This is a genomic window from Amycolatopsis sp. cmx-4-83 (assembly GCF_046548815.1).
Classification (GTDB): Bacteria; Actinomycetota; Actinomycetes; order Mycobacteriales; family Pseudonocardiaceae; genus Amycolatopsis; species Amycolatopsis pretoriensis_A.
The window spans coordinates 56,137-113,212 of record NZ_JAEBEF010000005.1 but is presented as its reverse complement, the minus strand read 5'-3'; the positions used below and the strand labels follow the sequence as shown (position 1 = coordinate 113,212).

At 71.0% G+C, this 57,076-nt stretch carries 50 protein-coding genes and 1 pseudogene (2 of these 51 running past the window's edge); 29 read left to right on the top strand and 22 right to left on the bottom strand.

From position 1 onward, the window contains the following. The 5 genes from ACLJQM_RS16240 to ACLJQM_RS16220 all read left to right on the top strand — a co-directional run. Window positions 1–1,444, top strand: partial view of an FAD-dependent oxidoreductase gene (locus tag ACLJQM_RS16240; protein ID WP_360765932.1) — the 3' portion only. The gene continues 176 nt to the left of window position 1, outside the view; 1,444 of the gene's 1,620 nt are visible here — the last part of the coding sequence; the start codon falls outside the window, past its left edge; the stop codon is at window positions 1,442–1,444. Between the two features lie 48 nt (window positions 1,445–1,492). Then, window positions 1,493–2,548: a LacI family DNA-binding transcriptional regulator gene (locus ACLJQM_RS16235; protein ID WP_410631891.1), complete on the top strand. Its 1,056-nt coding sequence runs from the start codon at window positions 1,493–1,495 to the stop codon at window positions 2,546–2,548. A gap of 74 nt (window positions 2,549–2,622) precedes the next feature. Continuing rightward, the gene (locus ACLJQM_RS16230; protein ID WP_410631890.1) at window positions 2,623–3,912 is read left to right on the top strand and encodes an ABC transporter substrate-binding protein; all 1,290 of its coding nucleotides are present in this window, start codon (window positions 2,623–2,625) and stop codon (window positions 3,910–3,912) included. Then, window positions 3,909–4,793: a carbohydrate ABC transporter permease gene (locus tag ACLJQM_RS16225; protein ID WP_360765941.1), complete on the top strand. Its 885-nt coding sequence runs from the start codon at window positions 3,909–3,911 to the stop codon at window positions 4,791–4,793. Before ACLJQM_RS16230 ends, ACLJQM_RS16225 begins: the two co-directional genes overlap by 4 nt. Further along, on the top strand, window positions 4,783–5,610 hold the full coding sequence (locus ACLJQM_RS16220) for a carbohydrate ABC transporter permease (protein ID WP_410631889.1): 828 nt from the start codon (window positions 4,783–4,785) through the stop codon (window positions 5,608–5,610). The genes ACLJQM_RS16225 and ACLJQM_RS16220 overlap by 11 nt, the downstream gene beginning before the upstream one ends. On the opposite strand, the gene ACLJQM_RS16215 is transcribed toward ACLJQM_RS16220, so the two are convergent. Both ACLJQM_RS16215 and ACLJQM_RS16210 read right to left on the bottom strand, forming a co-directional pair. Then, window positions 5,600–7,378 (bottom strand): sensor histidine kinase, encoded by a 1,779-nt coding sequence (locus ACLJQM_RS16215; RefSeq protein WP_410631888.1) that lies wholly within the window; start codon window positions 7,376–7,378, stop codon window positions 5,600–5,602. The genes ACLJQM_RS16220 and ACLJQM_RS16215 overlap by 11 nt on opposite strands. After that, window positions 7,368–8,063, bottom strand: a complete 696-nt coding sequence (locus tag ACLJQM_RS16210; RefSeq protein WP_247019488.1) for a response regulator transcription factor — start codon at window positions 8,061–8,063, stop codon at window positions 7,368–7,370. Before ACLJQM_RS16210 ends, ACLJQM_RS16215 begins: the two co-directional genes overlap by 11 nt. Before the next feature lie 157 nt (window positions 8,064–8,220). Here ACLJQM_RS16210 and ACLJQM_RS16205 point away from each other — a divergent pair, with 157 nt between their 5' ends. Continuing rightward, window positions 8,221–11,343, top strand: coding sequence for a GH92 family glycosyl hydrolase (locus ACLJQM_RS16205; RefSeq protein ID WP_410631887.1), 3,123 nt, complete (start codon window positions 8,221–8,223; stop codon window positions 11,341–11,343). On the opposite strand, the gene ACLJQM_RS16200 is transcribed toward ACLJQM_RS16205, so the two are convergent. Further along, window positions 11,340–12,236: an alpha/beta hydrolase gene (locus ACLJQM_RS16200; RefSeq protein ID WP_410631886.1), complete on the bottom strand. Its 897-nt coding sequence runs from the start codon at window positions 12,234–12,236 to the stop codon at window positions 11,340–11,342. The genes ACLJQM_RS16205 and ACLJQM_RS16200 overlap by 4 nt on opposite strands. Before the next feature lie 38 nt (window positions 12,237–12,274). Here ACLJQM_RS16200 and ACLJQM_RS16195 point away from each other — a divergent pair, with 38 nt between their 5' ends. Continuing rightward, complete coding sequence (locus ACLJQM_RS16195; RefSeq protein ID WP_410631885.1) at window positions 12,275–12,727, top strand: MarR family winged helix-turn-helix transcriptional regulator; 453 nt, start codon at window positions 12,275–12,277, stop codon at window positions 12,725–12,727. Window position 12,728: 1 nt separating this feature from the next. Here the strand turns inward: ACLJQM_RS16195 and ACLJQM_RS16190 are convergent, their stop codons facing one another. After that, on the bottom strand, window positions 12,729–13,619 hold the full coding sequence (locus ACLJQM_RS16190) for an esterase/lipase family protein (protein WP_410631884.1): 891 nt from the start codon (window positions 13,617–13,619) through the stop codon (window positions 12,729–12,731). Window positions 13,620–13,709: 90 nt separating this feature from the next. Between ACLJQM_RS16190 and ACLJQM_RS16185 the strand changes: the two genes are divergently transcribed. From ACLJQM_RS16185 to ACLJQM_RS16175, 3 genes are all read left to right on the top strand, one after another. Then, on the top strand, window positions 13,710–14,834 hold the full coding sequence (locus ACLJQM_RS16185) for a PucR family transcriptional regulator (RefSeq protein ID WP_360765961.1): 1,125 nt from the start codon (window positions 13,710–13,712) through the stop codon (window positions 14,832–14,834). Between the two features lie 79 nt (window positions 14,835–14,913). Further along, complete coding sequence (locus ACLJQM_RS16180) at window positions 14,914–15,402, top strand: hypothetical protein (protein ID WP_360765963.1); 489 nt, start codon at window positions 14,914–14,916, stop codon at window positions 15,400–15,402. An 8-nt stretch (window positions 15,403–15,410) separates the two neighbouring features. Beyond that, window positions 15,411–15,842 (top strand): hypothetical protein, encoded by a 432-nt coding sequence (locus ACLJQM_RS16175; RefSeq protein WP_410631883.1) that lies wholly within the window; start codon window positions 15,411–15,413, stop codon window positions 15,840–15,842. A gap of 581 nt (window positions 15,843–16,423) precedes the next feature. Here the strand turns inward: ACLJQM_RS16175 and ACLJQM_RS16170 are convergent. The 7 genes from ACLJQM_RS16170 to ACLJQM_RS16140 all read right to left on the bottom strand — a co-directional run bounded on the left by ACLJQM_RS16170 (window position 16,424) and on the right by ACLJQM_RS16140 (window position 24,964). Then, entirely contained in the window at window positions 16,424–17,038 is a 615-nt protein-coding gene (locus ACLJQM_RS16170; protein WP_360765965.1) for a hypothetical protein, read from the bottom strand. Further along, on the bottom strand, window positions 17,035–18,153 hold the full coding sequence (locus ACLJQM_RS16165; protein WP_410631882.1) for a hypothetical protein: 1,119 nt from the start codon (window positions 18,151–18,153) through the stop codon (window positions 17,035–17,037). Before ACLJQM_RS16165 ends, ACLJQM_RS16170 begins: the two co-directional genes overlap by 4 nt. Before the next feature lie 98 nt (window positions 18,154–18,251). After that, the gene (locus tag ACLJQM_RS16160) at window positions 18,252–20,234 is read right to left on the bottom strand and encodes a sensor histidine kinase (protein WP_410631881.1); all 1,983 of its coding nucleotides are present in this window, start codon (window positions 20,232–20,234) and stop codon (window positions 18,252–18,254) included. 230 nt (window positions 20,235–20,464) lie between these two features. Continuing rightward, window positions 20,465–21,112, bottom strand: coding sequence for a LuxR C-terminal-related transcriptional regulator (locus ACLJQM_RS16155; protein ID WP_410631880.1), 648 nt, complete (start codon window positions 21,110–21,112; stop codon window positions 20,465–20,467). A gap of 100 nt (window positions 21,113–21,212) precedes the next feature. After that, window positions 21,213–23,804 carry a glycoside hydrolase family 3 protein gene (locus tag ACLJQM_RS16150; RefSeq protein WP_410631879.1) on the bottom strand — a complete coding sequence of 864 codons (2,592 nt, stop codon included), beginning with the start codon at window positions 23,802–23,804 and terminating at the stop codon, window positions 21,213–21,215. Window positions 23,805–23,923: 119 nt separating this feature from the next. Next, complete coding sequence (locus ACLJQM_RS16145) at window positions 23,924–24,481, bottom strand: DUF2199 domain-containing protein (RefSeq protein WP_410632182.1); 558 nt, start codon at window positions 24,479–24,481, stop codon at window positions 23,924–23,926. Between the two features lie 6 nt (window positions 24,482–24,487). Then, window positions 24,488–24,964 (bottom strand): Lrp/AsnC family transcriptional regulator, encoded by a 477-nt coding sequence (locus ACLJQM_RS16140; protein ID WP_315863311.1) that lies wholly within the window; start codon window positions 24,962–24,964, stop codon window positions 24,488–24,490. A 125-nt stretch (window positions 24,965–25,089) separates the two neighbouring features. On the opposite strand from ACLJQM_RS16140, the gene pdhA reads away from it, so the two are divergent. The 7 genes from pdhA (at window position 25,090) to ACLJQM_RS16105 (ending at window position 31,412) form a co-directional block, all read left to right on the top strand. Next, window positions 25,090–26,166 carry a pyruvate dehydrogenase (acetyl-transferring) E1 component subunit alpha gene (gene pdhA / locus ACLJQM_RS16135; protein WP_410631878.1) on the top strand — a complete coding sequence of 359 codons (1,077 nt, stop codon included), beginning with the start codon at window positions 25,090–25,092 and terminating at the stop codon, window positions 26,164–26,166. Next, window positions 26,166–27,161 carry an alpha-ketoacid dehydrogenase subunit beta gene (locus ACLJQM_RS16130; RefSeq protein ID WP_410631877.1) on the top strand — a complete coding sequence of 332 codons (996 nt, stop codon included), beginning with the start codon at window positions 26,166–26,168 and terminating at the stop codon, window positions 27,159–27,161. The genes pdhA and ACLJQM_RS16130 overlap by 1 nt, the downstream gene beginning before the upstream one ends. Next, window positions 27,154–28,329 (top strand): dihydrolipoamide acetyltransferase family protein, encoded by a 1,176-nt coding sequence (locus ACLJQM_RS16125; RefSeq protein ID WP_410631876.1) that lies wholly within the window; start codon window positions 27,154–27,156, stop codon window positions 28,327–28,329. The genes ACLJQM_RS16130 and ACLJQM_RS16125 overlap by 8 nt, the downstream gene beginning before the upstream one ends. A 53-nt stretch (window positions 28,330–28,382) precedes the next feature. Then, window positions 28,383–28,931 carry a hypothetical protein gene (locus tag ACLJQM_RS16120; protein ID WP_410631875.1) on the top strand — a complete coding sequence of 183 codons (549 nt, stop codon included), beginning with the start codon at window positions 28,383–28,385 and terminating at the stop codon, window positions 28,929–28,931. Next, window positions 28,928–29,914 carry a hypothetical protein gene (locus ACLJQM_RS16115; protein ID WP_410631874.1) on the top strand — a complete coding sequence of 329 codons (987 nt, stop codon included), beginning with the start codon at window positions 28,928–28,930 and terminating at the stop codon, window positions 29,912–29,914. The genes ACLJQM_RS16120 and ACLJQM_RS16115 overlap by 4 nt, the downstream gene beginning before the upstream one ends. Window positions 29,915–29,985: 71 nt before the next feature. Continuing rightward, the gene (locus ACLJQM_RS16110; protein WP_360765989.1) at window positions 29,986–30,522 is read left to right on the top strand and encodes a hypothetical protein; all 537 of its coding nucleotides are present in this window, start codon (window positions 29,986–29,988) and stop codon (window positions 30,520–30,522) included. After that, a complete protein-coding gene (locus tag ACLJQM_RS16105) occupies window positions 30,519–31,412 on the top strand; it encodes a hypothetical protein (RefSeq protein WP_410631873.1) in 894 nt (297 codons plus the stop codon). Before ACLJQM_RS16110 ends, ACLJQM_RS16105 begins: the two co-directional genes overlap by 4 nt. On the opposite strand, the gene ACLJQM_RS16100 is transcribed toward ACLJQM_RS16105, so the two are convergent. The 6 genes and pseudogenes from ACLJQM_RS16100 to ACLJQM_RS16075 all read right to left on the bottom strand — a co-directional run bounded on the left by ACLJQM_RS16100 (window position 31,399) and on the right by ACLJQM_RS16075 (window position 38,269). After that, the gene (locus tag ACLJQM_RS16100) at window positions 31,399–31,908 is read right to left on the bottom strand and encodes a putative immunity protein (RefSeq protein WP_410631872.1); all 510 of its coding nucleotides are present in this window, start codon (window positions 31,906–31,908) and stop codon (window positions 31,399–31,401) included. The genes ACLJQM_RS16105 and ACLJQM_RS16100 overlap by 14 nt on opposite strands. 38 nt (window positions 31,909–31,946) lie before the next feature. Further along, window positions 31,947–33,092 carry an NAD(P)/FAD-dependent oxidoreductase gene (locus ACLJQM_RS16095; protein WP_410631871.1) on the bottom strand — a complete coding sequence of 382 codons (1,146 nt, stop codon included), beginning with the start codon at window positions 33,090–33,092 and terminating at the stop codon, window positions 31,947–31,949. Then, window positions 33,089–33,409, bottom strand: coding sequence for a bifunctional 3-phenylpropionate/cinnamic acid dioxygenase ferredoxin subunit (locus ACLJQM_RS16090; protein ID WP_247019531.1), 321 nt, complete (start codon window positions 33,407–33,409; stop codon window positions 33,089–33,091). The genes ACLJQM_RS16095 and ACLJQM_RS16090 overlap by 4 nt, the downstream gene beginning before the upstream one ends. Before the next feature lie 182 nt (window positions 33,410–33,591). Continuing rightward, window positions 33,592–35,250, bottom strand: coding sequence for a choline dehydrogenase (gene betA / locus ACLJQM_RS16085; RefSeq protein ID WP_410631870.1), 1,659 nt, complete (start codon window positions 35,248–35,250; stop codon window positions 33,592–33,594). An 8-nt stretch (window positions 35,251–35,258) separates the two neighbouring features. Further along, on the bottom strand, window positions 35,259–36,818 hold the full coding sequence (locus ACLJQM_RS16080; RefSeq protein WP_410631869.1) for an amino acid permease: 1,560 nt from the start codon (window positions 36,816–36,818) through the stop codon (window positions 35,259–35,261). A 24-nt stretch (window positions 36,819–36,842) separates the two neighbouring features. Next, a pseudogene (locus tag ACLJQM_RS16075) lies at window positions 36,843–38,269 on the bottom strand (aldehyde dehydrogenase family protein). A 91-nt stretch (window positions 38,270–38,360) separates the two neighbouring features. Here ACLJQM_RS16075 and ACLJQM_RS16070 point away from each other — a divergent pair. Then, window positions 38,361–38,987, top strand: coding sequence for a TetR/AcrR family transcriptional regulator (locus ACLJQM_RS16070; protein WP_410631868.1), 627 nt, complete (start codon window positions 38,361–38,363; stop codon window positions 38,985–38,987). Between the two features lie 94 nt (window positions 38,988–39,081). After that, entirely contained in the window at window positions 39,082–40,203 is a 1,122-nt protein-coding gene (locus ACLJQM_RS16065) for an aromatic ring-hydroxylating oxygenase subunit alpha (protein ID WP_410631867.1), read from the top strand. On the opposite strand, the gene ACLJQM_RS16060 is transcribed toward ACLJQM_RS16065, so the two are convergent. Next, a complete protein-coding gene (locus ACLJQM_RS16060; RefSeq protein WP_247019537.1) occupies window positions 40,200–40,847 on the bottom strand; it encodes a GntR family transcriptional regulator in 648 nt (215 codons plus the stop codon). The two genes, ACLJQM_RS16065 and ACLJQM_RS16060, sit on opposite strands and share 4 nt — an antisense overlap. A 57-nt stretch (window positions 40,848–40,904) precedes the next feature. Between ACLJQM_RS16060 and glyA the strand changes: the two genes are divergently transcribed. The 8 genes from glyA (at window position 40,905) to ACLJQM_RS16020 (ending at window position 51,401) form a co-directional block, all read left to right on the top strand. Further along, window positions 40,905–42,179 carry a serine hydroxymethyltransferase gene (glyA, locus tag ACLJQM_RS16055; protein ID WP_410631866.1) on the top strand — a complete coding sequence of 425 codons (1,275 nt, stop codon included), beginning with the start codon at window positions 40,905–40,907 and terminating at the stop codon, window positions 42,177–42,179. Continuing rightward, the gene (locus tag ACLJQM_RS16050; protein WP_360766018.1) at window positions 42,176–43,390 is read left to right on the top strand and encodes a sarcosine oxidase subunit beta family protein; all 1,215 of its coding nucleotides are present in this window, start codon (window positions 42,176–42,178) and stop codon (window positions 43,388–43,390) included. The genes glyA and ACLJQM_RS16050 overlap by 4 nt, the downstream gene beginning before the upstream one ends. Before the next feature lie 9 nt (window positions 43,391–43,399). Then, window positions 43,400–43,678, top strand: a complete 279-nt coding sequence (locus ACLJQM_RS16045; protein WP_247019542.1) for a sarcosine oxidase subunit delta — start codon at window positions 43,400–43,402, stop codon at window positions 43,676–43,678. Next, window positions 43,675–46,212 (top strand): 2Fe-2S iron-sulfur cluster-binding protein, encoded by a 2,538-nt coding sequence (locus ACLJQM_RS16040; protein ID WP_410631865.1) that lies wholly within the window; start codon window positions 43,675–43,677, stop codon window positions 46,210–46,212. The genes ACLJQM_RS16045 and ACLJQM_RS16040 overlap by 4 nt, the downstream gene beginning before the upstream one ends. Continuing rightward, window positions 46,202–46,675, top strand: coding sequence for a sarcosine oxidase subunit gamma (locus tag ACLJQM_RS16035; RefSeq protein ID WP_410631864.1), 474 nt, complete (start codon window positions 46,202–46,204; stop codon window positions 46,673–46,675). Before ACLJQM_RS16040 ends, ACLJQM_RS16035 begins: the two co-directional genes overlap by 11 nt. Further along, the gene (gene purU, locus ACLJQM_RS16030; RefSeq protein WP_410631863.1) at window positions 46,672–47,514 is read left to right on the top strand and encodes a formyltetrahydrofolate deformylase; all 843 of its coding nucleotides are present in this window, start codon (window positions 46,672–46,674) and stop codon (window positions 47,512–47,514) included. Before ACLJQM_RS16035 ends, purU begins: the two co-directional genes overlap by 4 nt. 11 nt (window positions 47,515–47,525) lie before the next feature. Beyond that, a complete protein-coding gene (locus tag ACLJQM_RS16025) occupies window positions 47,526–49,952 on the top strand; it encodes a GcvT family protein (RefSeq protein WP_410631862.1) in 2,427 nt (808 codons plus the stop codon). Window positions 49,953–50,087: 135 nt separating this feature from the next. Further along, complete coding sequence (locus tag ACLJQM_RS16020; protein WP_410631861.1) at window positions 50,088–51,401, top strand: S1C family serine protease; 1,314 nt, start codon at window positions 50,088–50,090, stop codon at window positions 51,399–51,401. Here the strand turns inward: ACLJQM_RS16020 and ACLJQM_RS16015 are convergent. Then, the gene (locus tag ACLJQM_RS16015; protein WP_247019551.1) at window positions 51,398–51,772 is read right to left on the bottom strand and encodes a MarR family winged helix-turn-helix transcriptional regulator; all 375 of its coding nucleotides are present in this window, start codon (window positions 51,770–51,772) and stop codon (window positions 51,398–51,400) included. The genes ACLJQM_RS16020 and ACLJQM_RS16015 overlap by 4 nt on opposite strands. Before the next feature lie 86 nt (window positions 51,773–51,858). On the opposite strand from ACLJQM_RS16015, the gene ACLJQM_RS16010 reads away from it, so the two are divergent. Beyond that, entirely contained in the window at window positions 51,859–53,322 is a 1,464-nt protein-coding gene (locus ACLJQM_RS16010) for an MFS transporter (protein ID WP_410631860.1), read from the top strand. 51 nt (window positions 53,323–53,373) lie between these two features. Here ACLJQM_RS16010 and ACLJQM_RS16005 read toward each other — a convergent pair whose 3' ends face one another. Both ACLJQM_RS16005 and ACLJQM_RS16000 read right to left on the bottom strand, forming a co-directional pair. Continuing rightward, on the bottom strand, window positions 53,374–54,738 hold the full coding sequence (locus ACLJQM_RS16005) for an MFS transporter (protein WP_410631859.1): 1,365 nt from the start codon (window positions 54,736–54,738) through the stop codon (window positions 53,374–53,376). Further along, window positions 54,735–55,193, bottom strand: a complete 459-nt coding sequence (locus ACLJQM_RS16000) for a carboxymuconolactone decarboxylase family protein (protein ID WP_360766036.1) — start codon at window positions 55,191–55,193, stop codon at window positions 54,735–54,737. Before ACLJQM_RS16000 ends, ACLJQM_RS16005 begins: the two co-directional genes overlap by 4 nt. Window positions 55,194–55,240: 47 nt before the next feature. Between ACLJQM_RS16000 and ACLJQM_RS15995 the strand changes: the two genes are divergently transcribed. After that, a complete protein-coding gene (locus tag ACLJQM_RS15995; protein ID WP_410631858.1) occupies window positions 55,241–56,638 on the top strand; it encodes a PLP-dependent aminotransferase family protein in 1,398 nt (465 codons plus the stop codon). A 4-nt stretch (window positions 56,639–56,642) separates the two neighbouring features. On the opposite strand, the gene ACLJQM_RS15990 is transcribed toward ACLJQM_RS15995, so the two are convergent. After that, on the bottom strand, window positions 56,643–57,076 hold the 3' portion of the coding sequence (locus ACLJQM_RS15990; protein ID WP_360766222.1) for a hypothetical protein. Its footprint extends 367 nt past the window's final position; only the last 434 of its 801 coding nucleotides appear in the window; the start codon falls outside the window, past its right edge; it ends in the stop codon at window positions 56,643–56,645.

Genomic DNA, 57,076 nt, shown 5'->3' with positions numbered 1-57,076 from the left:
GTTCGGGTCCACTCGCACCTACCGCGAACTGCGCACCGGGATCCGTGACCACTACCGCCGCCACTACCCGCTTCGCGCCGAAGCCGCGAGGCGGGCGGAGCTCAACCCCGGGGCCGGGCGGGTCAGCAAGCTCTGCCACGAGCCGCGGGTGGCGCTGGCCGTGCTCGAAGCCATGCTCGCGCCGCACGTCAGTGCCGGGCGGATCCACGTCCTGCGCAACCACCGGCCGGTCGAGGTGCACACCGACGGGGATCGCGTCGACGCCGTGACGCTCGAAAGCGGCCCCGACCGGCTCACCGTCCGGGCCCGGTACGTCCTCGACGCCACCGAGAACGGCGACCTCCTGCCGCTCGCCGGCACCGAGCACGTCACCGGCGCCGAAGCCAAGAGCACGCACGGCGAACCCCACGCCCCCGATGAAGCCGACCCGGCCAACCTGCAGGGCATCACCTACTGCTTCGCGGTTTCCCACCACGAAGGCGAAAACCACGTCGTCGACCGGCCCGCGACGTACGGCTTCTGGCGCGACTACCAGCCGGGCTTCTGGCCCGGCCCGCTCCTCGGTTTCGTCGCCCCGGACCCGCGGACGCTCGAGCCGGTCAAACGCACCTTCGTCCCCAACCCGCCCGGCGATCCCCTCACCGTGGCCGCCGACCAGAGCGCCGACGCCGGGGACAAGGAACTGTGGGCCTTCCGCCGCATCCTCGCCCGCAACCTGCACACCGACGGCGCCTTCGACTCCGACATCACGCTCGTCAACTGGCCGCTCAACGACTACTGGCTCAAGCCCGCGCTCACCATTCCCGGTCACACGACCGAAGCGGACGTGGCGAAAGCGCACGAAGAAGCCAAACAGCTGAGCCTCTCCGTCCTGTACTGGCTCCAGACCGAGGCACCCCGCGCCGACGGCGGAACCGGCTTCCCCGGGCTCAAGCTCCGCCCCGACGTCACCGGCACGAAGGACGGGCTCGCGAAGTCCGCGTACGTCCGCGAAGCCCGCCGCATCAAGGCCGTCACGACCGTCACCGAACACGACGTCTCGGCCGAGATCCTCGGCGTCGATGGCCGCGTGCGCCGCGAAGACGCCGTCGGGGTCGGGAGCTACCGGATCGACCTGCACCCGTCGACCGGCGGGGACGGCTACATCGACGTCGCCAGCGTGCCGTACGAGATCCCGCTCGGGGCGCTGCTGCCCGTCCGCACCACCAACCTGCTGCCCGCCGGCAAGAACATCGGCACCACGCACATCACGAACGGCTGCTTCCGGCTGCACCCCGTGGAGTGGAACATCGGCGAGGTCGCCGGGCTGCTCGCCGCCTTCGCCCTCGGCGAGGACGTCGAACCGAAAGCCGTGCGCGAGGACGCCCGCCTCTTCGAGGACTTCGCGCGGGTACTGGACGTCGCCGGGGTGGAACGCCGGTGGCCGGAAGTGCGGGGGTACTGACCGTGCCGCCGGTAGGGTCTGCCGGAGAACGGCGGGAGGGAGTCACGGATGACGGCGGGTTCGGGCCGGGTCACGCAGGCCCAGGTGGCGCGCCTGGCCGGCGTCTCGCAGGCCGTCGTGTCCATGGTGCTCAACGGCTCCGACAGCCTGCGCATCACCCCGGAGACCCGCGACCGCGTGCAGCAGGTGCTCCGCGAAACCGGGTACACCGTGGACATCATGGGCCGTCGCCTGCGCGGCGGGTCCAACCAGATCCTCGGCGTCTTCACCTACGAGTCGGTGTTCCCGTCCGGGGTGGCCGACTTCTACCGGCCGTTCCTGCTCGGCATCGAGGAGGAGGCCGAACAGCAGGGCTTCGACCTGCTGCTGTTCACCAGCGGTGGCCGCCGCGACGGGCGCCGCCGCATCTACGAAGCCGGCACGAACCGGCTGCGCATCGCCGACGGCTCGATCCTGCTGGGCCGGCACAACGACCCGCAGGAGCTCGCGCAGCTGGTCGAGGAGCAGTTCCCGTTCGTGTTCGTCGGCCGCCGCGAGTCGCCGACCGGGCCGATCAGCTACGTCGGGGCGGACTACGTCGCCGCCACCCGTGAGGTCCACGAGTGGCTGTGGGGCCTCGGGCACCGCCGGATCGGGCTGCTCAGCGTCACCGAGGAGAACGAGCCGACGCTCGACCGCCGCGCCGGCTACGAGGCCGCCGCGCGCAAGCACCGCCGTCCGCCGCTCGTCTTCCTGGCCGAAGACCCGGCGGTCGCGCTGCGGCAGGCGCTCGACGAGGGTGTCACGGCGTTGCTCGTCGAGAGCTCGGCGATGGCCGACGGCATCCTGGCGTGCGCGCACGACCTGGGGCTGACCGTGCCCGAGGACCTTTCGCTCGTCGTGCTGGGCGACGCCGACCCGTCGCAGCAGCCGCACGCGCACGCCGTGCCGAGCACCGCCACCGACTGGTCGATGTTCCGCATCCCGCGCCACGAAATGGGCGTGCACGCCGTGCGCGTGCTCGTCGAGCTGTTGAAGAACCCCCGGTCGCGCCAGCTGCTCCTGCCGTGCAGGATCCACGCGGGCGCCACCGCGACCGGACCCTCCACAACAGACTCCCACTGAGGCTCAAGCGGCCTGTTGACAGTGCAGGGGGCGACGCTTACCGTCCCTGCTAATTCGAATAACCAGGAGGCATCGTGGCCTACCGGAGAATCCGGCTGCTCGCCGCGGCCCTGTCCGCCGTCGCACTGGTTTCGACGGCGTGCTCGGGCGGCGCCGGTGACGACCAGAACATCGCACTGCGCATGACCGTCTGGACGACGGACAAGAACCAGCTCGCCCTCTTCGACTCCATCGCCACCGAGTACCGCAAGACCCACCCCGAGGTCGCGTCGGTCAAGTTCGACGTCGTCCCGGGTGACACGAGCGCCTACTCCGCCGCGCTCACCACCCAGCTCTCCGGCGGCAACCCGCCGGACCTCGCGTGGATCCTGGAACGCGACGCCCCCGACTTCGTCCAGTCCGGCGCGCTCACCGACCTCAAGCCCACATTGGACACTGCCGCCGGGTACAACGCGGGCGAACTGGTCCCGTCGGCGACGAAGCTGTGGACCAAGGACAGCGCCCTGTACGCCTACCCGTTCTCGACGTCGCCGTTCGGCATGTTCTACAACAAGAACCTGCTGACCCAGGCCGGGATCACCGAGACGCCCGACCGGCTGGTCGCGAGTGGACAGTGGACGTGGGACGCCGCCAAGCGGATCGCCGCGCAGGTCGCCGCCAAGGACACCGGCAAGGCGGGCCTGGTCATCCGCGAGTTCGAGTACAAGCAGTGGGTGCTGCTCGCCTCGGTGTGGCGCGGTTTCGGCGCCGACGCCTGGGGCCCGGACGGCAAGACGTGCGGGTTCACCTCGCCGGAGATGACGTCCGCGATGACGTTCCTGCACCAGGCGATCTTCACCGACAAAGCCCTGCCCGGCCCGGGGACTACGGCGGACTTCTTCGCCGGCGAAAGCGGCCTGACCATCGCGCAGATCAGCCGCGCCGGGCTGCTGAAGGCCAAGCCGTTCGAGTGGGGCATCGTCCCGCTGCCCGCCGGGCCCAAGGCGAACGCGCAGGTCATCGGCCAGGCCGGGATCGGCGTGCCGGTCAAGGGCAAGCACGCCAAGGCCGCGGCGGACTTCCTCGCGTTCTTCACCAACCCGGCCAACTCGGCGAAGCTCGGCCAGTACTTCCCGCCGGCGCGCGACAGCCTGCTCAACGCGGCCACGCTGGCCAAGGCGAACCCGCTGTTCAGCCAGGACCAGCTGCAGAACGTCGTGGTCAACGGGATCAAGAACGGTGCGGTGCTGCCGTCGCACACCGGCAGCGCGCGGATCGCGTCGCTCGTCCAGTCCGCTTTGGACCCGATGTGGAAGCCGGACGCGAACGTGCCCGCCGCGCTGGCGGGGGTCTGCCAGGCCATCGACCCGGCACTGAGCCGATGACGTGGACGTCGAGGAAGCGCGAGGAGCTGGCGGGGTGGCTCTTCATCGCCCCGCAAGCCCTCGGGTTCCTCGCCTTCGTCGTGGCGCCGCTGGTCGCGGTGGTCTGGTACAGCTTCCAGGACGTGAACCTGCTCGCCGGGACGTCGTCGTTCGCGGGCGCGGACAACTACGCCAAGCTCTTCGACGACCCGACCGCGCCGAAGGTCGCCCGCGCGACGGCGATCTTCTGCGTCGGCCTGGTCGTGCTCAACCTGGTGCTGGCGCTGTCGCTGGCCTTGCTGCTGAACCTGAAGCTGCGCGGTACCACGGTGTTCCGCACGGTCTTCTTCTCGCCGGTGGTCGTCACGCTCGTCGCCTGGACGATCGTGTGGAACTTCCTCCTGCAGGACAACGGCGGCATCAACGCGCTGCTGCAGACGATCGGCGTCGACGGGCCGAACTGGCTGCGCGGCAACGGGACCGCGATGCTGTCGGTGATCGTGGTGCAGGTGCTGAAGAACGTCGGGCTCAACATGGTGCTGTTCCTGGCCGCGCTGCAGGGGATCCCGGCGTCGATCACGGAGGCGTCGCAATTGGACGGTGCCGGGCCGTGGCGGCGGTTCCGCTCGGTGATCCTGCCGATGATCAGCCCGACCACGCTGCTCACCGCGATCATCACCGTCGCCGGTGCGCTGCAGGTGTTCGCGCAGATCCAGGTGCTGACCCTCGGCGGCCCCGCCGACAGCACCAACGTCCTGGTGTTCTACTTCTACCAGCAGGCTTTCGCCAACCACGACCTCGGCTACGGCTCCGCGCTGGCCGTCGTGCTGTTCCTCGTCATCCTCGTGCTCACGCTGCTGCAGTGGCGGATGCGGAAGCGGTGGGTGTTCCATGAGTCGTAGGGCGAAGATCGCCTGCTACGCGGTGATGGTCGTGCTGGCCGTGCCGTTCGTGTTCCCCACCTGGTGGATGATCACGGCGTCGCTGCTGCCGGCCAACGAAGTCCTCGCGTACCCGCCGAAGCTGTTCCCGGACCAGCCGCAGTGGGAGAACTACCGGGTCGCGTTCACCGACTTCCCGTTGGCGCGGCAGTACTTCAACAGCCTCTACATCGCCGTGCTCGTAACGCTCGGCACGATGTTCTTCTCCTCGCTCGCCGGGTACGCGTTCGCCCGCATCCGGTTCCGCGGCGAGAAGCTGTTCGCGCTGATCCTCATCGGGCTGATGGTGCCCAGCGAAGTCACGATCATCCCGCTGTTCCGGGTGGTCGACGACCTCGGCCTGACGAACACGCACTGGCCGCTCATCGTCGTCCCGATCTTCGGGGCGCCGAGCGTGCTGGCGACGTTCGTGATGCGCCAGTTCTTCATCACGATCCCCGGCGAACTCGAGGAAGCGGGCCGGCTCGACGGCCTTTCGCGGTTCGGGCTCTACCGGCGCGTCGCCCTGCCGATCGCGAAACCCGCGCTCGCCGCGGTCGCGATCTTCACCTTCCTCAACACCTGGAACTTCTTCCTGGAACCGCTGGTCTACCTGACCGACAAGGACATGTTCACCCTGCCGGTGGCGCTGACGCAGTACGTCGACGTCTACGGCGGTCACCTCTGGAACGTCCAGCTCGCCGCCGCGACCACGACCGTCGTGCCGGTGCTGGTCGTGTTCATCATCGCGCAACGCCAGTTCGTCGAAGGGCTGGCCCAAAGCGGCCTCAAGGGCTAGCCGCGTAGCTTTCACGTGAAAGCTGCGCCCGGGGGAAGTGGACGGTGAACGTCGATCCGCTGTCCACTTCGGACTCGACGGTCACCGTGCCGCCGTGGGCGTGCACGAGGTGCCGCACGATGGCGAGGCCGAGCCCGCTGCCGCCGGTCTGGCGGCTGCGGGACTTCTCGGCCCGCCAGAACCGGTCGAACACGTGCGGCAGGTCCGCGGCGGCGATCCCGGTACCGGTGTCCGCCACGGCGAGCGCCACCTCGTCCACAGTGGAGGAAACGCGGATCGTCACCCGGCCGCCGGCGGGGGTGTGCCGGATCGCGTTCGTCACCAGGTTGCCGACGACCTGCCGCAGCCGCACCGGATCGGCGGCCAGCGCGGTGTCGCCGTCGGCCTCGACGGTGAGCCCGACACCGGCCGCGGCGGCCCGGTCGGCCTGCGCGACGACGACGTGCCCGGCCAGCTCGGCCGCGTCGAGCGGCTCGGGGTGCAGCCGGAGCTGCCCGGCGTCGGCCGCGGCGAGGTCCTGCAGGTCGTCGACGATGTGCTGCAGCAGCACGGTTTCCTCGAGCAGCGACGCGCTCAGGGCGTGGTCGAAGGGCAGGTGGCCGTCCTCGGCGGCCTCCAGCCGGCCGCGGATGACGTTGAGCGGGTTGCGCAGCTCGTGCGCGATGTCGCTGACCATCGCCTTGCGCAGCTCCTCGATGCGCTCCCGCCGCGCGGTGAGGTCGTTGAACGCGGTCGCGAGGTACCCCACTTCGTCGCGGGACTTCACCGGCGCCGGGCGGTCCTGTTGCGCCGCTTCGGTCAGCGCCCGCAGCGGGCGGGACAGCCGGGTCGCCACCAGCACCGTGAGCGCGACGGCCAGCACCAGCACGCCGCCGGTCACCGCGAGGATCCGGGTCAGGTTCTCCCGGGACAGCGTGAACGTCGGCAGCTGCGACCCGCCCGGGCCGAGCGTGAACAGCAACGCGGGCGGCGCGACGAACGGCGTCAGCTGCTCGCGGCGGGCCGAGTCGAGGCAGCCCTGGGTCGGCCGCTGGTCGGGGACGTCGAGGACCTCCAGGTCGAGGCCCAGTTTCACCGGGTCCGCGCCCTGGCTCCGCAGGCAGCGGTTCACGGTTTCGTCGAGGCTGCGGAGCGCGCTTTCCTCGGTCGGCGTCGGCGCGGCCAGCTCGTACAGGCCGCACTTCGAAGCGAAGTAGCGAGCGGACAGCGGGTCCAGCCCGGTGAGCTGCGCCCGCCCGCTCGGTGACTCCCGCACCTGGCTGGGAAGGCCGACCATGGCGAGGCAAGCGGTGGCCTTCCGGGCCACGGCGGCGAGCTCGTCGCGTTCGGACTGCGGCAGCCGGAACGGGCCGGCCGCCCGCGGGTCGATCCCGCTCGTGCCGGCCTGCGGCAGCAGCACCGGGTCGACGTGCAGCGGGTCGACCGACGCGGTCGCCTTGACCGGCAGCGTGACCGGGGCGCCGCCGGAGTCGCCGAGGACGTGCCGGTCGAGGGTGGTCAGCACGATCCGGCGGCCGGTCTGCTCGGACAGCGCTTTCAGCCGCGGGCCGACCTGGCCCCACGTGTGGTTGGCCGCCGCGTAGCCGAGCAGTTCGGTGTAGATCGTCGCGTCGCCGGAGAGCGCCTGGCCCTGCTCCTGCTGGATCGCGCGCGTGGTGGTCTGCACCGCGAGCCACGCGGTCGCGGCGATCGAGGCGAGCGCGATGAGCAGCGAGACGCCGGTGAGCCGGACGACGAGGCTGCGCCGCCGGGGGAAGCTACGCGTCATGTTCCGCCGTCAGCTTGTAGCCCACGCCGAACACGGTCCGCAGGTAGACCGGCTTCTGCGGGTCGGGCTCGAGCTTCTTGCGCAGGTTGAGCACGTGGACGTCGATGATCCGGGTGCTGACGAACCGGTCGTCGCCGCGGGTCAGCTCCAGCAGCTGGCGGCGGGTGAAGACCCGGCCCGGCTGCCGGATCAGCGTCTCGAGCAGCTGGAACTCGCCCGGGGTGGTCTCCACCGCGCGGCCGCCGACCGACACCTCGTGCCGGACCGGGTCGAGCCGCAGCGCGCCGGCCCGCAACGCCGGGTCCGGTGGTTCCCGCCGGCCGGCGGTCCGCCGCAGCAGCGTGCGGACCCGGGCCATCAGCTCGCGCGGGCTGTACGGCTTGGTCAGGTAGTCGTCCGCGCCGAGGTCGAGGCCGAGCAGCAGGTCGTCCTCGGTGGCGCGGGCGGTGAGCATCAGCACCGCCACGTCGGACTCCTGCCGCAGGATCCGGCAGACGTCGAGGCCGTCGACCTTCGGCATCATCACGTCGAGGACCAGCAGGTCGGGCCGTTCGCGGCGGGCTTCGTCGAGGGCCGCCCGGCCGTCCGGGGCCAGCACGACGGTGTGGCCCTCGCTTTCGAGGTAGAGCCGGAGGACCTCGGCCTGCTTCTCGTCGTCCTCGGCGACCAGTACACGTGCGCACACCGCGTCGAGGTTAGGCGCCCTGACACGGCCACCACCCGATCCTGACCGGATCTTCATACGTTGAGGGCACGAGCCAGGTCTTTGTCAAAGTGTTGACCCGGAGGTGCGGCGCAGGCAAAGGTCGGATGACAAGGCTGTCGGCTCTGGGAGGCACCGGGTGCGGTACAGGTTCATGGCGGCACTGGTCGCGACGGCGGTGATCGGGGTGCCCGCCGTCGTTTCGGCGGCGCCGACAACGTTGTCACCGCTGGTTGGGGACCCGGCGGCCTACGTCGATACCTTGATCGGGACCGGTCGCGGCGGGAGCTCGGTCGGCGAAATCAACAACTTCCCCGGCCCGGCGGCGCCGTTCGGGATGATGCAGTTCTCGCCGGACACCCAGGGCGCGTACGCCGGCTACCAGTACCACTCGGATCAGATCCGAGGTTTCAGCCTCGACCACGCCTCGGTCGGCTGCAACGCGTTCGGGGACGTGCCGATCCTCCCGGTCACCGGCGACGTCGGCAGCGCGCCCTGGGACCGCACCGAGCACTTCGGCCACGACGGCGAGCAGGCCGAGCCGGGCTACTACGCCGTGACGCTCGCCGACTCGAACGTCCGGGCCGAGCTGACCGCCACGACCCGCACCGGGCTCGCGACGTTCACCTACCCGGCCGGCTCGACGCCGCAGGTGCTCGTCAAGGGCGGTGCCAGCCTGGCGGGGAACTCCGCCGCAACTCTGAAGATCACCGGTGACCGCGAGGTGAGCGGGTCGGCGACCACCGGCAACTTCTGCGGCAAGCCGAACAAGTACACGGTCTTCTACGACATCACGTTCGACCAGCCGTTCACCGCGCACGGCACGTGGGACGGCTCGTCGGTGAAACCGGGCACCGACAGCGTCGACTCGCCGCGGGCGGGCGCTTACCTGACGTTCGGTTCCGGCACGGTGCACGCGAAGGTGGCGATGTCCTATGTGGGCGTCAACGGCGCGAAGGCCAACATGGCCGCGGAAATTCCCGGCTGGGACTTCGGCGCGGTCCGGAAGTCCACTCGCGACAAGTGGACGCAGGCGCTGGGCAAGATCCGCGTCGCGGGTCGCGACACCGCGCAGCTCAAGACGTTCTACACCTCGCTGTACCACTCGCTGCTGCACCCCAACACGTTCGACGACGCCGACGGCCGGTACACCGGCTTCGACGACCAGGTCCGGACCCTGCCGAAGGGGCGGCACCAGTACGCGAACTTCTCCGACTGGGACACCTACCGCTCGCTCGCGCCCCTGCACGCCATGCTCTTCCCGAAGGAAGCCAGTGACATGGCGCAGTCGCTCACGAACGACGCCGTCCAGGGTGGCTGGTGGCCGCGCTGGCCGATGGCGAACGACTACACCGGGCAGATGACCGGCGACAGCTCGGTCGCGCTGATTTCGAACCTGTACGCGTTCGGCGCGCGGGACTTCGACGTCAAGACGGCGCTGAAGTACCTGGTCAAGGGTGCGACCTCGGTGGACGGAACGCCTGGGGCGTACCAGGAACGGCGGGGCATCGCGGACTACGTGGCTCGCGGGTACCTGCCGAACAACGACGCTTCCCGCGGCGACCACGCCCGCGTCGGTGCGTCGATCACCCTGGAGTGGGCGATCGACGACTTCGCGATCGCGCAGTTCGCGCAGGGCATCGGCGACCGCGACGTCGCCCGCGAGTTCACGAAACGCGGGCAGAACTGGCAGAACCTGTTCAACCCGCTCACCGGCCACCTCCAGCCGCGCGGGCAGGACGGGCGCTTCCCGGACGGCCCGGCGTACGTCCCGCCGCCGCCCGGCAAGTTCGGCCAGGACGGGTTCGACGAGGGCAACGCGGCGCAGTACACGTGGCTGGTGCCGCAGGACCCGGCCGGCCTGGTGACGGCGATGGGCGGCCCGGCCGCGGTGTCGTCCCGGTTGGACACGTTCTTCCAGAAGCTGAACGTCGGCCCCAACGAGCCGTACATGTGGGCGGGCAACGAGCCCGACTTCGGCGTCCCGTGGCTGTACAACCACGTCGGGCAGCCGTGGAAGGCGCAGCAGGTGGTCCGCGAGATCGCGACGACGCTGTTCAGCGCGACCCCGGACGGCGAGCCGGGCAACGACGACCTCGGTGCGCAGTCGTCGTGGTACGTCTGGGCCGCGCTCGGCATCTACCCGGCCACGCCGGGGACGCCGGACCTGGTCGTGCACAGCCCGCTGTTCGAGCGGGCGGTGCTGTCGCTGCCGTCCGGGCGGACGCTCGACATCCGGGCGCCGCAGGCACCGGCGACGTACGTCCATTCGCTTTCCTTGAACGGCCGTGACTGGAACCGGACGTCCTTGCCCGCGAACACCGTGCGGGACGGCGGGCGGCTGGACTTCTCGCTGGTGTCCACTCCGGACAAGCGCTGGGCGTCGAACTCGGTGCCACCGTCCTATCGGGACGGTGAGCGGCCGTACCTGACGTCGGTGACCAACCAGGTCGCCGTCGCGCCGGGGGCCAGCGGCGAGTTCACGGTCAGCGGGCAGCGGCTCGCCGGGCGCGAGCGGGCGCTGGACGTGTCCACGCGGGCGCCGGCCGGGCTGTCGGTGACCGGGCCGCGGCAGGTCCGGCTCGACGACCGGACCGGGAGCGGTACGGCGAAGCTGAGCGTGGCGGTGGCCGCCGGGACGGCCGAGGGGTACTACCAGGTGCCGGTGACCGTCGGCGGGAGCAAGACTTCGGTGATCGTGCTGGTCGCGCCTCCGGGCGGCCTGGCGGCCGCGTACGCGAACGTGGGCATCTCCGACGACGGTGACGCCGGTTCGGCGGACATCGACGGCGCCGGCAACAGCCTCTCGCGGCAGGCGCTGGCCGCGGCCGGCTTGGTCGGCGGCAAGCCGGCGTCGGTGTCCGGCACGACGTTCACCTGGCCCGCGGCGCCGACTGGACGTCCCGACAACGCGGCGGCGGCCGGGCAGGTCGTGCAGGTGTCCGGAACCCGCTTGTCGTTCATCGGCACGGCCTCGAACGGCGACCACCGGGGGTCGGCGACGGTGACGTTCACCGACGGCACGACCGCGACCGCGGACCTGTCCTTCGGCGACTGGGTCTTCCCGGGCGGTGGTACGGACCCGGTGTTCGGCAACACGCTGGTGGCCCGCACGGACCACCGCAACCAACCGGGCGGCCAAGGCGGCGGGGCGTCGGTGTACGCGACCGCGCCGTTCGACGCCCCGGCCGGCAAGACGATCGCCTCGGTGACCCTGCCTTCGGACCGCGACCTGCACGTCTTCGCGATCGGCCTCGCCTAGCCCGGGAGGTGCTGGGTCAGGAAGAGGGCGGCGCGGTCGAGGGCCTGATCGGCCTCGTCCAGGACCCCGGCGAAGCACTGGAACACGTGCGGGACGTCGGCGGTGACGTCGAGGACGACGTCCACCCCGGCGGCTCGCGCGCGGGCGGCCAGGCGCGTCGAGTCGTCCAGGAGCAGTTCGTTGGTGCCCACCTGGAGCAGCATCGGCGGGAAGCCGGTCAGGTCGGCCAGCACCGCGGGGCTGATCAGCTCCTGGCGCGGGTCCTGGCCCGCGAAGTACATCGCGCCCGTGCGGTCCAGGCCCTCGCGCGTCAGGATCGGGTCGGCGGCCGCCTTCGTCCGCATGCTTTCGCCGGTCCGGGTGCCGTCGAGCCCGGGGGAGAAGGCCACGATCGCCGCCGGCAGCGGGAGGCCGGCGGCGCGGGCGCGCAGGCAGGTCGTGACCGCGAGGCCACCGCCGGCGGAATCCCCGGCGAACGCGACGGCCGACGGGTCCTCGCCGCTTTCGAGCAGCGCCCGGTAGGCCTCGAGCGAGTCGTCGCTCGCGGCCGGGAACGGGTGCTCCGGCGCCAGCCGGTAGTCCAGCGAGAGCGCCGGGAACCCGGTCCTGGCCACCGGGTTCCCGGTCAGCGAGAGCGCGGTCTCGGGCGAGCCGAACACGAACGAACCGCCGTGGAAGTACAGGATCGTCCCGGGACGCGGCCCGCCGGCCGGCCCGACCCGCAGGGCCCGGCGGCCGCCGAGCGCGGCTTCCGCGGTCCGGATGTCCTTCGGCACGATCATCGTGGCCATCAGCGCCGCGAACCCCGACCGGATCTCCTCGACCGATCGCGGCCCCGCGGGTGCCGGTGCCCGCAGCATCGCGTCGATCTTCGCGCGTTGTTCCTTGCTCATCGTCGCCCTCCGAAGTAGATGCCGCTACAGTATATGCCGTGGCATCTAAATCGGGGGACCCCTACGCCTTCTTCTCCGACCTCGTCCGCTGTGAGACGCGCCTCTACAACGCGCTCAACGACCGGCTGCGCGAGCGGCACGGGATCGTCACCTCGCAGTACGAATTCCTGCGCCACCTGCGCGAACACCCCGGCTCCCGGGTCGCCGACCTGGCCGCCGAGTTCGCCATCGGCATCGGCGCGACCAGCAAGGGCATCGACCGCCTGGAACGGCACGGGTGGATCGCCCGGCAGCCGAACCCGGCCGACCGCCGGTCGTCCCTGCTGGTGCTGACCGCCGAAGGCGCGAGCCTGACCGAGGCGGCCGGCCGGACCTTCACCGAGGTGCTGACCGAGCTGGTCGGCGACGCCTTCGACGACACCGCCGTCCAGGCCGTGTCCCGGCTGCGCGCGAGCCTCGAGGGCGACCGGATCGGCTTGCCGACGGGCTGACTCAGCCCGGGGAACCCACCGCGCAGACCTTGATCGGGGTGGCGTGAGCCGGGTCGAGGGCGTTGCGCACCAGGTGCCAGACGTTCAGGTCGTACGCCTCGCCGATGTGGCCGACCGGGTCGAACGGGCACGAGTCCTGGACGTAGCGGTTGTGGACGCCCGGCTCGCGGATGAACGACGTCTCCGTCGGGGTCACCAGCTCGTCGTAGCGGGAGGTGATCACCGTGTAGTCGATGCCGGGCTGGGCGACCGGGCCGGTGTTGAGGGCGACGATCGCCGCGCCGCCGTCCAGTTCGTCGGCGAAGATCGGCAGGCCGATCGTCTTCACGATCGTGTCCCACGTGGACTTGCCCAGCAGCGTGTAGGCCAGCGTCAGCAGGCCGGACGCGTTGGCGCCGTGCGTCGGCGGGGCGATCGCGACGACCTTGCCGATCTCGCTCTGGATGCCCTGCATCTTGGCCAGGTAGATCGACTGGAGGCCGCCTTCGGAGTGCCCGACGACGTCGACCTTCGCCGCGCCGGTGGCCGCGCGGACGCGCTCGACGAAGTCCTTGATCTCCAGCGACGACTCCGCGACCGGCTTGAGGCCGCCGACGAAGGGGAACTGGGGGTAGGCGCCGTAGGTCAGGGAGAACGTGCAGTAGCCGCGGGCGGCCAGGTCGGCCTGGAGGAAGTTCAGGTCCTCGTAGTAGGTGGCGAAGGTGCCGTGGAGCAGCACGACCGGGTTCGGGTGGGCGGCGCCCGGACGGCACGCGAAGTCGTTGTTGCCCCCGGCCGCGGCCGCCTGGGCCGGGACCGCCGCGCTCAGCGCCAGTGCGCCCGCCAGGCCGATCGCGGCCAGCCATCGTTTCGTTCCCCGCGCCATTGCGAAGTCCCATCGTCTGGTTGTCATGCACAGCATGCGCTCCTTGATCAACGCTGTCTGCTGGCAAAACGCGCAGAAACTTGCCCTGACCGTTTGTGCACGGTGACAATGCCGGGCATGGACGCCGTCGACGCGCTGTTCCCGCGGGCGGGGGAGATCGCGGCCGCGATGATCGCGAAGTGCGCCGCCGAGATCCCCGCGTACCGGCTGCTGCCGGCGAGCGTGCTGGAAGGCGACCTGGTCGCCAACGCGCGGGCGGTGTTCGAGCTGTTCCTGACGACGGTCGCCGAGGACCGGCGGCCGACCGCGCCGGAGCTGGCGCTGCCGATCGCGTGGGGTGCCGAGCGGGCCCGCGACGGCCTGCCGCTGGACGCCGTGCTGAAGATCTACCCGCTGGCCGCGAGCGTCGCCTGGGACCTGGCGGCCGGCGACCGCGCGCTGCTCGGCGCGCGGATGCTGGACTTCCTCGGCGAGGTGATGCCCCGGGTGGCGGAGGCGTACCTGAAGGAGCGCGACGACCTCGACTGGGAGCGGCGCGAGGACCGCCAGAACCTGGCGGCGAGCCTGCTCGCCGGCCGTCCGGTGCGCCGGATCGACCTGGCCGAGAGCTACGACGTCGTCGTCTTCCACCTGCCTTCACTGCCCGCTTCGGCGGGTTCCCGTGCGGCGACGGACCTCTTCCGCGCGGTCCGGTCCGATTTGGACACCCAGCCCGGCGTGCTGGTGACGTTCAAAGGGGACGGTGGCGTGCTCCTGGTCCCCGCCGGGGTCGCGGCCGACGCCGTCGCGGCACGGGTCGACCGCGTCTGCGGGCGCCCGTGCACCGCGGCGGCCGCCCACGCGCGGACGCTCGCGGCCATCCCGGCCGCGCACGCCGAAGCCGGCGAAGTCCTCGGGCTGGCGGAGAGCCTGCGCCGGGCGCCCCGGCTGTACCGCTTGGCGGACCTGGCGATCGAGTACCAGCTGGCCCGGCCGAGCCCGGCGCGGGAAGCGCTCGCCGCCGTCCTGCTGCCGCTCGAAGATCACCCGCACCTCATCGACGCCCTGCGTGCGTTCGTGATTTCGGGTTACAACCGCGGTGAGGCGGCGACCGCGTTGAACATCCACCGCAACACGCTCACCTACCGCCTCGGGCGCGTCCAGCTGATCACCGGCTACGACGCGACGCGGCCCGCGGACGCCCGCCACCTGACCGCCGCGATGACCGCGTACGACATTTCCCGTCAGGAGTTGTCGGGATAACGCTTGCGTCGCGGTTCGCCGGATCCGTTGCGGATCCCGCCGGCCGCCCGATTCCAGGGAGCGGACACGGAAGAAGGTGATGGCCGTGAACGCGACCAGAATCGCCGTGGCCGCCCTGGTGCTGCTGGGTGCGACCGCGTGCGGGATCCCGGTGACCGGCGTGCCCGTGCCGGTCACGGTGGTGCCCCAGGCACCGGTCACCAGCACCGCGACGGTCGCGGTGCCCGCACCGGTGTACGTCCAGCCGCCGGTTTCGTTGCCACCGCGGGAAAACCCGGGGGCGGCGGCCACGGTGATCGCGTACTACGACGCGATCAACCGGCGTGACTTCGCCACGGCGTGGTCCCTCGGCGGCAGCCGCATCGCGGGCGGCGGCGGGTACACCAAGTACGCGGGTGGTTTCGCGACGACGGCGTGGGACACGCTGACCGTCACCGACATCCGCGGCAGCACCGTCCACGTCGTCCTGTCGGCGGCCCAGACCGACGGCACGACCCGGACTTTCTCCGGCACGTACACCGTTTCCGGCGGCGTCATCGTCGGGAGTCACATGACCAGGACGGGATGAGAACCGCCATGCGTACACTTCGGACAGTCGCGGCGCTTTCCGCCGTGCTCGCGTTGGCGTCGTGCGGGTTGCCGCGCACGATCGCCGGAAGCGCCTCCCAGGCACCGGTTTCGACGGCGACGGTCACCGCGCCGAGCACGCCGACGGTGACCGCGCCGGTGCCGCAGACCGTCTACGTGCCCCCGCCGCAGACGGTGACCGCGGCCCCGGCGGGCGTCGCCGCGACGAGCCAGTGGTACGCCCAGCCGGGCTGGATCAACGCCCAGTCGTGGATCGCGATCACGCCGTCGGCCGGGCAGACCCCGTGCCAGTGGCTGCGCGCGAGGGGGTACAGCTACGCGCAGGCCTACGCGGCGTGGGCGCAGAACGGCTACCCGGCGAGCTGGTCGGCGACGAACGACGGCTACCCGTGCCAGAAGTCCTACGGCATGCAGCACTGAGCGACCACTTCGTCCAGATCCCGACTTCGCTTCGCTCGGCAAGGTGAGATCCGGGAGGAATTCGACGCACTGCGTGCGGATCCGGCGCCGGACACGCAGGCCGGTACCGGCCACCGGGCGGGTGGCGCGGACCGAGCCTCCGGCCACCGTGCCGAGTCGCATGAGGACGCCGGAGAACACCTGCGCCGTCGGCGGCGACGCGGTCCGGATCGGCCAGCGCCCCGGTGGCGGCCGGGCACTGGGCACTGGGCCACGATCGAACATCGATGGCCGACCCGCGCCGCGTTCGGTCCGCGCCGCGGCCGGGCCGGGATCGCGTTCGTCCCCGGTGACCGGAAGCGCTACGGCCTGACGCTCGACCAGCCGCTGTGGCCCGACACCAGCACCCGGCCGGCTCGGCGCCGGCCGCGGCGGCCCTCGTGGCGAACTTTCGGGCGGCTACTGGTGTTCCAGCGCGGGTGGGTGGTGGCGCGGCTGACCCGGAGGGAGCTGTCCGAGCGTCGAGCGTGGCGATGGACGCGAGCAGCTGAAAGGACCGGGCCGGGAGCTGGTCGCGCTCCCGGCCCGGTCCCATGCTTGGGTCAAACGAGGTCGAGACCCACAGCCGCGCCGAACTCGGCTTCGAGAACGCCGTCGTCGGTGCTTGCGATCAAGTGCAGTCCCGGTGTGCGTTCGGCCTGCTCCGCGGCCAGCTCGGTCGGAATCGACAAGCTGATCACGATGAGTTCCGGGATCCCGTGTACCCGGGCTTCCGCCATCATCCGCCTGACCGTCGCCGAATCCAAGGGAAAAGGTGTGTGGCGGATGACTACGGCAATGCGTTTCTGCTTGCGTTCCAAAACGAAGTCGAACGGTTCATCCGGCGGATTCACCACCTTCCATTCACGCGGACGCTGGGCATCCAGCTGACGGATCAGGTGCGTGCGAATTCGATCGGCGTCGTCCGGGTGCGGACTGCCCGAAGTCCCGTTCAACGCTTCGGCGACGCCGTCCTCGACCCGCCGCCCGATTCGCCGGGTCATCGCGATCTCGACGAACTTGAGCGGTGCCAGGAGCAAGAACGCGGCACCCACCTCGAGCAAAACGGACTGCAGGTATCCGTCGCAGTTCCAGCCGATGAGCACGGCGGCGACGCCAAGGGCGGTCATGAGGGCGCCGATGCCGACGCCGCCGCCGCGCTCGAAGGCCTTTCTCACGCCGACAGCGATTCGCGGACCGGGTCGAGCACGATCCCGATCGGGCCCCTCGGGTTCCGGTCGATCCTGATCTTCAGTTCCTGACCGCGCCGGTAGCGGTCCTGGGCGCCGTGACCGAGGTCGAGGAACAGCTCTTGGAGAGTGCCCCGCGTGTCGGACAGCTGGCAGAACCCGTACGCGGTGAAGATCTTGGTGATCGTGACTGTGATTTCCGCACCGAGCGGGATCGCGCACAGCGCGCGCGGGTTGCGGTCCTGCTCGCGGGGCGCCTGGGCGACGAAGAACACCGCTTCGCCGCGTTTGACCTCACCCGCTTCGAGGCAGATGTTGTCCCGGTGCAGGTAGTAGGTCTCCCCGTGGTCGCCGGTGAGGAATCCGATCTCCTTCTCGCCGAGCCAGTTGGACACCGTGCCCCGCTGCCAGGCGACGCGCTCGCGCGCCGGACCGGATTGGGGCGAGACGATCGGCTGTGGCACGGTGATCTTCGTGACGGCTCTCGATCGGACGCCGAACGACTGGGCGGCCCAGAGGATCTCGTGGTAGGAGATCCGCTCGCCCGCTCCTTCCGCAGGCAGCTCTTCGAGTGCCGCGAGGTACTGGCTGCCCTCGCGGTTGATCACGTTCCCGTAGGTGGCGAACACCTTCATCATGTTGGCCGCGCCCACGGTCGGTTCGTCCACGAAGATCGCCCCCGCGTTGGCGCCGTCCGAGAGCCGCTCCGCCCGGTCGGCGACCGGGCCGATGTAGGTCGTGTCCACACCGCCGGGGAACTCGACCGCTCGGCCGGTGGCGACGCCGATCGCGCAGTTGCAGCGGTAGCTGTTCTCCCGCTGCGCTTCGGTGATCCGCTCCTGGACGATGATCGCGGCGTTGATCGCCTCGGCCGCCCGGTCGATCGGGAACGCCGCCACCACCCCATCGTTCAGGTACTTGCTGATGGCCCCGCCTTCGCGCTCGACCGCCTCGCCCACCTGGTCGAAGAACCAGAAGATCGTGGGCAGCCAGTTGGCGTCGCCGGTCCGCGTCTTCAGGGTGACCGCGTCGGGCAGTGTCAAGTGCATGATGACTTTCTGCTGCCACGCCGGATTGGTGAACCGTTCGCGCAAGGATTCCATTTCGCACCTTCTCTTCCGATGAACCGGGCTGTGTGCCCGATGGGTTCATCGTGGCGCGGTACGCCCCTCGGCCGCTGTCCGCAAAATCCAGGACACCTTCACCGAGCAGCGACGGAAACCTCGACACAAGTGGCTTCCGGTTCGTCGTCGACCGTGCCCGCGGGTACCGTCGCGCGCAGCAGGCCGGCACGCTGGGAATCGCCGGGGACGCAGACCAGGCTGATGATCGTCCGGCCGGGTTCGGGATGCAGGCTCAAGATCACTTCGCGCGGGGTGACCGACGTGCTCAGCGCGGATTCGAGGAGGTCACGCACTACCCGGGGAGGCTCCATGGTGTCGGTGTCGGCCTGGATGGTGACGACGCAGCCGTCCAGCCGGGCGGTTTCGAGTCGCCGCCTGCTGCCGGTGTCCAGCACCCCGGGAATGTGCAGCTCGTCGCGCGCCATCCACTCGAGCGTGCGGGCGCGGTGCCGGGTCGCCGCGGGGTCGTCGGTCAGGCCGCCGCCGGTCGCGACGTCCCGCAGGAACGGCAGGATTTCCCGGCCTATCTCGTCGATCCGGCGTGAACGCCAGGCCAGTCTGCTGTCCCGCGCCGCGGCCGCACTGGCGATCTCAGTGCGCTCCGCGCCCGCTTCGAGCACCACTTTGCCCAGCTTCGCGATCGTGCTCGTGATCACCGCGCCCGAAACGAGGCAGAGTGACGACGACATCGCGGCCGGCAACGCCTCGACGAAGGACTGCGTGTGCAGGACTCCTCCGAACACCAGCGCTGCCAGCGCGCACTGCTGGATCAGGAGGACGATGGTGGCTTCCCAGCGCAGTCCCAAGGTGAAGAGGACCACGAGGATCGGTCCGATCGCGCCGACGGGCCACGACACGTAGGTCTGGATGCTGTCCGCCGGGATGACCAGCAGGGCCCAGACCGCACCTGCGGCTGTCCACAGTGCGGCGACGCGAACCCCGGCTCGGGGGAACGGCCGATCGGCTCGGGAGATCAGCAAGGCCGTCGCCGCGGCCATGATCCCGTACCAGCCGGCGAGCCAAGGCATCGACGGAGCGGCGTCGAGGTGGCGGACGACCGGGATGGCCATGCTCAGCAGGTAGGGGAAGCACACGGCCGCCAAGGGGCCGCGGACGTCGTCCACCGCCGCGTGCAGACCTTGGACCCACGATTGCGTCACCGGCCCGGATTCCGCCGCGTCGGCGGCTGACCAGGACAGCTCCACGGTGGTACCCCGGCCGGGTACCGAGACGATCGTGGCTTTCCCGCCGACGTCGGCCATGCGGCCGGTGACGGAGTCCCGCAGTCCCACGGAGGTTCCCCGGACCTCGGCGGGCCGGAAGCCGACGCCGTCGTCATGGATCCGCACGGTGAATCCGTCGTTGTCCCCGCGCAGGTGAACGGACACCCCGCTCGCGCGTGCGTGCCGCTCGACATTGACCAGCACTTGCCGTGCGGCGTCGAGTGTCGCCCGGGCGACCGGCGCGGGCACCGTCGGGGAACCTTCGCTGAAGAGGTTCAGCTCGAGCCCGGCCGGGGACGGCAAATCAGCGAGCAGGAGTTCGAGGCTTTCGGCGTTCTCCGCCGGCATCCGTGGCTCTTGCTCGGCTCGGCGTACGGCTTCACCGCAGGCGGCGCGGACAGCTTCCCGGTCGATCCCGACCGTGGCGACTGCGCGCAGGGCCGCCGAGACATCGTCGTGCAGGATCCGTTGGAAGTCTCGATGCGCTGCCCGGCCGGCCGCTGCTTTCGCTTCGACGACCTGCGCTTCGGGCAGACTCTGCTGTGCCTGGTCAGCCCGAGTTCCTGCTGCCCTGAGCACCTTGGTCACGGCGGCCGAGGCGACCGGTGCGGCCAGAATGGGCCACAGTCCTTCGATCGCGCTGTCCGCCCCGCCCACCCACACGGTGACGAGCACGTGTGCGAACCCCAGGGTCGAACAGATCAGCCAGGTGCGGATCTTGGAGTGGAAGCCCGCCACCAGGATGACCGCGACCACGACCGGGGTGGGTCTGGCCGACAAGGGGATCAGGACCGGTGCCGGCGCCAGGTTCGCCAGGACAGTCACCAGCGCCGCCACCGATGCGATGATCCCATCGCTTTCTTTCAACCGGAGTTGCCAGCTTCTGAACGTCAGGACGACTAGGTAGCAGAGAAAACCGGTGGAAGCGATCCACGCCATGGTGTGGATGCGGCCCGCCACCGGCAGGAACGCACCGAGAAAGGAAATGACGAGCAGCACGGTGAGGACCGCGAAAGCACGTTGAAGTCCGCGCTCGACGCTGTAGCGGTAGGTTCCCGGCGAACCGCTCACCCGGTGGGCCGGTCTGGAGGCAGTTCTATGTAGCCGTCCTGGAGGGCGAAGGCAGCCAGCTCCCCGGGACTCGCGGTGACGTTCCCGGCTCTGGAGTACTTCTCGTCCACGCGCTTGAGATACGTCGGGAGTGTGTTCTCGCTGATGCCGAGCTCTTTCGCGATGAGCTTTCGCGGCTTGCCCTTGGCGATCAGGGTGAGTACCTCGCGTTCGCGCGGGGTCAACCGCACGACCGCGCGAGGGTCGGTGACGATCGCGTGCGCCAGCCTGCTCGAGTACGATTTTTCACCCTTCGCAGCATCGCGAATCGCGTCGACCACGCGGTCACCCGGGTCGCCTTTCAAAACCAGGCCCAGCGCGCCGGCGTCGAGGGCTTCTCGGACGATCCCGGGCCGGGAGTCGGAGGTGTAGATGACCACCTGGGCGTCGGCGGCGCGAATGCGCTGCACGTTCTGGGTGATGTCCCGTTCCTCGGGCAGAAGCAGATCGAGCAGCACCACCGTTGCGGTCACGGGCTCGGCGAGCAGCGCCGAAACGGACGGGTGCACCGCGCAGAGGTCGACGTCTTCAGCGTGCTCGGACAGGTAGGCTTGAAGTCCGTGGAGCAGCATCGGGTGGTCGTCGACGGCGGCTACGCTGATCACCTGGTCTCCTTCGCGAGTGAGCGAATGAGACGTCGCTTCCTCCGGCCTGCCTGTTACGAAACCGGGCCGGGAGCTTCGCGCTCCCGGCCCGGCCCGGTACCTAGGTCAAACTCGAACAAGGTCTCGCATCAGGATCTTTCGCCCCGTTCGGCACCCACCGCACGTTCGCGAACGACGCCTGGAACGCGGCGTCGGTGTACACCAGGAACGGCGTGTTGATGTGCTCGAAGTCCAGCCCGTTGTTGAAGCAGGACACCGGGATCTTCACCGTCGTCTTCGCGCCGCCGGCCAGGTCGGTGAACAGCTTGGTCGCGTTCACCTCGGAGAAGCACGGGTAGACGCAGTGCATGCTGATCACCGTCCGGTTGACCGGTGCCTGCTGCACGATCGTGTCGAACTCCAGCGCCGCGTCGGCGTTGAGGTAGCCGCGCAGGTCGTTCGTGCCCGCTGTGTTCTGCATGTACAGCTGGGCCGCGCCGGTGCCCGTCCAGGTCGCCTTGAGGCCGTCGGCCTGCACGTTGACGTCCGTCGGGACGACGTTGATCTCGCTGTGTGCCGCGGTCGCGTCCGGGCCGATCACCGTGCCGCCCCAGTTCTCCGCCGAGCCGATCTGGCTCGTGTACGGCGGCACGTCGGTGCGGTCGAAGATCGACAGGTCCTCGGTCGCCGTCCCGCCGCCGCCGGTGGAGCCGCACGTCGCCGGGCCCGGGGTCTCGTCCAGCTGGCCGATCGTGGTGCGCTGGCCGCTCTTCAGGCCGTAGCCCAGCTTGAACAGCGGGTCGTAGTCCGGGGACCACGGGTTGAGCGGCGACTGGCACGCGCTCTTCGGCCACGAGTAGCTCAGCGTGCCCTGGTAGCCGGTGCCGTCCTTGCCCTTGACCAGCATGTCGGCGACGCCGCCGCCCTCGGTGCCGGGCAGCCAGGCCGCCACGAACGCGTCGGAGCGGTTGATCTCCTTGTTCATGTACAGCGGGCGCCCGCCGACGTAGACGGTGACGACCGGGGTGCCCTTGCCGCTGACCTTGTCCAGCACGGCCAGGTCCTCGGGGTAGAGCTTCGACGCCTCGAGGGTCTTGCGGGTCAGGTCGCCGACGCCCTCGGCGTACGGCGTCTCGCCGATGACGGCGATGACCGCGTCGAAGCCCTTCGGGTCGACGCTGCCGGTCGCGTCGAAGGTGACGTTCGCGTCGCCGAGGTCCTGCTTGATCCCGGTCAGGATCGAGGTGGCGTTCGGGAAGTCGGCGTTGGTGTTGCCGGTGCCCTGCCAGCTCAGCGTCCAGCCGCCGGTCTGGTTCTGGATGTTGTCGGCGCTCTTGCCGACCACCAGCACCTTCGAGGACGGCTTCAGCGGCAGCACGTTGCCGTTGTTCTTCAACAGCGTCTGCGACGCACGGGCCGCGTCACGGGCCAGCCAGTTGTCCTTCAGCGCCTCGTCGGAGTTCGCGTAGGAGCGGTCGGACGGCTTCTGCGACTCGAAGAGCCCGTCGCGGAGCTTGACGCGCAGGATGCGGGTCACGGCGTCGTCGATGCGCGCCATCGGGATCTGGCCGCTCTGCACCTGAGCGATCGTGTTGGTGATGAACGCCTTCCAGTCGGCGGGCACCATCACGATGTCGATGCCGGCGTTGATCGCCTGCGGGCACGAGGAGTTCGTGCAGCCGGTGACCTGGCCGATGCCGTTCCAGTCCGACACGACGAGGCCGTCGAAGCCCATCTTGCCCTTGAGGATCTGGTTCAGCGCCTTGTCGCTGCCGTGCAGCTTGCCCTCGTTGATGCCGAGGTCGGCGTTGGTCCAGCTGTTGAACGACACCATCACGGTCTGGCTGCCGGCGGCGAGCGCGCCGTAGTAGCCCTGGCCGTGGATGTTGATCATGTCGGCTTCGGAGGAGGGGTTGACGCCCTGGTCCTGGCCCTTGAGCGTGCCGCCGTCACCGATGAAGTGCTTCGCGGTGGCGATCACGCCGTTGTAGCCGATGCGCTTGGTGGCGCCGTCCTGGAGGCCGTCGATGGCCTCGAAGCCGTAGGAGCGCGTGATCCGCGGGTCCTCGGAGAAGCCTTCGTAGGTGCGGCCCCAGCGGTCGTCCTGGACGACGGCGAGGGTGGGCGAGAAGGCCCAGTCCTGGCCGGTGGCGCGGATCTGCCGGGCGGTGGCGCCGGCGACGTCGCGGACCAGGCACGGGTCGTGCGCCGCGCCGAGGCCGATGTTGTGCGGGAAGACGGTGGCGCCGTAGACGTTGTTGTTGCCGTGCACGGCGTCGATGCCCCAGATGACGGGGATCTTGGTGCGGCTGGTCTTCGAGGCGTTCCAGTAGGCGTCGGCGAGGTTCAGCCAGTCCTGCTGGGTGGCGTGCTTGTTGCCGCCGGGCCACGCGCCGCCGCCGTTGAGGACGGAGCCGATGGCGTACTGCTTGACCTCGTCGGGGGTGATCGAGGTGATCTCGGGCTGCGTCATCTGCCCGACCTTCTCCTCGAGGGTCATCCCGGAGAGGATCTGGGCGATGCGCGCCTCGTCGTCGGCCTTGCCCTTGAACCGGCTGTCGACCTTGGGCCAGTCCGCGAGGGTGGGGAGGCTCTTCTCGATCTTGGCGCAGCCGTTCTTGTCCTTGGCGGGCTGGCCGATCACGGGCTGGGCGGGTGCGTCTGCTTGGGCCGGCGTCGCTGAGGCGATCCCGCCCAGCAGACTCAGGCTCATCAGCGTGACGAGCGAACTTCGGCGCGCACGGGACCACGCGCGGGATCTTCTGGCCATGGTCTGGTCCATTCTGCGATGAACGGCGGACCGGCCGATCCTCACCGGGCGGGCGACCGACGTCAATAGGTTTCGAGGTAGTTATTTCTCGACATAAAATAAGAGTCGGGCGGCGATGGGATCACATTTAGTCCGTGGGGCGGTGAAGTGCAAGGGTGCTGGCGGGCAAGGGTTCTGCCCGTTCGTCGGCGGTGCCGGAGCAGCCCGGCGACGGCTTGCACCCGGATCAGCGTGACGCCGTCCCGCTGCTCGACGGCGAGGGGGTGCCCGGTCGGCTCGAGCTCGATCAGCGGCCGCTCGCCGGGCGGGCGGGTGTGCAGGTTGGTCTTGAGGTTCAGGGTGCCGGGCTCGTACCCGGGCAGCTCGGTGGCGAGCCACCCGAAGTACGGCGGCTCGGCCGTGCGCTGCGGGATGTTCCAGTGTTCTTCGGCGTCGAGCACCGGGAGCACCAAGCGGCCGCGGAGGAAGTAGTGCTCACCGCCGATGACGCAGCGTTCGGGTTCGAGGACGTCGGCGGGATCGTCCCGCCAGAAGGCCGGCGCCGGGGTGCTGTAGGCGAAGGGGAGTTCGTCGTGGTGCTCGCCGCAGCTGGTGCAGGTGTAGCCGGTCGTGTCCGGCAGCGCAGGTCAGCTCAGCACCGACCCGGGGAGTTCCTCGAAGATCAGCCAGGTCCGCGTCGAGCGCACCCCCTCCAGTGCCTGCAGCCGCTCCAGCACCACGTCCCGCAGCGTCTGGTTGTCCGGCGTCCGCACCAGCAACAGGATGTCGAAGTCCCCGCCCACCAGCGCCACGTGGTCCACGTACGGGATCTCGTGCAGATCCGTCGCCATCGTCCGCCACGACGTCTGCTCGACCGTCACCATGATGTACGCCGACGTCCCCAGCCCCGCCCGGCGCGGGTCGATCCGGGCGCCGAAGCCCGTGATCACCCCCTCCGCCATCAGTCTTTCCAACCGTGCGTAAGCGTTCGTGCGCGAAATGTGCAGCTTCTCCGCCAGCGCCCGCACCGCCAGCCGGCCGTCGGCCGACAGCTCCGCCAGCATCGCGCGGTCGACGTCGTCCAACGCCGGGGCCGTTCGTCCCGGTAGGCCGCCGTGAGCCAGGCCACCGGTGGACGTTTGGTCTCCGGAAGATCCCGATGAAGACTGTTTGTCGCTCATTTCGCCGAACCCTTGAACACAACACCGCCGAGAACCACCATTTCAGCATCATATGTCTGCGAGAGGTGGTGTCCGTGAAGACCTTGTTGCCGTCCGCGACCCCGGTGCGGTTCCTGGCCGAGGACGGGAGCCGCGTCGAGCTGCACGAGGGGTACGCCGAGCCCGCCGAAGACCGGCTGAAAGCGGCCTACCGGCTGATGGTCCTGGGGCGCCGGTTCGACGTCCAGGCCACCGCGCTCACCAAGCAGGGCCGGCTCGCCGTCTACCCCTCCAGCGCCGGCCAGGAAGCCTGCCAGGTCGCCGCCGCGCTCACGCTGAGCGAGCAGGACTGGCTCTTCCCCACCTACCGGGACTCGGTCGCCCTCATCGCGCGCGGCCTCCAGCCCGGCGAAGTCCTGACGCTGCTTCGCGGCGACGCGCATTGCGGCTACGACCCGGCCGAGACGCGCGTAGCGCCGCAGTGCACTCCGCTCGCCACGCAGACCCTGCACGCCGCCGGGCTGGCGCACGCGATGCAGCGCCGCGGCGAGGACGCCGTCGCGCTCGCGCTCATCGGGGACGGCGCCACCAGCGAGGGCGACTTCCACGAGGCGCTCAACTTCGCCGCCGTCTTCAAGGCGCCCGCGGTGTTCTTCGTGCAGAACAACCGCTACGCCATCTCCGTCCCCTTCGAGAAGCAGAGCGCCGCGGAAGCGTTGGCGTACAAGGGCATCGGCTACGGCATGCGCGCGGAGCAGGTCGACGGCAACGACGCCGTCGCGGTCCTCGCCGTCCTCGACGACGCCGTGAAGCACGCCCGCGAAGGCAAGGGCCCGGTGCTCGTCGAGGCGCACACCTACCGCATCGACGCCCACACCAACGCCGACGACGCCACCCGCTACCGCGAAGCCGGCGAAGTCGAGAAGTGGCGTGAAGCGGATCCGCTGCGGCGGCTCGAGACGTACCTCAAGGGCCGGAACGCCTTGAGCGAGAACGAAATCGAGCTCTGCCACGCCGAAGCCGAAGAGTTCGCCCAGACCGTCCGCGACACCCTGAACGCCGAGCCCGAGCTCGACCCGCTGTCGCTGTTCGACCACGTCTACGCCGAACCGACCCGCCAGCTGGCGGCCCAGCGGGCGGCGCTCGAAGCCGAGCTGGAGGCCTGATGACGACCACGATGGCGCAGGCGCTCAACGCCGCCCTGCGGGACGCGCTCAAGGACGACGACCGGGTGCTCGTGTTCGGCGAGGACGTCGGCGCGCTCGGCGGGGTCTTCCGGGTCACCGACGGGATCACCGCCGACTTCGGCGAGAACCGCTGCTTCGACACGCCGCTCGCCGAATCCGGGATCGTCGGGTTCGCCGTCGGGATGGCCATGGGCGGGTTCCGCCCGGTCGTCGAGATGCAGTTCGACGCCTTCGCCTACCCCGCCTTCGAGCAGATCACGTCGCACGTGGCGAAGCTGCGCAACCGCACCCGCGGCGCGCTCTCGCTGCCGATGGTCATCCGGATCCCCTACGCCGGCGGCATCGGCGGCGTCGAGCACCACTGCGACTCCAGCGAGGCCTACTACACGCACACGCCGGGCCTGCGCGTCGTCACGCCGGGCACCGCGCAGGACGCCTACGACCTGCTCCGCGACGCCATCGAGTCGCCGGACCCGGTCGTCTTCCTCGAACCCAAGGCACGCTACTGGTCCGGCGAAGAGGTTTCGTTCGCCCGGAAGAGCCCGCCCATGGACAAGGCCGTCGTGCGCCGCCCCGGCAAGGACGTCACGCTCATCGCGTACGGCCCGATGGTCGCCACCGCGCTGGAAACCGCCGAGGCCGCGAAGGACGAGGGCTGGGACGTCGAGGTCGTCGACCTGCGCTCGCTCTCGCCGTTCGACGACGAGACCGTGACGGCGTCGGTGCGCCGCACCGGCCGCGCGGTGGTCGTGCACGAGGCCGCGGGCTTCGGCGGCTACGGCGCCGAGGTCGTCGCGCGCGTCACCGAACAGTGCTTCCACCAGCTGCACGCGCCCGTGCTGCGGGTGACCGGGCTCGACATCCCCTACCCGGCGCCGAAGCTGGAGCGGCACACGCTGCCCGACGTCGACCGGATCCTCGACACCGTCGCGCGCCTGCAGTGGAACGACACCCCGGTGGTGGCCGGTGCCTGACTTCCTGCTGCCGGACCTCGGCGAAGGCCTGACCGAGGCGGCCATCCTCACCTGGCACGTCAACGTGGGCGACACGGTGAAGGTCGACCAGATCGTCGTCGAGGTCGAGACGGCGAAGGCCGCGGTCGAGGTGCCGGTGCCGTTCGCCGGCGTGGTGTCCGCGCTGCACGGCACGCCGGGGCAGCTGCTGCCGGTCGGCGCGCCGCTGCTGAGCGTCGGCGGGTTCGCCGAGCCCGGCGTCACGACCTCCGCCGGCAGCGGCAACGTCCTCATCGGCTACGGCACCGCGCCGTCGATGCGGCGCAAGCGCGTGCGGCGTCCCGAAGCACCCGCCCCGAAGGCCAAGGCGCCCGGCGTGATCTCGCCGTTCGTCCGGAAGCTGGCCGCCGACAACGGGCTCGACCTCGCGAAGGTCACCGCCTCCGGCGCGGACGGCATCATCCGCCGCGCGGACGTCGAGGCGGCGCTGAAGAAGCCCGTCGCGAAGGGGAGGCGGATCCCGCTGACCGGCGTGCGCAAGGCCGTCGCCGACAAGCTGACGACGTCCCGGCGCGAGATCCCCGAGGCCACGGTCTGGGTCGACGTCGACGCGACCGGGCTGGTCGCCGCGCGGGCGGCCCTCAACGCCGGGACGGACCGGCCGGTGAGCCTGCTCGGGCTGATCGCGCGGTTCGCCGTCGCCGGGCTGCGCAAGTACCCGGAGCTGAACTCGCGCGTCGAGGGCGACGAGATCGTCGTGCTGGACGAGATCCACCTCGGGTTCGCCGCGCAGACCGACCGCGGGCTCGTCGTACCGGTGGTGCGCGACGCCGGGGCGTTGTCCACCCGCGACCTTTCGGCGGCGATCGGCGACCGCGCCCGCACCGCGCGGGACGGCAAGCCGGCCCCCGCGGACCTGACCGGCGGCACGTTCACCGTCAACAACTACGGCGTCTTCGGCGTCGACGGCTCGGCCGCGATCATCAACCACCCCGAGGCCGCGATCCTCGGCATCGGCCGGATCATCGACCGGCCGTGGGTGGTCGACGGCGGGCTGGCGGTGCGGAAGGTCTGCGAGCTGACGCTGGCCTTCGACCACCGCGTCTGCGACGGCGGCACGGCGGGCGGGTTCCTGCGGTTCGTCGCCGACTGCGTGGAGTCACCCGTCACCGCCCTCGGTGATTTGTAGACGCACCGGCGGCGTTGGCCGGTGGTGACGGATCTGGCACTTATGGTGTCCGCGTGACGACTCCAGCCCAGCACGACCGCGACCTGGCGGAAGGCCGGGTGACCCGGCTCAAGCAGGACCTGCGCGACGGGCTGGCGACCCCGCCCGGCGACGTCGAAGCGATGGACGGGCTCGTCGCGAGCGCCCACCGGCTGCTCGACGCCGAGGTCGCGTTCGACGAGGCCGGGCACCGGCTCGCCAACGCCGAACTCGAGGCCCGGCACGCGGCGACGCAGCGCGCGGTCGTGTGGTTCGCCGCCGCGCCGGTGCTGGTGCCGCTGGTCGCCGGGGCGCTGGTGCTGTTCGAGGTGCTCTCGCCGGTGTGGTTGCTCGCGCTGGTCCCGCTGTTCGCCGCGGGCCTGTGGATCGGCTTCGCGCCGGTCCGCCGGGTCGGCGACGTCATCCGCGAACGGACGCGGGCGGCGTGGGCGGGCAGCGTGACGGCCGGGCTGCTGGCGGGCGCGCTGATCCCGTGGCCGCCGTCGGTGGTCTGCACGATCCTGGCGGCGCTGGGGGTCGCGGCCACGGCCGGGCTGCTGTGGCGGGAAAGCCGGATCCCGTGAGCCACGGCTACGCGACCTACGGCGACGACCCCGACTTCGAGCAGGAGTACGCCGAGCCCGTCGACACGACGCGGCGCGACCTCGACGAGCTGTTCGCGGCCGTCGACGGGCTGCGCGCGGCCGTCGAGGAGACCGACGACCGGGTGCGCCAGGACGTCGCCGACCTGACCGAGAAGCTCGACCGCGGCGACACCCACCGCCAGCAGGACCGGATCGACCTGCTCGGCCGCCGGCTGGAACGGCTGCAGCAGCAGGTGCACGCGCTGGAGCGCGCGGTCCGCGTGTCCGACGGCGTCCCGCAGGCCGACCTCGACGACGTCGGCGCGGAGACGCGCGCGCTCGCGGCCGAGGCGGCGCGGTGGGACGACCTGCACAAGGAGCTCGTCACGAAGGAGCAGCGCGCACGGTACTCCGACGAGATAGCGCGGCTGCCTTCGGTGCAGGCAGCCTTGTCCAGGTGCGACGCCGACCTGCTGGACGTCATCGGCGTCCTGGCGGCCACCGACCGCGGCACCCGCGGCCGCGGCGACGCGGAGTCCCGGCTGCGCGCCCTGACGACCCGGCGCCGCACGCTGCTGGACGAGGAGATCCCGGCGGCGGAGGCCGCGGCGGACCAGGCCCGGCTGGCCCTGCGCGAGGCGGACGCGGTCGACGCGCGGGTGCTGCCGCAGCTGGAGCGCGCCGAACGCGCGTGGCACGACCTGCAGGTCCGCCTGCGCACCCGCATCACCGACGCGCTGGGCTCGAACGCGCTGCTGCCGACGTGGTTCGGCCACGCGCTGGGGGTGGCTCCGCCGACCGGAACTTCCGGCGACACGTGGATCCGCACGGCGGCTTCGGTGCTGGCGTACCGGGTGACGTTCAAGATCAAGGACCAGGCGCTGCCGCTGGGCCCGCCGGCTTCGGAGGCCGCGGACACGACCGAGCGCCGGTGGACCTGGCGCGCCCGCCTGGAGTCCGATCTGGACGCCCTCGCGCTCTAGCCCCGTTCGTCCGTTCGGCTGGTTCTGCTCCGGTGCGGAACACCGGGGCGGGCACCGGCGACTACAGGGCCATGGAACAGCCCGGGTACCAGACGCGGAACACCGTGCGCGGCGTCGTGCACGGCACGGTCGTCCAAGCCGGCACGGTCGGCGACCTGCACATCGGCGACGTCCACCACCACGCGGAACCCGAGCGGGACTTCCGGGCCGACGGGCTGTGGGCGTTGCGGCGCAAGGACTACGAGGCCGCCGTCGCGGACCTCACCCGGGCGGCGCCGGCGGATCCCGAGCTGGACTTCTTCCTCGCGCTGGCGCTGCTGCGCGGCAACCGGCCGCACCGGGTCAGGTCGAGCCGGGAGCTGGCCGAGGTGCGCGACCGGCTCCGGCGCGTCGCGCACCTCCCGCACGCCCGGCTCCTCCTGCTGCTGACCGACGAGGACCGGGGGCGGTGCTGGGAGCGCGGCGGACCCGTTTCCGGCCTGCTGGCCGAGCTCGTCGCCGCGGCCGATCCCGAAGCCGTCCGCACGATCCTCGACCACGTCACCGCGACGGAGAACCGGGTGTGGCGATTCCTGGCCGAGAGCCGGGGAATGGGGGAGCGGGCATGACGGGCTCCGGCTACGGCGAAGACCGCCGGGAAGTCGTCGACCGCTACTTCGCGCCGGTGCCGGGCGAGCGGGAACGCCAACGCGTCTGGGGGTTCCTGCTCGGCGGGGCCGCCCTGCTCCTGGTCGGCGTCGCCCTCTCGATGACGGATTCCTGGCCGGTCGGGATCCCGCTAGTCATCGGCGGCGGAGCCGCCGTGGTGCGCGGCTTCCCGCTGTTCGAGGCCTACCGCGACGCCCGCGAGGCCGCCCTGCCCAAGCCGCGGGACGCCATCATCGACAAGATCCGCGACCACGAGCTGGCCAAGGTCCGGCTCCGCGCGCTGGACCGGCTCGACCTGACCACCGAGGACCTCGAACTCGAGCCCGCGGACTGGGACCCGCTGGCCCAGCCCCTGCGCGAGGAGGCCCCGCGCGAGCCGCTGGTCGTCACCGGTCCGGTCCCGACGTCCGGGGCCGTGGTCGGCCGGGACGGCGTCTGGCGGTTCTCGCAGTACGCCGTCCTGGTCATCTGCCCGACCGACTACCACCTGGGGCTCTACCGGTGCGTGATCGACCTGCGGGTGGCCGGCCTGTTCCAGGAAGAGACCCACGAGTACCACTACGCCGACGTGGTGGCCGTCTCGACGGCGATCCGCGAGGGCACCCGCGTCACCGCGCAGATCGCGGACGCCGACGACGGCGACCACCGGTTCGAGCGGACGCTGCTGCACGAGTTCCAGCTGGTCGTCTCGAGCGGGGACCGGAGTGCGATCGTCGTCGGCATCTCCGACGGCCGCCACCCCGACCACCAGGCCCGGCTGGCGGGGACGGGCATCGACCCCGTCGTCCGCGCGGTCCGGGGCATGCTCCGCGACAAGAAGGCGCCCGTCAGGCAGATCAGCTCCCGGTGACGCGCAGGGCGGTCTCCAGCTGCCGGTGCAGTTCGCCGAGGCGGGTGCGGCCCGGCTTCCCGGGTGGGAAGCGGCGCAGCAGGCCGGGGACCTCCGGCGGGGCCTGGGCGAGGGCCCAGCGGAGCTCCGCCTCCGCGTCGCCGCCCGCCAGCTCGCGGGCCGACGCGGCCTGCTGAGCCGGGCCGACGATGTGCTTCACCTGGTGCGGTGACTCCAGCGGGTGCAGGTACGCCGCTCCGGCCGCGGCCACCGCGGCCCGGGCGGCGGAAGACGCGACCGGATCGGTGGTCTCGCCCGCCGCCGCCAGTGCGGCCCAGGCCGTCGTGCGCAGCAGTTTCGTGCGGGCGGCTCCGGCGGCGAACGCCCGCGCCGCGTCGATCGCCGCGCGGGGGCGGTCGTCGCCGGGGACGCGGGCCTCGTACAGCGGCAGGACCCGCGCGGCGCAGGCCGCGGCCCAGCCCGTCAGCGCGCGGAGTTCGTCGAGGGTCAGCTCCATGTGGCTGAAGCGTATCTTTGAAACCCCGGTTGAGACTTTCAGACGGTCGCCGGGCGCCGGAGGGCTTGGCGGCGCAGGCGGTTGAACAGCTTCGCGTTGTTCAGCGCGAACACCCCGACCGTCGCGCCGTCGCGCTGGAACGTCGCCACGAACGACGAGGACGACGGGTCGCCGTCGACGAACGAGAGCGTGTCGTCCGGGCGCGGGTGCCCGGCCAGCTGCAGCGTCCCCGAGTACTGGTCCGACCAGACGTAGCCGCTCGGCTCGTACGTCCGCGTGGTCCGCCCGGCCAGCAGGTTGGCCACCGCGACCGGGGCCTGCTCCGACGCGTTCGTCCAGTGCTCGTGCCGCCGTCCGACGCCGTCGGCGTGGTAGCGGGCGACGTCGCCGACCGCGACCACGGCCGGCAGCGACGTCGCCAGCCCCGCGTCCGTGTGGACGCCGTTGCCGACCGGCAACCCCGAGCCCGCCAGCCAGTCCGTCGCCGGGGCCATGCCGACGCCGGTGACGACCACGTCGGCCGGGATCAGCGAACCGTCGGCCAGGTGGACGCCCGCCTCGGACATGCCCGCCACCGCGACGCCGCAGCGCAGGTCCGTGCCGTGGTCGCGGTGCAGCCGCGCGCACACCGCCGCCAGTTCCGGGCCCAGCACCGGGGCCAGCGGAGCGGGCAGAGCTTCCACGACGACGACGTCGAGACCGAGGGAGCGGCACGTCGAAGCCACCTCGGCGCCGATGAACCCGGCCCCGACGACGACCACGCGAACCCCGGGCACCAGCGCCGCGCGCAGGGCGACGGCGTCGTCGAGCGTCCGCAAGACGAAAGCGCCCTCGAAGCCCGGCAGCGTGCGAGCCCGGCCACCGGTGGCGATGACGACGCCGTCCGCGTGCACCGAGCCGCCGTCCGACAGCAGGACCCGGCGGTTCGACGGCTCCAGCGCCGTCGCCCGCACGCCGAGCCGGAAGTCCAGGGCCAGGGACGCGAGGTCGCCCGCGTCGAGCAGTTCCAGGGAAGCGGGCGAAGCGGTCCCGGCCAGGAACGCCTTGGACAGCGGCGGCCGGTCGTAGGGCAGGTGCCGCTCCTCGCCGATCAGCACGATCCCGCCGTCGTAACCCTGCGCGCGCAGCTCCTGCGCGGCGCGGACCCCGGCGAGCGAGGCACCGACGACGGCGACCCGCTTCACGCGGCGTCCTCGCCGGCCACGCCCTGGACGTAGACGACGCCGTCGTCGACGAGGACGGGGTAGGTGCGCACCGGGACCTTCGCCGGCAGGCAGGTCGGCATGCCCGTGCGCAGGTCGAACATCGCCGCGTGCAGCGGGCATTCGACGAAGCAGCCCTCGAGCCAGCCGTCGGCCAGGGAGGCGTCCTGGTGGGTGCACGTGTCGTCGATGGCGTACAGCTCCCCGGCTTCGGTGTGGAACACCGCGATGGCGGGAGCCCCGGCGATCCGGACGGACTCACCGGGGGGCAGCTCGTCCACCGTGCATGCGCGAATCATGGGTCCTCCGAGACTGTTGCGCATAGGGGAACATCGACTGTGATCCGCAACAAAGTCTGAATCCCCGGCCAGGCGCCGTCAAGGGGGTACGCCCCGGTAGTTTTCGTTACCCGCTAACGGATAACCCGGGCACGTCGAAGGCCCGTACCGAGGATGGCGGTACGGGCGCTGCGACGTCCGGGCTAGTTCTCGCCGTGCCGGTAGAAGGGCAGCTCGACCGGGGCCAGCGGGGTGTTGCCGAGGATCAGGTCGGCGGCCTTCTCGGCGGTCATCATCACCGGCGCGTAGATGTTGCCGTTGGTGATGTAGGGCATGACCGACGCGTCGACCACGCGCAGGCCCTCGGTGCCGTGCACCCGCATCGTCCGCGGGTCGACGACGGACTTCTCGTCCACGCCCATCTTGGCCGTGCACGACGGGTGGAGCGCGGTCTCGGCGTCGCGGGCGACCCAGTCGAGGATCTCCTCGTCGGTCTCCACGGACGGGCCGGGCGAGATTTCGCCGTCGTTGAACGGGTCCAGCGCGGACTGGTTGAGGATCTTCCGCGCCACCCGCACGGCCTCGACCCACTCGCGCCGGTCGGTTTCGGTGGACAGGTAGTTGAACTTGATCGCCGGGTGCTGCCGGGGGTTGGTCGAAGTGATCTTCACCGAACCGCGGGTGTCGGCGTACATCGGGCCGACGTGCACCTGGTAGCCGTGGCCGCCCGTCGGTGCCGAACCGTCGTAGCGGATCGCCACCGGCAGGAAGTGGAACATCAGGTTCGGGTACTTCACCTCGTCGTTGGACCGGACGAACCCGCCGCCCTCGAAGTGGTTGGTCGCGGCCGGCCCGGAGCGCAGGAACAGCCACTGCGCGCCGATGTAGGGCCGCTTCCACTTCGCCAGCGACGGCTGCATCGACACCGGCTGCTTGCAGGCGTACTGGATGTACACCTCCAGGTGGTCCTGCAGGTTCTCGCCGACCCCAGGCAGGTCCTTCACGACGTCGATGCCGAGCTTCTCCAGGTCCGCCGCGTTGCCGACGCCGGACAGCTGCAGCAGCTGCGGGCTGTTGATCGCGCCGCCGCAGAGGATGATCTCCTTGCCGTACACCTCGCCCGGCGCGTTCCGGCCCTCGGTGTACTCGACGCCGATCGCGCGCGTGCCGTCGAAGAGGATCTGCGACACGAACGCGTGCGTCTTCACCGTGAGGTTGGGCCGGTTCATCACCGGGTGCAGGTACGCGCCGGCCGCCGACAGCCGCCGTCCTTTCCGGACGTTGCGGTCGAACGCGGCGAAACCCTCCTGCCGGTAGCCGTTGACGTCGTCGGTGCGCGGGTAGCCCGCCTGCTCTGCGGCGTCGAAGAAGGCCTGGAACAACGGGTTCGACGCCGGGCCGCGCTCCAGTTCCAGCGGACCGTCGTGGCCGCGCCACTTCCCGTCCGGTGCGTCCGCGAGGCAGCTTTCCATGCGGTTGAAGTAGGGCAGGCAGTGCGCGTAGTCCCAAGTGGACATCCCCGGGTCGCCGCCCCAGCGCTCGTAGTCCATCGGGTTGCCGCGCTGGAAGATCATCCCGTTGATGCTGGACGACCCGCCGAGCACCTTGCCGCGCGCGTGGTAGATGCGGCGGCGGTTCATGTGCGGCTCGGGCTCGCTGCGGTAGCCCCAGTCGTAGAACTTCGACCCGATCGGGAACGTCAGCGCGGCCGGCATGTGGATGAAGACGTCCCACTTGTAGTCCGACCGGCCCGCTTCCAGGACGAGGACCTTGTTCGCCGGGTCGGCCGAGAGCCGGTTCGCCAGCGCGCAGCCCGCCGAGCCACCGCCGACGATGACGAAGTCGTAGGTATCGGAACTCATGCGTCCTCCTAGCCGGGCAGGGTGTCCGGGGCGTTGTCGGGCATGTGCTCGGGGCTCGTGTGCGACGAACCCCAGGTGCGGCGCCGGACGTAGAGCATGATCGCACCGATGACCACGATCAGCCCGGTGACGATCACCGCGCCCCACTGGAAGTACCAGTGGTCGTCGCCGTAGACCTCGGCGCGCGGCCAGATCAGGTTCACCGTCATCCCGGCGCCGTAGAGCACCGCGACCAGGTTCACCAGCGTGCCCCAGCGGCCCAGCTTGAAGTACGGGCCGTGCCCGGGACGCGGCCACTGCCCGCGCAGGCGGCGCAGCAGCATCGGGCCGGTGACCATCAGGTAGGGGATGTAGAACAGGATGATCGCCGTCGAGGTCAGGATGAAGAACGCCCGCTGGTTGCCCAGATTGATCAGCAGCACGACGACGGTGAGGCCGCCGGTGAGCAGCGCCGGCAGGATCGGCGTCTTCGACCGCGGTGACACCTTCGCCATCGCCTTGCTGAACGGCAGCCGGCCGTCGCGGGCCATCGCCCACGCCATCCGGATCGCCGCGGTCTGCACGGCGAGGCAGCACACCGTGATCGCGATCGCCGAGCAGATCAGGAAGGCGTTGCCCAGCCCGGTGCCGAGCGTGCTCTTCAGCAGGTACGGCATGCCGGACGTGCTGAGCTCCTCGGCGTTGATGTCGCCCACGGCCATCATGCCGACCAGCATCACCAGGCCGCCGACGATGAACGACGCCGTGATCGCCCGCAGGATCGCGCGCGGCGCGTGCTTGCGTGGCTGGGTGGTCTCTTCGGCGAGCGAGCCCGCCGTGTCGAAGCCGTAGAAGACGTACGCGCTCATCAGCGACGCCACCAGGAACGCCCCGAGGTACCCGAGTGAGTGACCGTCACCCGTGGCGTGCGTCTCGAAGACCACCTGCGGGCCGCGCTTGATGTGGATCGCCAGCGCGATGATCAGCAGGATGACGGCGGACAGCTCCACCGCAACGCCGAAGTTGTTGATCTTCGCCATCAGCTTGACGCCGATGACGTTCACGATCGTGGCGAACACGACCAGCACCAGCGCCAGGATGATGGCGTTCTGGGCGCCGCCCGGTGTCGACGTCAGCCCGGCGTCGGAGTCGCTGCCGACGATCTGGAACGCGGTCGACACCTGCGGCAGGATGATCTGGTAGGCGACCGCGACGGCGCCGGCCGTGACGATCGCGCCGATGATCATGATCCAGCCGGCCAGCCACGACGTCGCGGGCTTCGCGATCTGTTTCGCCCATTGGTACACCGAGCCGGCGAGCGGGAACTGGCCCGCGAGTTCGGCGAAGCAGAGCGCGACGGCGAGCTGGCCGAGGAAGACCAGCGGCCAGGTCCAGATGAACGCCGGCCCGCCCGCGCCGAAGCCGAAGAAGAACAGCTGGAACACGCCGGTCATGATCGAGATGTAGGAGAACCCGGCGGCGAAGCTGGAGAAGGAGCCGAGGGAGCGTTCGAGTTCCTGCCGGTAACCGAACTTTTCGAGGTCGGAGCTGTCGTCGGGGGCGGCGTCCGGCTTTTCCTGTGTGGTCATCGTGGCGTCCTCACGTGGTGGGAGTCATCCCTTGAACCAGTGCTGCGGAACGGGATCGATGTTCTGGTAGACGTGCTTGCTCTCCTGGTACTCCGCGAGCCCGGACGGCCCGAGCTCGCGGCCGATGCCGGACTTCCCGAACCCGCCCCACTCCGCCTGCGGCAGGTAGGGGTGGTAGTCGTTGATCCACACGGTGCCGTGGCGCAGGGCCCCGGCGACGCGCTGGGCGCGGGACGCGTCGGACGTCCACACGGCTCCGGCGAGCCCGTACTCGGTGTCGTTGGCCAGCGCGATCGCGTCGGCCTCTTCGGCGAAGCGTTCCACGGTGACGACCGGGCCGAAGACCTCTTCCCGGACGATCGCCATGTCCCTGGTGCAGTCGGAAAACACGGTGGGGCGCAGGAAGAAACCGTTTTCGTACTCCGGTCCTTCGGGCCGCTTGCCGCCCGCCCGGAGCCGGGCGCCGTCCCGGACAGCGCTTTCGAGGTAGCCCTCGACCTTGGCGCGGTGCTGCGCCGAGACGAGCGGGCCCGTCTCGGTTTCCGGGTCCAAGCCGTTGCCGACCCGGATCCTGTCGGCGCGCGCGGCGAGGTCCGCCACGAACCGGTCATGGATTCCCTCTTGGACGATCAGGCGCGCGCCCGCCGAGAGACCTGTCCCGAATGGACGAACGCGGCCATCAGCGCGTAGTCCAGGGCGGTGTCGTAGTCGGCGTCGGCGAAGACCACGTTCGGGTTCTTGCCGCCGAGTTCGAGGGCGACCCGGCGGACACCCTTCGCGGCGGCGGCCATGATCTTCTCGCCGGTCGCGTAGCCGCCGGTGAAGGAGACCAGGTCGACGGCGGGGTGCTCGACCATCGCCGCGCCGACGTGGCCCGGGCCGAGCAGCAGGTTGACGACGCCGGGCGGCGCGCCGGCTTCGTCGAGCAGGGCGACCAGCTTGATCGTGGTCAGCGGCGTGACCTCGCTGGGCTTGAGCACCACGGTGTTGCCCGCGGCGAGGGCGGGCGCGACCTTCCAGGACATCTGCAGCAGCGGGTAGTTCCACGGCGCGATCAGCGCGCAGACGCCGACGGGCTCGTGCACGATCCGGCTGACGACGGTCGCGCTGCCGGCGTCGACCAGCCGGCCGGCGTCCTTGTCCGCGAGGTCGGCGTAGTAGCGGAAGACGTTCGTCACGTCGTCGATGTCGATGCGGCCTTCGCCCAGCGTCTTGCCGGTGTCGAGGCTCTCCGTGCGGGCCAGTTCCTCGCGGTCGCGAGCCAGCAGGCCGGCCACGCGGCGGAGCAGTTCGCCACGCTCGGTGGCGGTCGTCCGCCGCCACGGGCCCTCGTCGAAGGCTCTCCGCGCGGCCTGTACGGCGGCGTCGACCTCCTCGCGTCCGGCTACGGCGACCTGCTCGATCACCTCGCCGGTCGCGGGGTTGAGTACGTCGAGGTAACGGTCCGTCATGCCGCCCTTCCCGGATCGGTAGTGGCTGCTGGGTGCCTGGAGTGCGTACATTTGTACGCGAAGCGTGTACAGATGTCCACAAGGGGGCTCGATGGCGAAGAGCGAACCCGGCGCGACGAGGCGCCGCGGTCCGAACGACCCGGACCGGCGGGCCCGGATCGCCAAGGCGGCGATCGAGGTCGTCGCCCAGCGGGGGATCGACGGGGTCACGCACCGCTCGGTCGCGGCGGCGGCCGGTGTCCCGCTCGGCTCGACGACCTACCACTTCGCGACGCTGGACGACCTCCTGGAGGTCGCCCTGCACGAGGCGGCCGAGAAGAACGTCCACGCGCTGAAGGAGTGGGAGTCGGCGCTCCCGCCGGACGCCGACTTCGCCGCGGCGCTCGCCGACCTGGTCATGGGCTACATCAACGAGCAGTACCGCGACACCGTCGTCGAGTACGACCTGTACGTCGCCGCCCTGCACCGGCCGGCGCTGCGCAAGGCGAGCGCGGCCTGGGACGAGGCGCTCATCGCGTTCTTCGGCAGCCGCACGGACCCGCTCACCGGCCGGCTCCTGGCGGGGTTGTTCTGCGGCCTCCTGATGCAGGCGGCCCTGGCCGACCCCCGGCCGGGCCGCGCGGAGATCGAAACACTGTTCCGGCGGGCGATCGACGGCCCGGCCGCCTGTGGACAAGCCGCACTTTCACGTGAAAGTGCGGCTTGTCCACAGGGTTGACAGCCGCGCGTGGTGGCAGTCACTCTGTTCCGGACTGGGCAACAAGACGCGTTCTGCGCAACTCCCGAACTGATCCGCGGAGAGGACCACGCCGGTGACCGCAATCGATCTCCCGCCGAGCCTGCTCGCCACGCTGCCGGGTGCCGCCTACACCGACCCGGCGATCTTCGCGCTGGAACAGGCGAAGATCTTCGAGGCGGACTGGTTCTGCGCCGTGCGCAGCGCCGACCTCGCCGGGCCCGGGGCGTTCGAGACCGTGCAGGTCGGCAAGGAGAGCGTGCTCGTCTCACGGGGCCGCGACGGCAAGCTCACCGCGTTCCTCAACGTCTGCCGCCACCGCGGCGCCCGGCTGTGCACGGCGGAAAGCGGGACGGTCAAGCGCGCCTTCCAGTGCCCGTACCACGCCTGGACGTACGGGCTCGACGGCAAGCTGGTCGCCGCGCCCAACCTCACCGGGATGCCGGACGTCGACCGCACCGAGTTCGGCCTCACGAAGGTCCACCTGCGCGAGTGGCTCGGCTACGCCTGGGTCTGCCTGGCCGACGAGCCGCCGCCGTTCGACGGCAGCGTCGTCGCCGCGGTCACCGAACGGCTCGGCGGCGCGGAGGCGATCGAGGCGTACGGCGTCGACGGGCTCGCCCTCGGCAAGCGCATCGAGTACGACGTGAAGGCGAACTGGAAGCAGATCATCGAGAACTTCATGGAGTGCTACCACTGCGCGACGATCCACCCCGAGCTCACCGAGGTGCTCCCGGAGTTCGCCGACGGCTACGCCGCGCAGTACTACGTCGGCCACGGCGCCGAGTTCGGCGGTGACGTCCGGGGCTTCACCATCGACGGCAGCGAGGGCGTCGACCGCCTCCCCGGTGTCACCGCGGACCAGGACCGCAAGTACTACGCCATCACCATCCGCCCGCAGGTGTTCGTCAACCTGGTGCCGGACCACGTGATCCTGCACCGGATGTTCCCGCTGGCCCCGGACCGGACACTGGTGCGGTGCGACTGGCTGTACCTGCCCGGCGTCGTCGAGTCCGGCCGAGACCTTTCCCGCTCGGTCGAGCTCTTCCACCGCGTCAACCTGCAGGACTTCGAGGCGTGCGAACGCTGCCAGCTCGCGATGGACTCGCGCTCCTACGTCAACGGCGGGGTGCTCGTGCCCAGCGAGCACCACATCGGCGAGTTCCACGAGTGGGTCCGCGGGCGGTTGAGCCGCTAGATCAGTGCCCGGATGGCGGCCTCGAACCCGGTGACGTGCGCCAGCGTCAGCGCGGCCGCCTTCTCGGCGTCGCCCTCGATGATCGCGGTGAGGAGCGGGACGTGCTCGTCGACGTGGCCGGCCATCCCGGACAGCCGGGGTACGAACACGCCCCAGATCCGGGTCGCGAGGTTGTCGTACCGGATCAGGGTGTCTTCGAGGAACGGGTTGTGCACGCACCGGTAGATCGCCCGGTGCAGGGCGAGGTCGGTGCGCAGCAGCTCCGCGTTGTCCCCGGCCGGGACGCCGGCGTCGAGCCGCGCGCGCAGCTCGGTCAGGGTCGCGCGGTCGGCCGCGGTCGCGCGCCCGGCCGCGGCGGCCGTCGCCATCGGCTCCAGCGTGCGCCGGACCTCGGAGATGTGTGCGAGGTCGGAGATGTTGACGTCGGTGGCGAACGTCCCGCGCCGCGGGTAGGCGACGACCAGCCGCTCGGACTCCAGGCGTTTGAGCGCCTCGCGGATCGGCGTGCGGCCCATGCCGAGCGCGGTGCCGAGCTCCTCTTCGTTGATGGGCGAGCCCGGCGGGATGTCGAGCATGACGAGCCGGTCGCGGGCGAACTGGTACGCCTGTTCGGCCAGTGAGGGGGGATTGACCTGGGGGTGCACGCCGCTTAGCCTACATCGACGATTGATATATCAGAAGTCGACCACGAAAGGTTCGCCATGACCGCGACGCTCGGCTCAGCGCTCAACCGGTCCCTGGCCGACTACGACCCGGCAGTGGCCGAAGCGATCGGCGCCGAACTGCACCGGCAGCGGACGACGCTCGAGATGATCGCTTCCGAGAACTTCGCCCCGCTCAGCGTGCTGCAGGCCCAGGGCTCGGTGCTCACGAACAAGTACGCCGAGGGCTACCCGGGCCGCCGCTACTACGGCGGTTGCGAGCACGTCGACGTCCTCGAATCGCTGGCCATCGACCGGGTCAAGGCCCTGTTCGGCGCGGGCTTCGCCAACGTCCAGCCGCACTCGGGCGCCCAGGCCAACGCCGCCGCGATGGCCGCGCTGCTCAAGCCGGGCGACAAGATCCTCGGCCTCTCGCTCGCCCACGGCGGGCACCTGACGCACGGCATGCGGATCAACTTCTCCGGCCTGCTCTACGACGTCGCCGCGTACGAAGTGTCCGAAAAGGACTACCGCGTGGACCTGGCCGAGGTCGCGCGGCTGGCCCGTGAGCACCGGCCCAAGCTGATCATCGCCGGCTGGTCCGCGTACCCCCGGCACTTGGACTTCGCCCGCTTCCGCGAGATCGCCGACGAGGTCGGCGCGTACCTGATGGTCGACATGGCGCACTTCGCCGGCCTGGTCGCGGCGGGCCTGCACCCCTCGCCGGTGCCCCACGCGCACGTCACGACGACGACCACGCACAAGACCCTCGGCGGCCCGCGCGGCGGCGTGGTCCTGACGAACGACGCGGGCCTGGCCAAGAAGGTCAACTCCGCCGTCTTCCCCGGTCAGCAGGGTGGCCCGCTCGAACACGTCATCGCGGCCAAGGCCGTCGCGTTCAAGATGGCGGCCGAGCCGGAGTTCGCCGAACGCCAGCAGCGGACCCTGCGTGGCGCGAAGATCTTGGCCGGGCGACTGCTGACCGAGCCGGGGATCTCGGTGCTGACCGGCGGCACCGACGTCCACCTGGTGCTCGTCGACCTGCGCGGCTCCGAGCTGGACGGCAAGCAGGCCGAGGACCGGCTGCACGAGGTCGGCATCACGGTGAACCGCAACGCCGTCCCGTTCGACCCTCGGCCGCCGATGGTCACCTCCGGCCTGCGGATCGGCACCCCGGCGCTGGCCACCCGCGGGTTCGGGGACGCCGAGTTCCGCGAGGCCGCCGACGTCATCGCCGAGGCGCTCGAACCCGGCCGCGACGCCGAACGGCTGCGGGCCCGCGTCACCGCGCTCGCCGAAGCGTTCCCGCTGTACCCCTCGGAGGAGACCCGATGACCGACCTGCCGGAGCACCCGGACTTCCTCTGGGACGACCCCGAGCCGAAGAAGACCTACGACGTCGTCGTGGTCGGCGGCGGCGGGCACGGGCTCGCCACCGCGTACTACCTGGCCAAGGTGCACGGCATCACGAACATCGCCGTCCTGGAGAAGGGCTGGCTCGCCGGCGGGAACATGGCCCGCAACACCACGATCATCCGCTCCAACTACCTCTGGGACGAGAGCTCCGGCATCTACGAGCACTCCCTCAAGCTGTGGGAAGGGCTCGAAGAGGACCTCGGCTACCCGATCCTGTTCAGCCAGCGCGGGGTGCTGAACCTGGCGCACAGCCTGCAGGACGTCCGCGACAGCGTCCGCCGCGTCGAAGCCAACAAGCTCAACGGCATCGACGCCGAGTGGGTGGACGCCGACGGCGTCAAGGAGCTCTGCCCGATCGTCAACACCGCGCCGGACGTGCGCTACCCGGTGCTCGGCGCGACCTTCCAGCCCCGCGCGGGCATCGCCAAGCACGACTACGTGGCCTGGGGTTTCGCCCGAGCCGCGCACGAAATGGGCGTGGACCTGATCCAGAACTGCGAGGTCACCGGGATCTCCACAGTGGACGGCCGGGTCACCGGCGTCGAGACGACGCGGGGCCGGATCGCCGCGGGGAAGGTGGCGCTGTGCGCGGCCGGGCACACGTCGGTGCTGGCCCGCATGGTCGGCCTGGACCTGCCGCTGACGTCGCACCCGTTGCAGGCGCTGGTCTCCGAACTGCTGGAGCCGATCCACCCGACGGTCGTCATGTCGAACGCCGTGCACGTCTACGTTTCCCAGGCGCACAAGGGCGAACTCGTGATGGGCGCGGGCATCGACAGCTACAACGGCTACGGCCAGCGCGGCTCGTTCCACATCATCGAGGAGCAGATGGCGGCCGCGCTCGAGCTGTTCCCGGTGTTCGCGCGGGCGCACCTGCTGCGGACGTGGGCCGGGATCGTCGACGTCAGCCCGGACGCGTCGCCGATCGTCGGGCTCACCCCGGTGGAGAACCTGTTCCTCAACTGCGGCTGGGGCACCGGCGGCTTCAAGGCCACGCCCGGGGTCGGCGACGTCTTCGCCGCGACCATCGCGCGGGGCAAGCCGCACGAGTACGCCGAACCCTTCACCCTCGACCGGTTCACCACCGGTGCCCTCGTCGACGAGCACGGCGCCGCCGCCGTGGCCCACTAGGAGCCCTTGATGCAGCTCATTCCGTGCCCGTGGTGCGGGCCACGCGAGGAAGCCGAATTCCACTACGGCGGCCAAGCGCACGTCGCCTACCCGGCGGACCCGTCGGCACTGTCCGATGAGGACTGGGCGAAGTTCGTCTTCTTCCGCGAGAACCCGAGCGGACCGTTTGCCGAGCGCTGGAGCCACTCCGCGGGCTGCCGCCGGTGGTTCAACGCCGTCCGCGACACCCGCACCCACGACCTGAAGGCCGTCTACCGCCTCGACGAGCCCCGGCCGGTGATCTCATGACCCGGCTCTCCGGCGTCCCGCTCAAGTTCACCTTCGACGGCCGCGAGCTGACCGGTTTCCTCGGCGACACCCTGGCGTCCGCGTTGCTGGCCAACGGCATCCACCAGGTCGCGACCAGCATCACCCACGGGCGGCCGCGCGGCATCTTCGCCGCCGGCGTCGAGGACTCGAACGCCTTGGTGCAGATCGAAAAGCCGTTCCCGGAGCCGATGCTGTCGGCGACGACGGTCGAGCTGTACGACGGCCTGGCGGCCCGCGGCCTGCGCGGCCAGGGCCGGCTCGCCACCGAACCGGACCCGGCGCGGTACGACGCCAAGCACGCCCACTGCGACGTCCTGGTCATCGGCGCCGGCCCCGCCGGGCTCGCCGCCGCCCGCGCCGCCTCCGGCCGGGTCCTGCTCGTGGACGACCAGCCCGGCGGCGAAGCTCCCGATGGCGTCCGGTTCCTCTCGCGCACCACGGCGTTCGGCGTCTACGACGACGGGTTCGTGCTGGCCTTGGAGCGCCGGGGCGAGCCCGCCGCGCCCGAACGGATCTCGCGGCAGCGCGTGTGGCGGATCCGGGCGAAGCGGATCGTCATCGCGACCGGCGCCCACGAGCGGCCGATCGTGTTCCCGGACAACGACCGCCCGGGCATCATGCTCGCCGGGGCCGCGCGCACGTACCTGAACCGCTACGGCGTCCTGGCCGGGCGGCGGGTGGTCGTGTTCACCACCAACGACTCCGCGCTCGACGCCGCCTCCGACCTGGCCGCGGCCGGCGCCGAGATCGTGCGGATCGTCGACGCCCGCGAGGGCTACGGCGTCATCGGCACCGACGGCGGCCCCCACATCACCGCCGCCCACGTGGCGAAGCTGGGCTCGCTGGAAGGCGAGCGGGTGCCGTGCGACCTGCTGCTCGTGTCCGGCGGCTGGAACCCGGTCGTGCACCTCTACAGCCAAGCCCGCGGCACCCTCCGGTACGACGCCGGGCTGGGTGCGTACGTCCCGGACGGCTCACTCCCGGACGTGAGCGTCGTGGGGGCCGCCGCGGGGGAGGGGCTGCCGGAGACGATGGTGCTCTGGCAGGTGCCCGCCCCGGAGGCGCAAGTGGACACGCGGTTCGTGGACCAGCAGCGCGACGCCACCGTGTCCGACGTCCTGCGCGCCACCGGCGCCGGACTGCGGTCGCTGGAGCACATCAAGCGCTACACGACCATCGGCACCGCGCACGACCAGGGCAAGACGTCCGGCTTGCTCGCCGCCGGCATCACCGCCGAGGCCCTCGGCATCGACCTGGCGACGCAGCGCCCCACGACGTTCCGGCCGCCGTACACGCCGGTGCCGTTCGCCGCGCTGGCCGGACGGCACCGCGGTGAGCTGCACGACCCCGTGCGCGTCACCACGATCCACCCGTGGCACGTCGAGCACGGCGCCGAGTTCGAGAACGTCGGGCAGTGGAAGCGCCCGTGGTACTACCCGCGGCCCGGCGAGTCGATGCACGACGCCGTGCAGCGCGAATGCCGCGCGGCGCGCACCGACGTCGCGCTGATGGACGGGTCCACCCTGGGCAAGATCGACGTCCAGGGCCCGGACGCCGGGTGGTTCCTCGACATGCTCTACACGAACGTGATGAGCACCCTGAAGGTCGGCCGCATCCGCTACGGCGTGATGTGCGGGCTCGACGGCATGGTGATCGACGACGGCACGGTCATCCGCATCGCCGAGAACCGCTTCCTGCTCACCACGACGACCGGCAACGCGGCGATGGTCCTCGAGTGGATGGAGGAGTGGCTGCAGACGGAATGGCCGCACCTGAACGTGTTCGCGACGTCGGTCACCGAACACTGGACCACCATTCCCCTGGTCGGCCCGCGCTCGCGGGAAGTCCTCGGCCGCCTGGCGCCGGACCTCGACGTCTCCAACGAGGCCTTCGGGTTCATGACCTGGCAGGACGCCGAAGTCGCCGGACTCGCCGCGCGGGTCTGCCGGATCAGCTTCTCCGGCGAGCTGGCCTACGAGATCAACGTCCCGTCGTGGCACGGACCCGCGCTCTGGCAGTCCCTGGTGGACGAAGGAGCGACACCGTACGGCACCGAGACCATGCACGTCCTGCGCGCCGAGAAGGGCTACCCGATCATCGGCCAGGACACCGACGGCACGGTCACCCCGCAGGACCTCGGCATGTCCTGGGTGGTGTCGAAGAAGAAGGCCGACTTCATCGGCAAGCGCTCCTTCGCCCGCGCCGAGAACAACCGCCCCGACCGCAAGCAGTTCGTCGGTTTGCTCCCGGTCGACCCTTCGGTGCTGCTGCCGGAAGGCTCCCAGATCATCGAATCGGAAGTCGTGCCGGAACCGCCGGTGCGGATGCTCGGCCACGTCACCTCCAGCTACGACAGCGCCGCCCTCGGCCGCACCTTCGCACTCGCGTTGGTGCGGTCGGGCCGCGAACGGATCGGCGAGACGCTGTACGTGCCGGTCGGCGACCGGGTCGTGCCGGTGACCGTCACCGAATCCGTCCTCTTCGACAAGGAAGGAGCCCGCCGTGACGGTTGACGCGATCGACGAACCGTTCCGCACCCAGTTCACCGTGCGCCTCCGCGCCGGGCGCACGTTGCTCGGCGTCGCCCTGCCCGCCCCCTGCACGTTCACCAGCGGCAACGGCGTCGACATCCTCTGGATGGGCCCCGACGAGTACCTGGTCCTGGGACCCGCACTTTCACGTGAAAGTGCCGACCTGGAAGCCGCACTTTCACGTGAAAGTGCGGCCGTCGTGGACGTGTCGGCGCAGCGGAACGTCGTGCGGCTGACCGGGGCGCACGCCCGGGACGTCCTGGCGCACGGGTGCTCGATCGATCTCGAGACGGCGCCGCCGGGGACCTGTGTGCAGACCCTCCTGGCGCGGACGGGGATCGTGCTCATGGTCCGGGAAGAAGGCTTCACGATCCTCGTGCGGCAGTCCTTTTCGGACTACTTGCACGCGTGGCTGGCCGACGCGAGCCGGGAGTACGTCTCATGACTTTCACCCTGACGCTCAAGTGCCCCGAACGCTCGGGCATCGTGCACGCCGTCACGACGTTCCTCGTCGGGCAGGGCTGCGACATCGTCGAGCACCAGCAGTTCGACGACGACGTCCGCGGCTCGCTGTTCCTGCGCACGTCGTTCACCTGCACCGAACCGGCCACAGTGGACGACCTCACCCGCGCGTTCGCCCCGGTGGCCGGCGACTTCGGGATGGAGTTCGGGTTCTCCGGCGCCGCGCCGCCCCGGATCCTCGTGCTGGTCTCGAAGTTCGGGCACTGCCTCAACGACCTGCTCTTCCGCTGGCGCGCGGGCGGCCTCGGCGCCGAGATCGCCGCGGTCGTCTCGAACCACGAAGACCTGCGCCCGATGGCGGAGGCGGCGGGCGTCCCGTTCGTGCACGTCCCGGTCACGGCGGACACCAAGGCGGAAGCCGAGCAGCGGCTGCTCGACCTGGTCGGGGAGTACGAGGCCGACCTCGTCGTGCTCGCGCGGTACATGCAGGTGCTCTCCGACGGGCTCTGCCGCAAGCTCGAAGGCCGCGCGATCAACATCCACCACTCGTTCCTGCCCGGGTTCAAGGGCGCCAAGCCCTACCACCAGGCCTACGACCGCGGCGTCAAGTACGTCGGCGCGACCGCGCACTACGTCACGCCCGACCTCGACGAGGGCCCGATCATCGAGCAGGAGGTCCAGCGCGTCGACCACACGTACTCACCGCGCGAGCTGGTGACCGTCGGTCGCGACGCCGAAGCCCTCGCCCTCTCGCGTGCGGTCCGCTGGCACTGCGAACGCCGCGTCCTGCTCAACGGCAACAGCACCGTCGTCTTCCGGTAAAGGAGTCCGCCATGAGCGCACCGAAAGTCGTGATCATCGGCGCCGGCATCGTCGGCGCGAACCTGGCCGACGAGCTGACCGCCCGCGGCTGGTCCGACGTCACCGTGCTCGACCGCGGCCCGCTGCCGCGCACCGGCGGGTCGACGTCGCACGCGCCCGGCCTGGTGTTCCAGACCAACGCGTCCAAGGCGATGACGGACTTCGCGCGGTACACCGTCGAGAAGTTCCTGATCCTGGACTGCTTCCTGCCGGTCGGCGGCATGGAGGTCGCGACGACGCCGGCCCGCTGGGAGGACCTCAAGCGCAAGCACGGCTGGGCGACGTCGTGGGGCGTGCCCGGGCAGCTGATCGACGCCGCCGAGTGCGTCCACCGCTGGCCGCTCCTCGACGGCTCGCAGGTGTTCGGCGCGCTGCACACCCCGACCGACGGGCTGGCGCGCGCGGCGAAGGCCGTCGAGGTGCTGGCCGCGCGGGCGGCCGGGCGGGGAGCCCGGTTCATCGGGTCCACCACGGTCACCGACGTCCGGCAGGAGCGCGGGCGGGTCACCGGCGTCCGGACCGACCAGGGCGACTTCCCCGCCGACGTCGTCGTTTCCTGCGCCGGGTTCTGGGGCCGGGAGATCGGCGCGATGGCGGGCATGGACGTCCCGCTGCTGCCGCTGGCGCACCAGTACGCGAAGACCGGGCCGGTCGCGGAACTCGCCGGGCGCAACACCGAGGAGGTCGAGGCGAGCCTGCCGATCCTGCGGCACCAGGACCAGGACCTGTACTTCCGCGAGCACGTCGACCGGATCGGCATCGGCTCCTACGCGCACCGGCCGATGCCGGTCGAGGAGTCCACATTGGACCACTCGGTGACGGAGACGGCGATGCCGTCGATGCTGCCGTTCACCGAGGACGACTTCGCGCCGTCGTGGGCGCAGAGCAAGCTGCTGCTGCCCGCGCTGCGGCAGACCAAGGTCGAGGAGGGCTTCAACGGCATCTTCTCCTTCACCCCGGACGGCCAGTCGCTGGTCGGCGAATCGGCCGACGTCCGCGGGTTCTGGCTGGCCGAGGCGATCTGGGTGACGCACTCGGCGGGCATCGCGAAGGCGGTCGCCGAACTGCTCGTCGCCGGGCATTCCGAAGTGGACACCCACGAGATCGACGTCCACCGCTTCGAGGACGTCCAGCTCGCGCCCTCGTACGTGCGGGAGACCGCGCAGCAGAGTTTCGTCGAGGTCTACGACGTCCTGCACCCTTTGCAGCCCAAGCTTTCCCCGCGCGACCTGCGCGTGACGCCGTTCCACGCCCGGCAGCGCGAGCTGGGCGCGGTGTTCCTGGAGGCGGGCGGCTGGGAGCGGCCGCACTGGTTCGAGGCCAACGCGCCGCTGCTGAAGAAGCTGCCGCACGACGCCCTGCCGCCGGCCAGGGACGCGTGGTCGGCGCAGTTCCACTCGCCGATCGCGGCGGCCGAGGCGTGGCACACGCGCAACGGCGTGGCACTGTACGACATGACGCCGTTGAAGCGCGTGGAGATCAGCGGGCCGGGGTCCCTGGCGTTCCTGCAGTCGCTGACCACGAACCAGCTCGACAAGTCGGTCGGCTCGGTGACCTACACGCTGATGCTCGACCAGGCGGGCGGCATCCGCAGCGACGTCACGGTGGCGCGGCTCGCACCGGAGCTGTTCCAGGTCGGGATCAACGGGAACATCGACGTCGACCACTTCGTCAAGCACGCGCCGCCCGGGGTTCAGGTGCGGGACACCACCGGCGGGACGTGCTGCGTCGGCGTCTGGGGCCCGCTGGCGCGGGACCTCGTGCAGCCGTTGAGCGCCGAGGACTTCTCGCACACCGGGCTGAAGTACTTCCGGGCGCGCCGGGCGCGGATCGCCGGGGTGCCGGTGGTCGCGATGCGACTGTCCTATGTGGGCGAACTGGGCTGGGAGATCTACACGAGCGCGGACAACGGCCTGCGGCTGTGGGACGCGCTGTGGGCGGCCGGGCAGCCGCTCGGGGTGATCGCGGCCGGGCGGGCGGCCTTCAACAGCCTGCGGCTGGAGAAGGGCTACCGGCTGTGGGGCACCGACATGACGACCGAGCACGACCCGTACGAGGCCGGCGTGGACTTCGCGGTGCGCCCGGCGAAGGGGGAGTTCCTGGGCCGGGACGCGATCGAGGGCCGGACGCCGTCGCGGCGGTTGCGGTGCCTGACGATCGACGACGGCCGCACGGTGGTGCTGGGCAAGGAACCGGTGTTCGTCGACGGCGTGGCTTCGGGCTACGTCACGAGCGCGGCGTACGGGTACACCGTGGGGCGGCCGATCGCCTACGCGTGGCTCCCGGCGTCGGCGGACGTCGGCAGCAGCGTGGAGATCGAGTACTTCGGCCGCCGGGTCGCGGCCACGGTGGCCGCCGAGCCGCTGGTCGACCCCGGCATGGAGCGGATCCGGCGGTGAGGGTGACCCGGGGGTGGTTACCGGCTGGGGGCGCCGGGTAAATCCACAGCAAGTCCATGGAAAGGCGCCAGGAAATTCTCAGGAACCCGGCGTTTCCTGGAGGGGCCGGAGGCTTGTCGAGGGCTGGAGCTGTGCATGAGCGAGTACGACCGAGAACCGCGAGGCGACGGGTACCCGTACGGCTACTACCAGCAACCCGCCGACCGGCAGTACTACGGCCAACCCGCCGGCCAGCAGTACCACGGCCGGCAGCAGTACTACGACCAGCCCCGTGACCAGTGGGGACGCCCGTACCCGCAGTACGCGCAGCCGATGTACCCGCCGCCGCCCGTGCCGGCGCCACCGCGGCGGCACCCGCTGCGGGCGCTGAGCCTCACCGTGGTCGCGATCGCGCTGGCCGTGGTCGCCGGCCTCGGCATCGGGCACCTGATCGCGGACGCGAACAGCCCCACCGCGAGCGGCAACCAGAACTTCGGCTTTTCCGGCCGGCCCAGCGCGTCGCAGACGACCCTCGACGTCGCCGCCGTGTCGGCCAAGGTCAACCCGGCGATCGTGAACGTCGAAACCGAGCTCGGCCTGCAGGGCGCGGCCGCGGCGGGCACCGGCATCGTGCTGACGCCGGACGGCGAGGTGCTCACCAACAACCACGTCGTCGCCGGGGCGACCAGCATCAAGGTCACCAGCATCGGCACCGGCGACACCTACACGGCGGACGTCGTCGGCTACAGCCGCAGCGAAGACGTCGCGGTCCTGCAGCTGCGGAAGGCGTCCGGCCTGCCCACCGCCGTCATCGGCGACTCGTCGAAGGTCGCGGTCGGCGACCAGATCCTCGGCCTCGGCAACGCGGGCGGCAAGGGCGGCGACCCGGTGCCCGCACCCGGCACGGTGACCGCGCTCGACCAGTCGATCACGGCGTCCGACGAGTCCAGCGGCTCGTCCGAGCTGCTCAAGGGCCTGATCCAGGTCCGGGCGAACATCGAGTCGGGCGATTCCGGCGGCCCGCTGGTCAACGCGGACGCGCAGGTCATCGGCGTCGACACGGCCGCGTCCACCGGCTACCAGCTCAACGGCCGCCGCAGCGGCGGCACCGGCCAGGGCTTCGCGATCCCGATCAACCAGGCCGTCGACATCGCCCACCGGATCGTCGCGGGCACGGCGTCGGACACGGTCCACATCGGCAAGACGGCCTTCATCGGCGTCTCGGTCACCGACGGTCAGAGCGGCGCCCAGATCCGCCAGGTGGTCCCGCGCGGCCCGGCGCAGAAGGCGGGCCTGGCGGCGGGCGACGTCATCACGGCGATCGACGGCCGGCCGGTCGATTCCGCGACGACGTTGACGAACGTGCTGGACACCCACCACCCGGACGACCAGCTCACCTTGACGGTGACCACCGCGGGCGGCGCCCAGCGGCAGGTCCCGGTGACGGCGATCGAAGGCCCGGTCGGCTAGCGCAGGGTCTCGTTCAGCACTTCGCGGTGCGTCCGCTTCGCCGCGAGGTAGCGCTCACGGCCGGCGTCGGTGATCGTCACGAAGATGCCGCGCCGGTCCACGTCGCACAGCGCGCGCTCGACCAGGCCTTCCTTCTCCAGCCGGGCGACCAGCCTCGAAGTGGCGCTCTGGCTCAGGTGGATGGCGCCGGTCAGGTCGGCCGAGCGGCACTTGAAGTCGCAGGTCGCGAGGCGCTCCAGGGCCTCGAACTCGTTCGCGCCGATCCCGTGGCGCTCCTGCAGGCGGCACTCGAGCGTGCTGAACACGGCCGAATAGCGCGCCAGCAGCTCGTGCCACTCCTGCACCAGGCCTTGCTCAGCGACGTCGCTCACGGCGACCAACCTAACATGCACGGACATCAGATGCAAATTCATTAAATGCTTAGACATTAGATGCGTGTGCATGTACTGTCGCCGGCATGAGCTCTTCCGTGTCCTTGTCCACCACCTCCACTCGGTGGGACGCACGTCTCTGGGGTGTCCTGCTCACCGTTTCGATCGTCATCGGCCTCGACGCGCTCGACGTGTCGATGGTCGGGGTCGCGCTGCCCGCCATCCAGGCCGACCTCGGCCTGTCGACCAACGCGCTGCAATGGGTCGTCAGCGGCTACGTCCTGGGCTACGGCGGCCTGCTGCTGCTCGGCGGCCGCACCGCCGACCTGCTCGGCCGCCGCCGCGTGTTCCTCGTCGCCGTCGCGGTGTTCGCGCTGGCCTCACTGCTCGGCGGGCTCGTCGACGACGGCGCGCTGCTCATCGCCAGCCGGTTCATCAAGGGCCTGGCCGCTGCGTTCACGGCGCCGGCCGCGCTGTCCATCATCACCACGACGTTCCAGGAGGGCCCGGCCCGCAACAAGGCGATCAGCATCTTCGCCGTGTTCGGCGCGAGCGGGTACTCCGCCGGCCTGGTGTTCTCCGGCCTGCTGACCGAGGTCGGCTGGCGCTGGACGTTCCTGCTCCCCGCGCCGATCGCGCTGGTCGCGTTCGCCGCCGCGTGGAAGCTGATCCCGGCCTACCTGCGTGAAGAAGGCCGCGGGTACGACTTCCCGGGTGCCATCACCGGTGCCGCCGGTTCGCTGCTGCTGGTGTTCGGCGTCGTCGAAGCGCCGGCGATCGGCTGGGCCGCACCCCGCACGCTCATCACGTTCCTCGTCGCGCTGGCCCTGCTGGTGACGTTCGTGGTCATCGAGAAGCGCAGCCCGCACCCGCTGCTGCGCCTCGGCATCCTGCGCGCGGGCCCGCTGGCCCGCGCCAACCTCGGCGGCGCGCTGTTCTTCGGCGCGTACATCGGGTTCCAGTTCGTCGTGATGCTCTACCTGCAGCGGGTGCTCGGCTGGTCCGCCCTGCAGACGGCGCTGGGCTTCCTGCCCGCCGCCCTGATCGTGGCGTTCGGCTCGCCGCGCATCGAGCCGCTGATCGACCGCGTGGGCACCCCGCGCACGATCTTCGCGGGCGTCGTCGCCCACGTCCTCGGCTACGCGCTGTTCCTGCGGGTCGACGAGCACTCGGGATACGCGGGCTTCGTCCTGCCCAGCATGATCCTGCTCGGCATCGGCTTCACGCTGGCGTTCTCGTCGCTCAACATCCAGGGCACGAACGGCGTCGCCGACCACGAGCAGGGCCTGGCCGGTGGCCTGCTGAACACGTCCCTGCAGGTGGGTGGCGCGATCGGCCTGGCGGTGGTGACGGCGGTCCTGACCGCCAACGGCGGCGGCGAAGCCTCCCCGGCCGCGCTGCTGACCGGGCTGACCCCGGCGTTGAGCGTGGTCACCGGCATCGCGGTGCTGGGCCTGCTGATCGCGCTCAGCGGCCTGGTGGCCCGCAAGCGGCCGGCGCCCGAACCGGAGCCGGTCCCCGAGGGCGACCTGCTGGCCCTCGCCGACTGATCCGGGAACGCGGAAGAACCACCATCGCCGGGGGATGGTGGTTCTTCCGCGTCACGCGGGGACGGCCGCGGCCTTCCGGGAGCCGCTGAAGCGCAGTGCCGCCACCGCCGTGAGCGCGATTCCCGCCGCGGCCAGCAGGACCGCCGTGCGGAGACCGTCCACTTCGGACGTACCCGTGTTGGCCACCGCGACGAACACCGCGAGCCCCACCGAGCCGCCGACCTGCTGGGCCGTCGACGCCACCCCGGCCGCGATCCCCTGCTCCGCCGGGGAAACCCCCGCCGCCGCGGCGCCGAACATCAGCGTGTACCCCGCGCCCTGCCCGAGCCCCAGCACGATCAGCGCCGGCACCACTTCCAGGTAGGACGCGTCCACCGTCATCGACAGCGCCAGCGCGACCGCCCCGCCGCCGCCGACGAGCAGCGAAACCACCAGCGTCGGGCGGGTGCCGTAGCGGGTCGCCAGCCGGCCCGCGGCCTGCGAACCAGCCGCGATCGCGACCATCGGCACGCCGAACGCGAGCCCGGTCGCCAGCGCGCCGTAGCCGTGCACGCCCTGGAAGTAGCCGGTCAAGAAGTACAGCAGCGTGCCGAACGTGCCCATGTAGAGGAACGTCACGACCACGCCGGTGCCGAGGTTGCGGTCCTTCAGCAGCCGCAACGGCAACAACGGGTCGCGGCCGCGGCGCTCGACCACGGCGAACGCGACCAGCGAAGCGAGCCCGGCGAAAGCCGGGAGCAGCACCGGCGTCCAGCCCAGCTCCGGGCCTTCCACCAGGGCGAACACGACCAGCGTGGTGCCGAGCGTCGCGGTCAGCGCGCCGGCGAGGTCGAACCGGCGGCCGGGCTCCCGGGCGGGATCCTTGGCCAGCAACGGGAAAGCGAGCGCGGCGGCGGCCGCGGCCAGCGGGACGTTCACGAAGAACACCGCCGCCCAGCCGAACGCCTGCGTCAGCACCCCGCCCAGCAGCGAACCGAGGATCATCCCGCTGCCGCCCGCCGTACCCCAGACGGCGAACGCGCGGTTGCGCTCGCGGCCCGCCGCGAAACTGGTGCTGACCAGCGTCAGCGTCGCCGGGAAGAGCAGCGCGCCGCCCAGGCCCTGGCCGGCCCGGGCCGCGACGAGCAGGCCGGGGTCCCCGGCCAGCCCGCCGGCCAGCGACGAAACCGCGTACAGCGTGCAGCCGAGCGCGAACACCCGGCGCGGCCCGAACAGGTCGCACGCCCGGCCACCGAGCAGCAGCGCCCCGCCGAACGCGACGGCGTAGGCGCTCACCACCCACTGCAGGCTCTGCGCGGTGAACCCGAGCTCGCGCCCGATGTCCGGCAGCGCCACGTACACGATGTTGTAGTCGAGGGAAATGATGAGCTGCGCGAACGCCAGCAGCGCCAGCACCGCGCCCGGGCGGCGGGTCACCGGGCCACCCGCTCGTCCGTGCCGGGCACCTTCGCCGTGGTGATGGCGATGCGGTTCCACGTGTTGATGGTGAAGATCAGCGCGAGCAGCTGGGCCAGTTCCTCCTCGCCGAACCGGCCGGCGGCGCGGGCGTAGACGTCGTCGGGGACGCCGCCGTCCGAAATCAGCGTGACGGCTTCGGTCAGGGCCAGCGCGGCCTGCTCCTTCTCGCTGAAGAAGTTCGTGGCCTCGTGCCACACGGCGACCATGTGCAGCCGCTCTTCGCTCTCGCCGGCCTTGCGGGCGTCGGAGGTGTGCATGTGCAGGCAGTAGGCGCAGCGGTTGAGCTGCGACGCGCGGATCTGGACCAGCTCGACCAGCGCGGGGTCGAGCCCGGCGCGGGCGGCGGCGTCGAAGCCGATCAGGGCCTTGAAGGCCTTCGGGGCGGTCTTGGCGAAGTTCACCCGGTTCGTCATGACCAGAAATCTAGGGCCTGGGTGACCCCCGTGTAGGGTGCATTTCTGTGTCGGATTCGTGGGTCAATTCGGGGGAGCGGCTCGGCGCCGACCTCCACCTGGAGCTGTCCGGCGGTGGCAAGCGGGCCGCGCTCATCACCGCGCTGCGGGACGCCGTCCGCGCCGGACGGCTCGCGCCCGGCACGCGCCTGCCGCCGTACCGGTCACTGGCCGCGGACCTGGGGCTGGCCCGCAACACCGTCGCCGACGCCTACGCCGAACTGGTCGCCGAGGGCTGGCTCACCGCCGTCCAGGGCTCCGGCACCCGGGTCGCCGAACGCGCCGAGCCGCTCGAACCGGTGCGCGTACCGCGGAAAGCCCCGGCGACGCCGGCACCCCGGTACAACCTCCGGCAAGGCCAGCCGGACGCGTCGTCGTTCCCGCGCATCGAATGGCTCGCCGCGGCCAGGCGCGCGCTGAACGTGGCTCCGCACGACGCGTTCGGCCCCGGCGACCCGCGCGGCCGCCCCGAACTGCGGGAAGCGCTGGCCCAGTACCTGGCGCGGGCGCGCGGCGTGCGGACGTCCCCGGACCGGATCGTGGTGTGCTCGGGCTTCGCGCACGCGCTGCGGCTGCTGTTCCCGGCGGTGCTGCCCGGCCCGCTCGCCGTCGAGGCCTACGGGCTGGCGTTCCACCGCTCGATCTTCGCCGCGGCTTCGGTGCCGACGGTCCCCCTGGACCTGGACGAGCACGGCGCGCGCGTCGAGGGCCTCGACGTCCCGTCGGTGCTGCTGACCCCGGCCCACCAGTTCCCGACCGGCGGCCCGCTGCACCACGACCGCCGCACCGCGGTGCTCGGCCACGTCCGCGCGCACGGCGGTGTCCTGCTCGAAGACGACTACGACGGCGAGTTCCGCTACGACCGCAAGCCGGTCGGCGCGGTCCAGGGCCTGGACCCGGAGCACGTCGTCTACGGGGGATCGGTCAGCAAGAGCCTGTCCCCGGCGCTGCGGCTGGGCTGGCTGGTGCTGCCGGAGCGCCTGGTCGGCGCGGTGCTCGCGGCGAAGGGCGAGCGCGAGGCGTGGGCGGGCGTGCTGGACCAGCTGACGCTGGCGGAGTTCCTGGGCTCGGGTGCGTACGACCGGCACATCCGCCGCATGCGCCAGCGCTACCGCCGCCGGCGCGACCTGCTCGTGACGGCGCTGGCCGAGCGGGCACCGCACGTGACGCCGACCGGTATCGCGGCCGGCCTGCACGCGGTGCTGCGGTTGCCGCCGGGAACGGAGGCGTCCGCGGTGAAAGCGGCGGCGTGGCAAGGCCTCGCGCTGGACGGCCTGGCCGCGTTCCGCCACCCGGCGAGCACGATGTCCACAATGGACGGCCTGGTGGTCGGCTACGCGACCCCGCCGGAACACGCTTACCCGGCAGCGCTCGACGCGTTGTGCCGAGCGCTGCCTCCCGCGTGAAGCGCTACCCGACGATGTCGATCTCGAAGGGGTCCGCCGAGCTGTAGTTGATGTCCGCCCACACCGCGCCCGGCAGCTCGTACCGGCGGTGGGACGTCAGCTTGTTGTTGTACCCCGGGGTTTGCGTGGGGTTGTGGCCGACGCCCTGGTGGTCGTTGCCCCACGCGAAGATGTCACCGATCCACATCGGCTTCGAGAAGCCGTCGCCGCCGAGGCGGGGGCGGATGACGACCGCCGCGCCGGGGCTGCCGGACAGGAAGACGCGCACGGCGTGCTGCTCGGCGTTCGGCGGGTTGACGGTGATGCGCTCCATGATCTCCACTCCAGTCGAGGCGGGTGCGGTGCCGTCCACTCCGGGCCAGAAGTCGACGACCGACGAAACGTCGTAGCCCGGGGCGACGTTGCCGGCGTACTGCTTGGCGACCGCGCCGTCGGGGA

Excerpts from the sequence above, each read along its gene's own strand:
- ACLJQM_RS16020 (WP_410631861.1), top strand. The coding sequence starts at position 50,088 with ATGAGCGAGTACGACCGAGAACCGCGAGGCGACGGGTACCCGTACGGC.
- ACLJQM_RS16185 (WP_360765961.1), top strand. The coding sequence starts at position 13,710 with ATGGACGCCGTCGACGCGCTGTTCCCGCGGGCGGGGGAGATCGCGGCC.
- ACLJQM_RS16070 (WP_410631868.1), top strand. The coding sequence starts at position 38,361 with ATGGCGAAGAGCGAACCCGGCGCGACGAGGCGCCGCGGTCCGAACGAC.
- ACLJQM_RS16000 (WP_360766036.1), bottom strand. The coding sequence starts at position 55,193 with ATGACGAACCGGGTGAACTTCGCCAAGACCGCCCCGAAGGCCTTCAAG.
- ACLJQM_RS16080 (WP_410631869.1), bottom strand. The coding sequence starts at position 36,818 with ATGACCACACAGGAAAAGCCGGACGCCGCCCCCGACGACAGCTCCGAC.
- ACLJQM_RS16180 (WP_360765963.1), top strand. The coding sequence starts at position 14,914 with ATGGCCGTGAACGCGACCAGAATCGCCGTGGCCGCCCTGGTGCTGCTG.
- ACLJQM_RS16200 (WP_410631886.1), bottom strand. The coding sequence starts at position 12,236 with ATGAGCAAGGAACAACGCGCGAAGATCGACGCGATGCTGCGGGCACCG.
- ACLJQM_RS16040 (WP_410631865.1), top strand. The coding sequence starts at position 43,675 with ATGACCCGGCTCTCCGGCGTCCCGCTCAAGTTCACCTTCGACGGCCGC.
- ACLJQM_RS16150 (WP_410631879.1), bottom strand. The coding sequence starts at position 23,804 with ATGAGCCTGAGTCTGCTGGGCGGGATCGCCTCAGCGACGCCGGCCCAA.
- ACLJQM_RS16190 (WP_410631884.1), bottom strand. The coding sequence starts at position 13,619 with ATGACAACCAGACGATGGGACTTCGCAATGGCGCGGGGAACGAAACGA.
- glyA (WP_410631866.1), top strand. The coding sequence starts at position 40,905 with ATGACCGCGACGCTCGGCTCAGCGCTCAACCGGTCCCTGGCCGACTAC.
- ACLJQM_RS16130 (WP_410631877.1), top strand. The coding sequence starts at position 26,166 with ATGACGACCACGATGGCGCAGGCGCTCAACGCCGCCCTGCGGGACGCG.
- ACLJQM_RS16220 (WP_410631889.1), top strand. The coding sequence starts at position 4,783 with ATGAGTCGTAGGGCGAAGATCGCCTGCTACGCGGTGATGGTCGTGCTG.
- ACLJQM_RS16235 (WP_410631891.1), top strand. The coding sequence starts at position 1,493 with ATGACGGCGGGTTCGGGCCGGGTCACGCAGGCCCAGGTGGCGCGCCTG.
- purU (WP_410631863.1), top strand. The coding sequence starts at position 46,672 with ATGACTTTCACCCTGACGCTCAAGTGCCCCGAACGCTCGGGCATCGTG.
- ACLJQM_RS16175 (WP_410631883.1), top strand. The coding sequence starts at position 15,411 with ATGCGTACACTTCGGACAGTCGCGGCGCTTTCCGCCGTGCTCGCGTTG.
- ACLJQM_RS16225 (WP_360765941.1), top strand. The coding sequence starts at position 3,909 with ATGACGTGGACGTCGAGGAAGCGCGAGGAGCTGGCGGGGTGGCTCTTC.
- ACLJQM_RS16165 (WP_410631882.1), bottom strand. The coding sequence starts at position 18,153 with ATGGAATCCTTGCGCGAACGGTTCACCAATCCGGCGTGGCAGCAGAAA.
- ACLJQM_RS16090 (WP_247019531.1), bottom strand. The coding sequence starts at position 33,409 with ATGATTCGCGCATGCACGGTGGACGAGCTGCCCCCCGGTGAGTCCGTC.
- ACLJQM_RS16110 (WP_360765989.1), top strand. The coding sequence starts at position 29,986 with ATGGAACAGCCCGGGTACCAGACGCGGAACACCGTGCGCGGCGTCGTG.
- betA (WP_410631870.1), bottom strand. The coding sequence starts at position 35,250 with ATGAGTTCCGATACCTACGACTTCGTCATCGTCGGCGGTGGCTCGGCG.
- ACLJQM_RS16105 (WP_410631873.1), top strand. The coding sequence starts at position 30,519 with ATGACGGGCTCCGGCTACGGCGAAGACCGCCGGGAAGTCGTCGACCGC.
- ACLJQM_RS16050 (WP_360766018.1), top strand. The coding sequence starts at position 42,176 with ATGACCGACCTGCCGGAGCACCCGGACTTCCTCTGGGACGACCCCGAG.
- ACLJQM_RS16010 (WP_410631860.1), top strand. The coding sequence starts at position 51,859 with ATGAGCTCTTCCGTGTCCTTGTCCACCACCTCCACTCGGTGGGACGCA.
- ACLJQM_RS16100 (WP_410631872.1), bottom strand. The coding sequence starts at position 31,908 with ATGGAGCTGACCCTCGACGAACTCCGCGCGCTGACGGGCTGGGCCGCG.
- ACLJQM_RS16215 (WP_410631888.1), bottom strand. The coding sequence starts at position 7,378 with ATGACGCGTAGCTTCCCCCGGCGGCGCAGCCTCGTCGTCCGGCTCACC.
- ACLJQM_RS16025 (WP_410631862.1), top strand. The coding sequence starts at position 47,526 with ATGAGCGCACCGAAAGTCGTGATCATCGGCGCCGGCATCGTCGGCGCG.
- ACLJQM_RS16045 (WP_247019542.1), top strand. The coding sequence starts at position 43,400 with ATGCAGCTCATTCCGTGCCCGTGGTGCGGGCCACGCGAGGAAGCCGAA.